Genomic DNA, 57,671 nt, shown 5'->3' with positions numbered 1-57,671 from the left:
TTTGTACATAAAACGTACAGGCAGGGGACATTTTTGTATAAAAATAACAGAAATATTTGTCTGTTTAAAATACTTTTTGTTCTTTTGTTTTCGAAAACAAAATTGTCTAACATTTAAAACCTCATTGCCTATAGCATAAACATTACTCAAAGAAACTATAAAACATAGAAGTAATGAAGACTTTAAAATCGATGACCGACGAAGAACTGGTCGTCCTTTATGCGCAAGGTGATAATACTGCGTTTGATGTGTTGTTGAACCGTCATAAGAGCAGTATCCATTCCTACATTTACTTTATAGTCCGCAATAAAGAGTTAACAGAAGATATCTTTCAGGAGACTTTTGTTAAGGTGATCATGACTATTAAACAGGGCCGTTATACCGAAAACGGTAAGTTTAAAGCCTGGATTACACGTATTGCACATAATCTGATCATTGATAACTTCCGTCAGGAACGCAGTGAGAATACAGTGTCCAACGATGAGGTAGAAGTGGATCTGTTCAATAATATTAAACTTTGTGACGGAACGATTGAAGATAACATCGTGCGCCACCAGGTCCTGTCGGATGTGAAGAAGTTGGTGAAACATTTACCCGACAGCCAGCGTGAAGTACTGGAAATGCGTTATTACCAGGATCTGAGCTTTAAAGAAATTGCCGATATCACCGGTGTCAGCATTAATACGGCTTTGGGACGTATGCGTTATGCTATCCTGAACATGCGCCGTATGGCAGATGAGAACCGTATTGAGTTGTCTATGGCATAATCAGATAAAAATATTCTTCGGTTCATATAATAAGTAGAAAGTTCTCCCGTTTTATTATCAAACGATTAAAAAGGGGATGCCTATGAAGAGATTTTCTACTCAATGTATGGATGGATTGAAGGATAAAACTAAAAAGAACCGGAACGAGAAGAAGAGTACACCAAGCAGACAAACGCTTGATTTCCTGTCTCAGTTTGCACGGAGTTACCATGTGGAACCTGCGCTGCAACCGGAATTCGGTGGTTATGTGATGAACTAAGAAATTGAAGGAAAGAGGACACTTGCGCAGTGTTCTCTTTCTTTTTTTTGTACCTTTGCACAAAAGACTTGAAATTATGAAACATAAGATTGCTCCTTCTTTGCTGGCTGCCGATTTTCTGAACCTGCAAAAAGAGGTCGAAATGATAAATAACAGTGAGGCGGACTGGTTGCATATGGATATTATGGATGGTGTTTTTGTTCCGAATATCTCATTCGGCTTTCCCGTGCTGGATGCGGTAAAGCCTATCCTGAAAAAGCCGATGGATGTGCATCTGATGATTGTTGAACCCCAGAAGTTTGTCAAAGAGGTTGCTGAGGCTGGCGCTTATATGATGAATGTTCATTATGAGGCTTGTACCCATTTGCATCGTACCATCGGTGCGATAAAGGAAGCCGGCATGAAAGCGGCCGTTACCTTAAATCCGCATACGCCGATCAGTCTGCTGGAAGATATTATCCAGGATCTTGATATGGTATTGCTGATGTCGGTCAATCCCGGTTTCGGCGGACAACGTTTTATTGAACATTCGGTCAATAAAACGGCTCGTTTAAAAGAAATGATCCGGGCAAAAGGGCTGGATACTTTAATAGAAGTGGACGGTGGTGTGAATCTGGAAACCGGGAAGCGTTTGCTGGAAGCCGGTGCCGATGTGCTGGTTGCCGGTAGCTTTGTTTTCAGTTCTCCTGATCCGATACGAACGATAAAAGAATTGAAAGAAATGTAGAAAAGATAGATAACCAACCAAAACCGACCTTTGTATGATAATAAAAGAAATACAAAAGCGGCCGTTTATCAGGCCGCTTTTCATATGGATAACCGGAATCTTGTTGCAGGCCTTCTTCGATTGCAGCGTTGTCTCGCTGTTGTTGATTATCATTTCATTATTGGTTGTTGCGTTTTCTTATCTGATCCCGAAGGTTGAGTCCGAAAGCGGTAATTATGAATTGCGCTGGGTTTGGGGCGCGGTGTTTCTGTCCTTATTGCTTAGTTTTTCCATACAGTGGACAGCTTATTGGCAGGAGAGGGGAGATAGCAGTGAAACATCGCTTTTAATGGAACTGGGTGGGAAAGGACAGGAACGTTTGCTGGAGCCTTTTGAGCGACTGAATTTGTCGAAAGAGGAAAAGTCGGTGTTGACCACTATTACCCTCGGCTATCGTAAAGAGATGGATCGCGAGGTGAGGAAACGGTTTTCTGTTACGGGTGTAGCCCATTTGCTGGCTGTAAGCGGTTTTCATGTGGCTGTTGTTTGCGGATTCCTTTCTTTGCTGTTTTCTTTTTTACCAAAGAATAGTTTTTACAGTTGGCTGAGATACCTGTTGACGCTTTGTCTGCTTTGGAGTTTCGTGGTTATTACCGGGCTGGCTGCATCGGCTGTACGTGCCGGTTTGATGCTGACGCTTTATCTCACGGGGAGGGTACTCAGGCGGATGACTGACGGTTATAATACGTTGGCTGCCGCGGCTTTCTGTATGTTGGTGTTCAATCCGTTATATCTGTTTGATATTGGTTTTCAACTGAGTTATCTGGCTGTATTGTCTATTTTATATCTGCAACCTCGTCTGCAAAATCTTATTGTAGTGAGGAATCCGGTTATTGCGATACCCTGGGGATGGATTACGGTGACATTGGCTGCCCAGGCCGGGACAACCTTACTGTGTTTGTATTATTTCCGGCAGTTCTCGTTGGTTTTCCTGTGTACCAATTTACCTTTGACGTTCCTGGCTACCTTCCTTATTCCGGCCGGACTGATCTGGTTATTGCTTCCTGTAGGCATTCCGGGTTACGGATTATTACAATTATTTGTAGAGAAGCTAACGCATACATTGTTTTGGATTGTCGATGCCTTTAGCCGTGTAGAGGAGGCTGTCTTTTATGGGCGTATCGATTTACTATTGACCATATTGGGGTATGGTTCCATTTTTTCCTTCTTGTTATTTACGAAGACCAAACGTCCGGGAGTCCTTTTTGCCGGCTTGCTTCTATTGTTATTTATATTGTTTGATTTGCTTATTGAACGTTTTTTTACTGCGTAGAACGTAAAAAAGTAGTACCTTTGTCACTGTAAACAATGATAATATATGATTACAAAAATCATTCACGAAGAGAAAATTCAGAAAGCCAAGAAATACGTAGAGAAAGGCGAAAGTTTTGTTATTGTAACCCACGTTACTCCTGATGGTGACGCTCTCGGTTCTTCTTTGGGGTTGTACCATTTCCTTACTACTTACGGTAAAGACAATGTAACGGTTATTGTCCCGAATGAATTTCCGTCATTTTACAGATGGATGCCGGGGGCGAAAGATATTGTGATACATGAAAAGTATCCTGATTTTGCGGAACAGCTGATCCATGATGCAGATGTGATCTTCTGTCTGGATTTTAATGAACCCAAACGCATAGAGAAACTGGCGCCAGCGGTTATTGCATCGGAAGGGCGTAAGGTGATGATCGACCATCACTTGAATCCGGCTGACTTTTGCCGCGTAACAATGTCGTATCCGGAAATGTCATCAACGAGTGAGATGATTTTCCGTTTTATCTGTCGTATGGGGATGTTCGACCTAATGAGTAAAGAGGCGGCGGTATGTATTTATACCGGAATGATGACGGATACAGGTTCTTTTACCTATAACTCCAATAAACCGGAGATTTACACGATTGTCAGTGAGTTGATAAAGAAAGGTATAGACAAAGATCTGATATATCGTAAAGTATTCCAGGTGTATTCCGAATCTCGGTTACGGATGCAGGGATATGTTTTGTATGAAAAGATGAAGATTTATCCGGAACATCATGCGGCTTTGATAACTCTTTCAAAGGAGGAACTGGACCGGTTCCATTACAAAACAGGTGATACGGAAGGTTTTGTCAATATGCCGTTGAGCATCGAAGGAGTTACTTTTAGTGTCTTTATCCGTGAAGATAGGGATTACATTAAAGTATCTCTCCGGTCGGTAGGTGATTTCCCTTGCAATCAGTTTGCTTGTCAGTATTTTAATGGCGGTGGTCATAAAAATGCGTCAGGGGGAGAGTTTTTCGGCTCTTTGGAGGATGCTGTAGCTACGTTTGAGAAGGGATTAAAAGAATTTAATCCTAATAAAATAGAAGAAATAGAGAAACTTGCCTGAGATATGGCAGATATTATTTACATTTGTCGCTCATTTATACATTAAAGAATAACAGATGAAGAAAGGTTTTTATATCCTGATGATTTTGTGTGCAGCCCTAATGGTGGTGTCATGCGATAAAACGAAGTCGTACACTGAGAGGTTGAAGGATGAGAGGAAAGCGATTGATCGGTTGATTGATCATGAAGGATTTAAGATTCTTAAAAACTACCCGTCGGATGGCGTTTTTAAGGAAAATGAATTTGTGAAGTTGGATAATGATGTGTATCTGAATGTGATTGACTCAGGTAATGGAAATCGGGCAGTATTGGGCACAACTAAAGTTTTTTGTCGTTTCGAAGCTAAAGGAATCTTAGATTCTGATACTGCATATAACATGGTTAATAATCTGACTTATGGACCTGGATATTATGGCTTCCCTACAGAATTTGTATTTGGCTATAATGTTTACTCCGGGGAGAGTAGAAGTTATGATCCGGATTTATTTGTAGGTGAAGGGTTGGCTACAGCTTTATACCATGTAGGAGAAGGCGCTACTGTCAGAATGATTGTTCCATTTAAGAGAATGGGCAATTATTTCCAAAGCAGTTATGTTCCTGTTTATTTTAGTAAAGTAAAATATACATTCGAAAAATAATCTAACATACTTATGACTCTAATTAAATCTATTTCCGGTATTCGCGGTACAATAGGCGGAGCACCGGAAGACGGATTGAATCCGTTAGCCATTGTGAAGTTTGTAGCAGCTTATGCTACCTTCATCAGAAAAAACACGACAGTTACAACAAACAAAATCGTAGTAGGACGTGATGCCCGTATCTCCGGCCCGATGGTAAAACAGGTGGTTTTGGGTACGCTTACCGGTATGGGATTTGATGTGGTCGATATCGACCTGGCTACAACTCCGACTACTGAATTAGCCGTTGCTATGGAAGGCGCTTGCGGAGGTATTATCCTGACTGCAAGCCATAATCCGAAACAGTGGAATGCCTTGAAGTTATTGAACGAAAAAGGAGAGTTCCTGAATGCTGCCGAAGGTGCTGAAGTTTTGGATATTGCAGCTTCTGAAAGTTTTGAATTTGCCGATGTGGATCATTTGGGAAAAGTGATCGTCAATAATACATATAATCAGAAACATATCGAGAGCGTGCTCAACCTTGACCTGGTGGATGTAGAAGCGATTAAAGCGGCTAACTTCCGGGTGGCTATTGATGCTGTAAACTCAGTGGGTGGTATTGTTTTGCCGGATTTACTTTATGCTTTGGGTGTGAAGGAAATCTTTAAACTGCATTGTGCGCCTCACGGAAACTTTTCTCATAATCCGGAACCTATTCCTGAAAACCTGACAGAGATTTCTGACCTGATGAAGCATGCTAAAGCGGATGTCGGTTTTGTTGTCGATCCGGACGTAGACCGTTTGGCTATTATCTGCGAAGATGGTGAAATGTTTGGTGAAGAGTACACATTGGTGGCAGTAGCCGATTATATATTGAGTCATACGCCGGGTAATACGGTAAGTAACCTGAGTTCAAGCCGTGCGTTACGTGATGTAACCCGTGCCCATGGTTGCGAATATAATGCAGCTGCGGTAGGTGAAGTAAACGTTGTTACAAAGATGAAAGCGACAAATGCTGTGATTGGTGGTGAAGGTAACGGTGGTGTGATCTATCCGGCCAGCCATTACGGTCGTGATGCTTTGGTTGGTATTGCCTTGTTCCTGACTCATCTGGCAAAGAAGAAAATGAAAACAAGCGAATTACGTGCCAGCTATCCTCCGTATTTTATCTCCAAGCAGAAAGTACAGCTGACTCCGGAGATCGATGTGGATGCAATCCTGGCTAAGGTGAAAGAAAAATTTGCTCAGTATGATATCACTGATATCGATGGTGTAAAGATCGACTTCCCTGACAAATGGGTTCACCTCCGTAAAAGTAATACCGAACCGATCATCCGTATCTATTCCGAAGCTCACACCATGAAAGAAGCTGAAGAAATCGGCGGCGAGTTGATTGCGGTGATTAATGAGATGTGTAAGTAAAATTCTATACATATAATAAGTGAGAGAGAGGATGCTTCAAAAGAGCATCCTCTTTTTGTATATATATACTTTACGGATTTGGCGTTTGTCTGCTTAAATAGGGTATTTAATCGTGATAATCAAAGTTTATACGTTAAAATGGTTTTGAACGATTGTAAATGTCATAATAATTTATGTCCTTTGTTAAAAAGGGAAGGTAAGTATGGAAAAACAACAGTTGACGCCATGTGGGGTATTTGTTATCCTGTTCAGTATATTATTAGGATGTTCGTTTCAGAAATCATCTGTAAAAGATGCTGAAACGAGCAGGATTGATTCTTTGCTTTCTTTTTATAGGGACTCTTTGGCTGTAAGGCCGTTAGCTGTTATTTCTAAATTAAGGACTGATCAGGAAAACGTATCGGATAGCATAAACTATTATAATCTGGATCAAACGATCTCCCGTTGTTATTATTTCAGTAATCGGGTTGATTCTGCATTCTTATTGAATGATCGGATCTTACACTTTGTTGAAAAACAACCGGAAAAAGAGGATCGCCTGCTGAAATTATCGGCAGATGCCTATAATAGCCGGGGCGTTTTCTTTCAGGATATGAATCAATGGGATTCTGCCATTGTCTGTTTGCATAATGCTTCAGAAGCATTATCGCAGGTAAACGTTCAAAATCGTTTACCTGCGATAAATGTCTATATTAATATGGCTGATTGTTATCAGCATCAGGGTGATTATGGCTGGGCTGGTTATCATTATCGTAAAGCATTGTTTCTTTCTGATTCTTTGGGTGTCGGTGATAAGATGAATTATCCGATTTACTCCGGATTGGCAAAGTTGTATCAGGAACTGGAGAACTATCCGTTATCTGATTCTTATTTTCGGGAGGCGGAACAATATTGGGATAGAGGAAGCGATTATGAAAAGTACTATTTTGCTAATTCCAGAGGTAACTATTATTATGTAACCAAAGAGTATGACAATGCATTAGTCTGGTTTCAGCGGGCAAATGCGATTGTGGCAAACTTTCCCCAACCGATTTATCGGGGGATAGTGGAAGGGAATATCGGTGAAATATATTTGTTGAAGGAGCAACCGGATTCCGCCCGCTATTATCTGGAACGCTCTGTTGCCTTTTTCGGAGAATCAGCCTTGCAGCAACCTGGCATAAAGTTTTATATGGATGGATTGTTCGCCTCTTTGGCTTTGCAGGAAAATGATTTGTCGGAAGCCGCCCGGCGATTGAATCAACCTTATGATACGCTTCATACGGACCTTCAGTACCAGTATTATCATAACACACGGTTGGAGGAATTGTATCGTAAAAAGAAAGATTTTGCCCAGGCGTATTATTACAGGAACCAAGCGGACCTTTGTGGAGATTCTTTACGGAATATGAAGATTGAAAACAGTATCCGTGAGACCGATTTTCGTTATCGGCAAGATACGACTCTTTTGAAGAAAGATATCAGAATTACCCAGACTGAAGCCAAAGCGCAACAATGGATGTGGCTTGCATGGATTGCCGGATTAGGATTAATTATTGTTGTCTTATTAATGGTTTGTGTACTGTTTTATATCCGCCGGAAGAAAGAGCTTCGCTATAAACAGCAAATAGCCACTATCACCCAATTGCGTATGGCTGTTGTCAGAAATCGTATTGCCCCACATTATATATTTAATGTACTGAATTCAGTGATGCCTATTTTCCGCCGTTATGAAGAACTTTCCGAACCGGTAAATTTGCTGATTGACGTATTGAGGGGTGATTTGCTTTCTTCCGAACAACTGGCGGTTCCGTTGGAAAAAGAAATTGGTTTTGTAAAGAATTACCTGAAGTTGAAGATGCTGGGTGATCCGGAATGTATCCGGGTGGAGTGGAATATATCTTCCGGCGTATTTATGGAAACGTTAGTCCCTTCGATGTCTATCCAGATACCGGTTGAGAATGCAGTGAAATATGCTTTTAATGCAGAATCTTTGAATCCGTGTATCATCATATCTGTCTTTGTTGAAGACGAGGCGCTTCACGTATTGATAGATGATAACGGCATCGGTTATCATCCCGGCGCACATGCCCGGGATGAGAGAAGTACCGGCCAGGGTTTAAAAATACTATACCGTACAACTGATTTATTGAATACTCACAATATCCGTAAAATGCAATTTTCCATCAGAGACCTGTATTCTGCCTCTGAAAAACAGCACGGAACCAGTGTCTCATTAATTGTCCCACTTAATTACAACTTTGCCTTATGAATGCGAATGAAATTACTACAGTCATCGTCGATGACGAACCGTCTTGTATCAAATGTTTAGAAAGCGATTTATCACGCTTCCCGGAGATACGTGTCGTAGCAACGTGTACATCTCCGGATAATGCAGCCCGCGAGATAGTCCGTTTGCAACCGGACCTGCTTTTCATTGATGTTGAAATGCCGGGTATGACTGGTCTGGAGCTTTTAAGCCGTATACAGTCGGATATTCATCCGGATATGCATATAGTTTTTTATACTGCTTATGATAAATATTTGTTGGATGCGATCCATGCGTCTGCTTTCGATTATTTGTTGAAGCCCTATAAATTGAATGAGTTAGAGGATTTGATAAAGCGCCTCCGTACTCATGTCGCCAAAGACGAGAAGGTTAATATAGAACAGTCGTTACGTAAGCTGCTTACTCGTAGTAAGTTTGCGGTTCAAACTATATCCGGATTACTTTTTGTAAAGTGTGAGGAGATTCTTTTATTTCAATATTTAAGAGAATTGCGTTGCTGGCAAATGATGCTTGCTGCTGATCGCAAACCTTATAAACTTCGCATGAGTACGACTGCTAGAGATTTGCTGGGAATTAATCCTTCTTTTGTGCAGATTAGTCAGGATTATATTGTGAATCTTGATTATTTGTGCTCGATTGAGAATGTGACGCTGAAGTGTGAGTTGTATTCGCCGTTTACGGATATAGAGTTGGTTGTGTCGCAGAGGTATTACAGGAGGCTGAAAGAGTTGTTGGATATCTTTTGATTTAATTAAAAAATGCATTTATGAATGAATTTTTATCGTTTAATGTGGATGCATGATAGATAATCGTTGGTCATATATTATTCTAAAATAAAAATAATAGTATTTATATATATTTGTCATTAAGACAATCCCTTTCTAAGAGTGAGTCTAAAAAACATAAAAGATTTTCCATGACAGATAAGGCGTGGGTAAAGGGGTATGATGAATTTAAAGGAAACGACAACTCAAAAAGTTGACGACGCCGTAGGCGTGCCAAGTATCGAAAAAAAAGAATGGTTTGTTGCTATAGTAAATAACCGTTCTGAAAAGAAATATGCTCAGGTTTTGCAGAATGAAGGATATGAAGTTTTTGTTCCCATCCAAAGCGAAGAGCGCATTTGGCGTAATGGAACAGTTAAGATAGTAGATCGTGTTCTAATTGCTGCTATGATTTTCGTTTATTGCACAGAAAACGAACGAAAGATAATTGTGAACATGCCATTCGTCAAACGTTTTATGGTAGATCAGAGCCAAAAGGATAAAAACGGCAGACATCCAATAGCTAAAATACCAGAAAATCAGATAGATACTTTTCGGGAACTGCTAGAAAAAGCAGATGCTCCTATAACCATTGAAATGTTACCATTGCATATAGGTGACAGGGTTAAGGTAGTCAGAGGCAAACTAATCGGCATTGAAGGTAAGATTCTTCAGCAAAAATGCGGAGAAACATTCTTGATAGTGGAGATAAGCTTGCTTGGATGTGCGAAGTTAAAAATTTCCATGGCGGATGTGGAGAAGATTGAATCCTAATATATTGAGATATAAATAAAGATATTGGAACATCAACATGATAATTGCATCAACTCAATATAAAGACCTTCCAGATCATGAATTAGTTGATCTCATTCTGCAAAAAAAGAATGAAGAAGCTATGCTTTTTATTATATTCATCAAATATGATCCTTTGCTAAAGAAGCTTTGTAATAGGTACTATGATTCGCTGTTCTATTATGAGGAATTGCAAACAGAGCTTTTTGTTCATTTCAAAGCAAATAATTGGCACGTATTACGTTCATTTGGATGGAAATCTAGTTTTGGAACCTGGTTTGGGAAGGTTGCCGGTAGTTTGTTTATTAAAATAATGCCGGAATTGATAGATTTTCAGAAAAAAAAGGTCTCTATAGGTGAAGATGGTGAAAAGGGAGAATATAATCCTCCTGCTCCAAAAACAGTTGACGAGTACAATATGATTATGCTTATTGAGGCTATTCAACGGTTAGAGGATAAGGATCAGCGTTTTATTCTTCTCAGAGAATTCGATGGTTATGAACCTTGTGAGATTGCAAAGCAACTGGAGGAATTGCGTCGTAAGGAAGGACGATTGAAAACTCGTAAAGATGAGAACGGGGAGATTCATGAAATTATTCCCACATATAAATATATCCATATGCTCAAAGGAAGAGCAAAAGATAATCTTCGCATCATTATTAATGAACTTAAAAAGGATTTCGAATGGAAATAACAGATGAATTGATTGCAGCTTATATTGACGGTAATGTCACCACAGAGGAGCGACTGCAAGTGCGTCGTTATTTGTCGGTATATCCGGAAGAGCAAGATTTGGTTCTTGCACTTATGGACGAAGTCGAAGATTATTCGGAGGTAGTGGATGGAGAAAGCGCCACTGCTTTACAGAAAGAACAATCGTTCACAGACATAGCTTATGCAGCAGCAGCATTTGCACCTCGTAAAGCTATCAGCTATGGGACTAATTCAAATGTACTCATGAACAAATCACGAGAAAGGCATTTAAGAATGTCTGCTTTATGGGATGAATTACAGGAAAACGAATAAAGTGCTATAAAAATGCAGGATGTATTAGACAGATCATATAAAGGTTTGATGAATGTTATAGATAGCTTTGCCAATAGTTCGGCAAGCATACAACATTCACCTTCAGCAAACAAAAAGAATGTTGAAGAGTCGAATTATATATATGCTGAAGACAATTACATGGATGCTGTCCTTAACAATCCTGTCACATCTATAACCCTGCGTACTATCGCTAACCGTTTTTACGGGAAACAGATAGAAGAAATTATACAAAACTGTTCCCGACTTTCAAAGGATAATTATCCTAAACTTTGGGAAAGTTACCGAAATTGTTGCTCTGTATTGAATATAAAAAAAATTCCGATACTGTACATTACCTCCCGTTTAAAAGGCATTAATGCCCTTAGCGTAGAAATGAATAAGGAACAAATCATTCTTCTTAGTTTACCTGCTGTTGTGATGTTGGGAGAAGCAGAATTGCGCTTCCTTTTAGGTCATGAACTTGGTCATATCCAGCAAGGACATCTTATAGCTCATACAGTACAGGGGCTATTGGAAGATCTGAATAAACGTGCAGAATTGTTAGGTCCTATCATTACCGATATTGTGGATGTACCGCTGAATCGATGGTATCGCACATCAGAGTTTACAGCAGATCGTGCCGGATTTTTATGTTGCCAGGATATGAATGCTATTATAAGTTTGTTTCAGCGATTAGGGCTGAGTACTTCAGTTTCTTCAATTTCCTATTTAGGTGAGTTGTCTAGTGCGCATCCATTATCCTGTACAAGACTAGAAAGACTTAAAGAATACAAATAGAATAGTAAAATCTGACTAAATATGATAAGGAATAAGAAAATATTAACCGGATTGGATCATTCCCAATATGAGCATCCATTCGATAAAAAGGCATTAAGTGCTTTGGAGAACACTCCGGGATTGGGAATGGCTGGTAATTTTATTACTAAACATACCGTTGAAAAGATTTATACAGTACAATATACTGGTAGCAATTTGAAGGTGACAAGCGAAAATTATCCTAAAATTTATGAGTATATTCAGTATGCTTGCCAGATTTTAGATATGTCTAATGTGCCGGATTTGTATATACAATGGGGATATGGAATAAATGCATTTACTGTTGGTTCTGAACATCCGATAATTGTATTAAATTCCGGGCTTATAGACTTATGTGATGATGATGAAATCATGTTTATTATTGGTCATGAGTGTGGACACATTAAGAGTAATCACATGTTGTATCACATGATGGCTCAGGTGATCAATATGATTATAGATGCCATTCCGTTTGGAAGTATTGCCGCTGCACCTCTTCAATATGCACTCTATTATTGGGACAGAATGTCCGAATTCACAGCTGATCGCGCTGGTCTATTAACCTGTCAGGATAAGGGTGCTGCTATTCGTGCATTTATGAAAATGGCTGGAATGCCTATCAAGGAGTTCAATAATATGAATTATCAAACCTTTATTCAACAAGCAATAGAATTTAAACAATTAGACTATGAAGCTCTGAATAAAATTATAAAATTCATATCTATAGCCGATGCTTCACATCCTTGGACGGTTATGCGAGCTGCGGAATTGTTGAATTGGATAAATAATGATGAACTACGAAAATTGTTAACACCATATAGAACAAATGTTAAATTAATAATATAAGTATGCCATTAATCAGAGGAACTGTAATTCAATTTGCAGATGGAACAACGGGTATTGTCCGTTCAAAAATAGGGGAAGGTGGTCAAGGAGAAGTGTATCAGATTGAATACCAAGATAAACCCAGAGCATTGAAATGGTATAAAGGACGACCATCATCAGTTTTTGTCGATAACTTGAAAAGAAATGTCAGTCGTAGAATCCCAGCATCTTCTTTTCTTTGGCCTAAGGCTATATCAGACAGCGCGTTGGGAATTGGGTATGTTATGGATTTAGTTGATTCGAATTTAAAGGATTTTAGCAAATTTCTCGCTAACATTCATCACTTCAGTAGTGAGGATGCTGTCATTAATGCTGCTATAAATCTTTGTGTCGCCTTTCAGAAGTTGCATTTACAAGGACTTGCCTATTTTGATCTTAACGACGGAAATTTTTTCTTCAATCCCGATTCAGGAGAGCTTCAAATAGGAGACAATGATAATGTCTCATCAGCAGACTTTAATGTTTCAAATATACAAGGTAAACGTGGTTATATGGCGCCAGAAATAGTGTTAGACGGGAATCCTAACAGATATTCCGACTATTATTCTTTGGCAATCATACTCTTCAGACTGATATTTGTAGATCATCCTTTGCATGGGAAAAATATGGAAAAATTCCCCTGCATGACTCCAAAGGTCATTACCTATCTTTATGGTACAAATCCTATATTCATTTTCGATCCTACTAATTCGGATAATGAAGCATCCCAAGAGTTCTCCCCTAATGCACTAAATCGATGGGGAGGAGTACCCTCTTTTGTCAGAGAGGCTTTTATTAAAGCTTTCTCTCGCAATAATCAACTAAATCCACAGGAGCGAATGATGGAAAGTGAATGGATAAAAATTTTTCAGAGATGGCGCTCGTGCCTCAATCAATGTCCGAGTTGTGGCAATGTCACCTATATAGAACCAAAAGATAAAGGTGTATGTAAAGAATGTGGGGAGTCTTACCCTATTTTCTGGATGCAATCTAACTTTAAGGAATACATTCCCTTAGTTGCTGGACAAAAATTGTATGAGTCACAAATAGGTTTGGATGGTCATTTTGTTGTAGTTGCGGAAGTTGTCAAAACACAAAACAATGACAAAATATTGGGGATTAGAAACTTGTCTTTGATTGATTGGAGCGTCAATTATGGTACTCAGCAAAGGATAATCACAAAAGGGCAAGCTTTCCGTTTATGCGATAATATGACAATCAGATTCAGTAATATTAAAGAGATGAAAATAAGGCTTGTCAATCCTCAACAAGTAAGAGATTTAGTTAAAATATAAGTTTAATTTAAAAAACAAAAAAGATGCCAATTAAAACAGATGATCAAGTACGAGGTGCGATGCCCCTAACCCCGATTTTCTTCCTGATTGATACATCAGGAAGTATGGCTGGGCAATCTATCGAAGCTGTTAATACAGCTATGCGGGAAGCAATTCCGGAAGTTCAAAAATTTACACAACAAAATGCAGATGTTGCCATTCGTTACAGCGTACTTGAGTTTAGCACAGGAGCTAAATGGATGAACGAGGCTCCCGGTTATGTTGAAGATTTTAAGTGGGTAGACCTTCAGGCATCCGGCTTAACCGCAATGGGAAAGGCGTATAGTATGCTCAACGATAAACTCTCCAGAAAAAATGGAGGTTTCTTACAAGAGCATGCTAATAACGCACCTATAATAATCCTCTTAACAGATGGCGTGCCTACAGATGATGCAGCAGCTGGTTTGGCACTACTAAGAGAGAACAGCTGGTTTAACCAATCCATCAAAATTGCAATGGAACTCCCAGGAGCGAACCATTCTGCACTCGTTGAGTTTGCTGGAGGAGAAGAAGGGGTAATACCTACTGACCCTGAAAAACTGAGACAGTATCTTGGGATTATTGCGATCAATTCAGCGACTATAGGGTCGAAATCACAAGGTCGCAGTAACGATAGTATTACAGACGACATTATCAAGCCTATCAAGCCGGAGTCATCACCCGCTTCATCTCCCATTCCCGCTCCATCTCCGACTAAACTGACCGATGATGACGATGATATATTTAAGGACATATTTGACTAATTCGTCGATCATCTAAACCATCTAATCCAAGATGACAATGAATTTCTCAGCGTCATCTTGGATTATTTTCAATGTCAACAACAAATAAATAAATGAATAAATATTACATAAAGTCAATAGAGGGGGCAAGCCATAAAGAATCTGGATTACCATGTCAGGACTCTTCGATGTGCGAAACCTTTGATAATAATCAGGCTTGCATTATAGCAATCTCTGATGGTCATGGAAGTCAAACCTATGTTCGTAGTCATATCGGCTCAAGTCTTGCTTGCCAAATAGCTATTAAAGAAACCAAACAATTTGTCTCTGATTATTACGATACCTTGGCAAGCAAAGGCACTGTTTCATATAGTCCTGATTTCGGAATAGAGCTGGACCCGTTTTTTTCAAATCTATTTACCTCAATTCATGACCAATGGCATGAAGCTATTAAAAACGATGCCAAAACCAATCCCTTTTCTAGGGAAGAAAAAAGAAAACTAGGAGCGTCCAATATAAAACTTGCTTATGGATGTACGTTGATTGTGGCTGTAAAAACGAAAGATTTTACATTTGCTTATCATTTAGGCGATGGTAGACTGTTTACAATATCATATTCTGGTGAATGGAAGCAATCCGTACCTTGGGACTCTGCTTGTGAAGATAATATAACTACATCATTATGTGAGTCGAATCCAGTCAATCGATTCCGATTTTTCCTTGATTCGACAAATAATCAGCCATACGCAATATTTATGTGTTCTGACGGCATTGAAGATTGTTATGGAGGTTCACACGATGGCAATTTTAAATCTGAAAGACTCATTGTAGACTACGAGGAAGTGTTAAGGTGTTACCTTCAAGATGAAGACTTTGATAAGGCGTGCTGTGATTTTCTAGACTATCAAAGCAATAAATTTTCTCATGACGATATGAGCATCGCATTTATAATCGATGATGTTTACAATCTTCAGAACAAGTGGCTACAATTAACGGAATTACACCGCATGGTATATGAAATAAAGTCTACGTACGGTCTCCTTAAGAGTCAAATAAAAGACTATTATAACAGAATAACTAACGTTCAGGCAAATATTGATAACTGCGCGAATGAAATTAAGAGAATTCAGGCACAACTCGATGATGCAGAGAACAATCTTAAAAATTTAGGAACTAAACAAGAAACAGAAAGCAAATGTGTTGAAGCTGCCTCAAGATTCAATATCAAGATTGGTGAATTCCAAACGGATGTTAAAAAATACTGTGAAGTTTTCAACGAATGTACTGACAGTACTCTAAGCTTTCGCAGAAAGCTCACTGATGATGTATTAAATGCTATTACGAATATGCTTGTGCTTATACGTAATGATATCTCGGAAAAGCGAGATAGTGATTCTATACTTGTCGGTGAAATTGAACAAATAAAAGAGAAGATAAATAAGCTTAATGAACAGAAAATGGTGGCTGAACTAGACCTGGAAAAAGAAATTGGAAAGTTGAAAAATCTAAGAGATAAGAAGAAACAAATAGAACAAGAGGCGGAAAATTATAAAACAGAAAAAGAATTAGACATTAACAAATATACTGAAGATGCAAAAAAAATTAAGGCTGATATCCAACAATGTTTTCCAACACAAGTGGATAGAGATGACAGTGTAAAGGTATTGAATATCAGTAAATATACTTGTAAAGCTCCTGAAGATTATATAACTATTGTAATACAATCAGGACAAATCAGCGGGGCATATAATGGTAGTAATAACTTTGAGATTTCGAGAGAAGAGTTCAATAATCTCTTATTGAAAATAAAAGATACAGTCTATTCGGAATATAATTTGACAAGTGAATATATTGTTATCATGGAACCCTATAATGATAAAGAGAACCGTGGTCCAAAATACATTTCATTGGAAAAAGAAGAAGCTATTGAAATCTGGGAAATGTGTTTGACTCTAAGTCAAAATCACACAACAATATGATTTCAGCATCTTCGAGTCTGACAAGGGTTATCAAATTTATTTATGAATTCGATGAATCAATTTTCTGTAATCCGTTGGTTTTTAGCGGATTTATTAAAGACCTTTATTGTGGGAAAAGTTATGTCGCAGATGATTTTATCTTTATATTGATAGATTTACATGATAAAATAATAAATAGCGAAGTGAGTCTCAAAGATTTGTCTGATATCAAACTCGAAGGAATAAACAATAACGAAAGATGTAAAATACAGTCGGAAATATTCAAAATAGTCTACATCAATAAAAACTTTGAAAGTATTGAATATCTCAATACCGACATTCTAAAAGTATATAACATATCATTTAATCCACCGAAGGAATCATCCAGCAATAGATCTTCATCATCAATTATCTTTTTTAACACAAGTCAGAATTCGTCAATTGAATTTGGGAAAATAATAACTCTATTTTGGAAATGCAATAATCCGTATCGGCTTTTTTTATCTAATGGATATGAAGATATGGATGTAACGTATGTTGACTCAATCCTCATCAGTGCCTTGTTTGACGATTATGTTTTAATCCTGTATAACAAGGAAGGTGAAGTTGTTGATAAACAAAATGTTAAAATACAATATAAAAAGAACGCTTTTTGTATAAACTGTGGCACTATCCATTTTAAGGAGGATGATTATTTTTGCACTCAATGTGGTTTGAAATTGACCAATGATGCAGAGAACTAAAAAATTCCGGTGTTGGAACAATCAGATAGAAAGCTACGAGTTGGAACTTGTAGATTGCACTCTCATTGTCCGCATTGAGATGTTATATGTTTTTAAATGGATACAAGTTGTAGATAAGCGACAAAATGAATTGTATTCAAGAGTTTATCTTTCAGATAGTTGTAGATGTGAGTTGAAAATATTTACACCGGGGAAATATTACTTTTCCCTTTATGGGAGTAATAACGGCTTTAACTATGAGGTTTTCATTGGAGGGAAGCAGATAATTTTGGAGTTATGTGATAATAATCAATGGTATTTTATTATGCCGATCTATACGTCATGGAATCGGGAACTAATTAGAAAAGACCGATTAGACTATGTGTTGTGCGACACGCTATTAGAAAATCAACACATGATGAGAAAAGCTGCCATCAAACTTACTGTAGGGTGCAGCTCTGTAAGGGAAAAGGTTTTGGTAATACATGACTTTGTGGCAAGTAATATATATTATGATTTAGATTCGCTATCTTCGAAAGATAGTACCAATCGTACAATCGAGCAGATTGTAAATACGAAACGATGTGTATGTCAGGGGTATGCAGATTTGACATTGGTATTGTTGAAGTCAATTGGCATTCATACAGAAAACATTTTATGTTATGCTATACGGAATATATTTGAAAGCGGTTGGAGTAATGTAGTAAATAGAACAGCTGATTTAAATCACGTTATAACAAGGGTGAAATTGGAAAACCGATGGCTTTTTATGGATGTAACATGGGACTCTAACAATAGATACGAAAATGGGATATATATTAAGGGGGAACGAATCTCTCATAGATATTTTGATATGACGCTTCCCTTTTTATCTGCGACGCATAGATTTTTTTAACAGTAATTTTTGCCAATATGCCAATCAAGATTACCATGCAGAATTTACGATTAATAATATTTATGATAGATCAATCACCATCGATGTGTCAAACTGGAAAATACGATACCTCATTAGATGAAATAGCTGCTAAATTTGTCAATGATTCAATATCTTGGTTAGATAATGAGTGTCGTGGCCAGAAAATATTTATCATTTGTATTTTTTACATTTGCTTAAATGTAAAAAATAGGTTAGAAGGTTGGATTGATGAACTATGTCCTGCGGATAAAAATATAACTGAAGAAGATTCCAATACTTATAAATACATAGAACCTTATTTTAATACTTTTAGACCTACAGACATGACTGAAACATTTAGGACTGGTAAGCCCTCTTACCTTTGTAATCGATTATAGATATTGTTCCCAAAATAAGAGTGCTGACGATTATATAGAAGATTGTTTTTTGTGGAGGGATTGTTCGTATTGTTCAAAAATCCTATATGCGACTATTTGATAAAAGCAAAAATAAGATACTATTATCTTCTAAGTATTTGGATATTTTGATAATGACACTTGTTACTAATAAAGAGCAAACAAAAAGGATTATATAGCCTTTACGTATAAGAAAATTATTATTTTCGTACAATACGACTCTACGGCTAAGTTTATTAACTTTGTAATGACAGTTACATCACAAGGTATAGAGTGTCACTATGATATAAAAGGCAACAAATTGCGATGAAGAAGTTATTTAAAAAGGATTCTGGTGAGGAACATAATTTCTGGATGAGTTATACAGACTTAATGTCAGGCTTCTTAGTGATATTCATCATTATTAGCGCTGTGATGTATAACAGATTTGACAACAAAAAAAAGGAGTATGAACACCTTTGTAAAGTCCTACGGGTCGAAAATCCAGACTCGTTAAGGAATTATATAAAGTCATTAGAAGAAGTTGTTGATTCTATCAATCACTCTAATCTGAAGAACAGAATTTATGAATATAAAGAAGTTTTCACATCTACAAAGGATATAAAAGCCGTTATTGACTCAATCCGTGGAAGTATTATCCTTAGACACCAAGATTCCAGTAAAGACTTATTTACTCCAGGTGACTCAACAATTAAATCCCCACTAAAAGAGTATTTATATGAAAAGTATGCTGCAATAGTTCGAAAGACAATGCTAATTAATAAGGATAATAATATTGAATTGCGCATAGAGGGACATACGGATCCAACGTGGAAAGGTTCTGACAGAGGAGGTGACAATAGCTTTTTAAAGAATCTAGATTTGTCATCCAAAAGGGCAAATGCAGTTTATGAATATATACTAAATGGTTCGGAGTTGAGCAATGAAGAAAAGAATTTTGTAAAAATGAATATGATTTCTGTCGGTTATTCTTTTTCAGATCGAGTGCAGAAAGGTACATTAGATGATGAGTACTATGACCCATCTTCTCGCAGAATTGAGTTTAGAATTTTATCAAAATAGGTAATATGGAAATTTTAATCAGTCACATGAATCTTATTACATTTTTAGTTGGACTATTGATAACAGGAGGTCTGTACCGCCAATATAGACATACGGAGTCAAGACAGTTGCTTAACTATATTCCAAATGTTTGGACATCGCTAGGTATTCTTGGTACATTTTGTTGTATTGTATATGCACTATCTCCTCATGGTGGTAAGACCATAAATTGGAATGATATTAATACGCTTGTAAAAAACATTATTCCAGCTTTTGGTACTTCAATCATAGGTATTATTGGAGCTATTGCCACATCGGTTATTGCAAAAATCATTTTTGCAAATGAGGACAAAGAAGAAGCTGAAGCATATAAAAGACAATATGATGGTACTCCAGAACAGTATATTGGGGCTATTTGTCAGCAGATTTATGAAACGAACAAGAAGTTGGGTGTAAATCCAGTGTCAGCCAGCGAAGGCTTGTTAGAAAAGATTGATTTATTGCTAGCGGTATCTAAAGAACAAAATGTAACTTTAATTAAGGAAACGAAAGCTCAACATTTGCTTGTAGAGAAAATGACTACTGATTTTACGGAGAACTTGAAAGAATTCTATAGTACCATGTATAAGGAAGAGAAACTACACATGCAGGAATTGACAGAGCAATATCTTAGTGGAATCAATGAGATAATAAAGGCTACACATGGCACGATAAAAGAAAAGTTTGAAACGTTATTTACTGTACATGCAGACTCTCTTAAAAAACTTATGGAAAGCGAAAAAGCACAGCTTACTCTACTTTCAGATAATATCACTGCTTCCATAAATGAATCTGTCGATGGAGTAAAACTAGCTATTTCTGAAACGGGAGTGACTCTAGCTGAGGAAGTAAAAGGTATTGCTATCAATACTAAGCAACAATTACAAACATTAACAGAAGATAACAAACAAGCAGTGTCGGTAATTGTGAAAGATAACCAAACTGCAATAAGTTCGTTGTCCTCTGAAATTGAGCGAAACATAGGTAACATCTCTTCCGAGTTTCTGTTGTTAATAAGTTCTTTGAAAACTCAATTTGAGGAATTGGCAAAGAATCTGCCAACAGAGATAATGAGTCTTAAGCAGCAACTACTCGACATCATCAAGCAGATTACAGAGGAGAAATATAATGCTCTTTCAGAGGATAACAAGAAGTTCGTAGCTCAACTGCTTGCAAAGGTAGAAGGCTATCAAGAGAATATAACTATCCTATCGCATCAAAGTCAAACGGAATGGTTGAATGCTATCAATACGGAATTATCGAAATTATTAAACCGAATGGATGTTAATGTTACCAATAACACAGCAAAATTGGAAGATGCGACCAAGAATATTGGTGATAATTTAGCAGGTATATCCGATACCTTAAAGACTGCGACAAAAGATTATGATTTATTGGCCGCGCAAATTAACACACTTGTAACTGCTCTTCAAAAAGAAACAGACGCAACTGAAGCCTATTCTAATAGTGTTACTACTACAAACACTCAATTATCTACTATACAAAATCTGATTAGTGACGTAATTAATAAAAACCTACAACTACGTCAGGAACTAGCACAATGGAAGCGAACACACAAACATGTTAAGGTGAATGTCGAAACAGGCATGAAAGAATGCCCTAACTGTTATACAGAGAATCCAAATGACGCTAGTTTCTGTAGAAGGTGTGCAACAAGCTTCTGGCAGTGCGAACCTATTAAAATTGAATCAACAATGAAAGTTGCAAAGGAATGATGGTAGAATCGAAATTGTGTCCAAAATGCAAAACTGATAATCCCGTAGTTGCTAATTTTTGCCGCCATTGTCGATATGAGTTCCCTGAGTCTACAAAAAAAGGAATAAAACTTTCACCTGAGATCCTGTCATTCAGCATCGCTGAGCATACATACAATATAGGAAGTATTATTCACTTCACGTGGAAGGTAGAGAATGCCGATATTGTTCAAATAAATGGTATTGATGTTTCTGCATACAGTGACTATGAGTTTAGGATTGACAAAGCTGAGACAATAACACTGACTGCAGAGAATGACTACGACAGAGCTACTCGTAGCATTCGACTTTCACCTAAACCTATTCCATACATTAACTCGTTTACAACACCTTTTCATCTTGTTCACGCTGGTCAAGAAGTAAAGTTGAAATGGGATGTTCGCAATGCCAATAAAGTGATACTCTCATATTCTGGTATCGAAATTGACGTTACGAGAAAAGACTACTATAAGATGATACCAACAAAAACAGAAACATACACACTGACATGCTATGCAGATGATAACTCTATTTATACAAAACAGAGTTTGAATATTCAATTTATTGCTCCGGTTATAATCAATAGCTTTACAGCGGACAAAGATGTAATAACAGAAGCAGATAGGGTAACGCTACATTGGGATGTTGAGAATGCTGCGTCAGTAAGAATACATCCTCTGATGAAAGATGTAACTAAACTGAATACCCTGCAAGTTTCTCCCTCTTGTACGACAGAGTATGTGATTGAAGCACAAAATATGATTTCACAAGAAAAGATGTCCATATCTATAGGTGTGCGTCAACTGCCTAAGGTAGATATGTCTTTTGTTGACTCTTTTTCGAAAATAGAGATACCTTCGTGTGATATAAATCTTTCGTTCTTATCAGACTCCATGAAGAAAGCTCGCATAGACGAATGGATGTCAACTGTTCCCACGCAGTCAATCAACCATACGATGTGGAAACTTACGTTGAAAAATAGGTTAAAAATCTTTATTGATAAACTTAGATTTACGAAATGAGAAAGGACTCTGCAATACAAATACTGCCATCCTTTCGTCGACAGTTGAACGATGCCAAACGGATATTTGTAATATTCGCCTCAGCAATGATTGTCGATAATGTATATTTGCTATATGTATCTGAAAATTGCATGCTTAGTCTGCTTGTCGGAAGTTGCCTCATTTCTGCCTTATTGGCTGTACTTGCATACAGGAAATATCTCTTATTCTTTTTGAAATCCGGTTGTACTTTAGATTTCTATATAGCTGCTACTATTGAATATATACTTGTTATATGGGGCTTCTCCCCCCTTTTTTTATACATATTTATTGAACAAAGATGGACTATGCTGAATCGATATGGCATGAATTGCCTATTCCTGTTCAATACATATATAAATTGGCTGTTGCCTATTACATTATTCTTGATGGTGAGTTGTACATATTGGTTGATAATGCATCTCATTCAGAAAGAAAGTAAACAATTTTACCTTTTAGAAAAAAAGAAAAATGAAATATATGAATAACGATTTTCAACACCTTCTTTGGAATATAGCAGGTGCGGAAATTCCAATCCTAGAGAAGTGTCGGACAGACCACAAGAAATTCTCTGTGATAGGTGCGACAATTTTGATGACGGCATTCATCGCATTATGTGCAGGCACCTCCGCCGCATGGTATTTCACACAAAAGGGCACAGATGACTCGGGTAATTTCGGCTGGTCGTTCCTATTTGGATTGATATGGGCAATATTGATATTTTGTATAGATAGAAGTCTCGTAATCACATTAAAAAAGGACCCCACAAAAAAGCGGCAAACAATCATTGTACCTTTACTGTCGCGTGCCGCATTAGCGATTGTTGTAGCTTTTATGGTTTCCATACCATTGGAATTGGTAATCTTCGAGGATTATATATCTGCAAATGAGGAAAATTTTGAGGCTAATCAAATATCCATACTTGGTAGGCAATTAAAAGATAATAGTGGAGAAGATATGCTGTCCACACGTATCAGTAACGCTGATTCTACCCTTAGCAAACTGAGAGCTGAATCATTAAAACTAGAAGGAGAAATAAACTCTTTGCAAGCGAGAATCGATAAACTGGAAGATGAGAAGAATTATCCAAACAGTTCAGAGTACAATGTAGCAAAACTAAAATATGACAATTCATTGCAAGCATATAATAATGTGTCTGCAAATTATAATGCGGAAAATAGAAAGCAATATCCATCACAAAGTATACTAAATAAGTATCAAAGCGAGATGAGTACGTATCAATCACAGAAAGCGACTGCCCAACAAAACATGGACTCAGCCGCATCTAATTGGAAAGCAAAAAACAAGCAGAAATAGACAGCTTAATTCTTCAAAGAAACTCAAAATCTGCAGAAAAAGGACGGAAAGACGATGTTTATGACGAAATGCTTATAAGCCGCAATAAGGATAAGGTCCGAGAGGAAAAGGTGGCACAAGAACGAGAAATGAAGGAAGCAAGCAAACAGGATAAATTATTAAGAGGGAATCATTTTATTCGTAACTTCCAAATATTGGAATATGCTGTATGGCAGACTGATAAAAATGGAAAGTTCACTGATAAAACTCAATTAATGTTTTTATGGCTTATCAGAATATTGTTTTTCATCGTGGAGATTCTTCCTACGGTAGTTAAAATAGTATCTCCTATTGGATCGTATGAACGCATGGTATATGCAGAGGAACAGAAAATGATGGAGTACTTGGAGTCTGATGAGTATAGCAATATGATAAAGAATATTCATAGACTTGCTATAAGTAGCCAAGAAAAACTTCAGCAAGAGCAGTATGATACGGAAATAGATCTAAAGAAAAGTATAGTGGAAAAAATCAAGACAGCTCAGTTGGAAGTGGCTGAACTTGCAATAGGAAAATGGAAAGAAAAGGAAAAAATGAAGTTTACCAACAAGGTAACTTCTATATCAAAGATAAAAGACAATGAGGATAATGACGACGATATGGTAACTCCTATTTAATTGGTTTATCGGGATAAATCCAGTTTAAAAATAACAAATTGTATGAAACTTAGAACTGCATTAAAGGGACTTGATACTACTGAAATTTTGCATTCTCAAGATAGGTCAACGATAAAAAAGCTCAATAAAATTCCGGGATTTAAAGCTATAGTTGATAAGACCATAGTAAATATCATGGAAAAATATGCTGAAATTGAGTATTCTGCAGAAGGTATTAATGTGACTTCTAAAAGTATGCCGGTAATACATCGTCAATTAGTGGAAGCCTGTCGGTTGTTGGATGTAAAAGATATACCGGCTTGCTCTACAGATTGGTTTTATGATATCAGCTCCTTTACTATTGGCGAGCAAAAGAAAAGGATGGTATTGCAGTCTGGCACTATAGATTTACTTAGTCCTGATGAATTATTCTTTGTGATGGGGCATGAGTTAGGACATATGAAATGCGGTCATAAAACATATCATATGTTTATGGAAGCCTTGTATATGCCGATTGTAAACTCCGACTTGAAAATATGGATGAGTCTGGTCAAAATGCCTCTATTGAATTGGTATCGTATTTCTGATTTCACAGCCGACCGAATGGGATTGCTATGTTGTCAAGACATCAATGTGGCGTTAAGCACAATGATAAAAATGGCTGGATTACCCAAGAAGTGTTATAGCCAAATTCATATCGAGTCATTTATACAGCAAGCAATAGATTTTGAAAAAAATTATTCTGGTACAATGGATAGCGTTATAAAATATCTATCTATTAATACTTCAGCTATGCCCTGGTTGGTGGTAAGAGCGTCAGAGTTATGGTCGTGGTATCATTCCGGCGAATACAATAAAATACTTAATAAATACAGATAATGGAAATAATAAAGAAACATTCAATGACTCCGATGGAAATGTTGAATTATGATAAAAATAAGATACCTAAGAGTCAGAAAGAAACAGTAACAATGGGATTAGGAGCCTGTGAAATACGTTGTTTGCGAGTAAAAGTATCACCAGGTTCTTATTTAAGTAAAACATAATTGGCGTATGATATAATAGGAGAATATAATGCGAATAAAAACCGTCAGTGGTAACGAATATGTTTATAACAGACATAACAACGAAATTGAGTTAGGAAATAAATCTTATCCTTGTGATAGACTTAGGTTTAAATCGTTTAGACGATTTGAGGATTTTCCTCTGCTTGACACATTTATTATAGAAATTACCGATAAATGCAATTTACGATGTACATATTGTTGTTATTCCGGGAACTACATAAATAACAGAACGCATGGAAAAAAATCTCTTACATCCGCAGGGATTGACACCCTGTTAAAGTTCATCCAAAAAGTACATTGTAGATCTTCTGTCTCAATTGGTTTTTATGGAGGAGAATGCCTGGTAGAGTTCAAGCTTATCCAATACTGTGTCAGCCAGGCAAACGATTTATTCGATAACAATGTTAATTATTTTATAAGTACTAATGGTGTACTGTTAACGCCGGAAAAAGCCGATTGGTTCGTTCAGAATAAATTTCAATTGAATATTTCCATTGATGGTACAAAGCATTATAATGATCTGTATCGAAAAGATGAAAATGGAAATGGTACATTTGATAAAATATATCCTCATCTGGTTTATATAAGAGATACATATCCTGTATTCTTTAGTGACAATGTGCATTTATTAATGACACTACCTAATTGGGAGGATTTAATTCCTATTGCTGTTTTATGGAATAATGACTCTTTATTAAAAAGCAAAGCACCGGCACATATCTCCAACGTAGCACCTAATTATAAGAAAGGAACTAAACAGATAGAAGCACAACAGTTAGATAAGCAATTATACAACATATTGGAAACATATATAAAGCATCCGAAATATATTGTATTAGAATCATTTTTGAATGAACGCATTTCTGATTGGTTGGAACGTCCTATATTTGAACTCGAAGGAGAAAATCAGCTTTCCACTTGTATGCCTAATAACAGAAAACTATTTATTGATCGGGAAGGTGGCATCAGAGTCTGTGAGAAGATGTGTGATACATATCGTATTGGAAATATATATGATGGTATTGATTGGGATATTGCTAACAGCTATGTCATAAAACTGATAGAGAACAGAAATAAGCACTGTTCCGAATGTCCTATTATTCGTTTATGTGATATTTGTTTAACTTCTTTAGAACTATCAGAGACCGAATTGTCTATATTTTGTCATAATCAAATAGCATATACAAGAGCTTACTTATTAATATTTTGTGAAATGGCAGAAAGAGGACTCTTGACTGATAAGTAAATTTATGAAACTATTTTCGGAACTGACAATTCCCGATTGCTGTTTTCTATCATTGTTACAAGCGGATTCAAATTCTGATTTATTGAATCTTATAACTGATAGAGAAATATCTAAGTATCTACCGGGTATAGCGAATATGGAAACTTTGGAAAGTGTGAATGAAATAATTACACTTTTTGAAAGAACTTACCAGGAGGAACAGGGTGCATTATGGGGAATTTACTTATCAGAAGATACTTTGGGGGGCATTATTGGAATTAGTGAATTAAAATTTGAACCAATAATTTTCTATGCCTTATCCCAACAGTATCGAAATCGGGGTGTTATGACTCTATGTGTTAATGCGGTAACAGAATATATACATAGGCAATATATAACGATAAAAGCAAGAATAGATGATAAGAACAAGGCTTCACAAAGAGTTTTGGAAAAATGTGGATATAAATATGAAACGACATTAGACTATTACTTCCATCATAAAAACTTTTTTGATTCAAAATCAAGTTGAAAAGATAGATTTAGTAAGTAGAACGTATCTATATACAATACTTCGGTAAATTTTTACCGAAAAATTAAAAGTTAAACAATAGAACCGGCAAAAGCTGGTTCGAAAACACTAAAGAGGTCATTGAAATGTTGTCAAAAACGAATGGTTAAGCATGAAGAAATGTGCTGAAAAAAGAGTGCTAACCTGCTGATAATAAAGGTGAAAAGTATTGCATAATTCATTGATTTTTAGTAAATTAGAAGTCTTGCACTCATCTGATTATGACTAAAGAAACACTCCTTATGCAATACCAATTTGAGTGCCTCTCGGCTCTCAAATCAGTCGTGAATATACAAAAACCTTTTGAAAAAACGTTCATGGATGCAATGAAATTATTCATGGCTATCCCTGATCGTATAAACTTCCTCCAATTGGGCAGGTATGGACGTTTTTCGGAACAGACATACCGTAGCCTTTTTGAGAATGAAACTTTCGACTGGTTTGCGTTCAATGATTCTATCATCAGCAAGCATCTCACAGGTAAAAGAAAAGCCATCGCCATCGATCCTTCCTATATCCCCAAATCAGGCAAGAAGACACCTTGGATAGGTTACTTCTGGTCTGGTTGTGCAGGAGATTATAAGCGAGGATTGGAAATCTTGGGCATCGGGGTCATTGACATCGACAACCATGATTGCATGACTTTAGGTTCCATTCAGACGCCGGATTGTAAGACCTTGGATAATATGGGCAAAAACCTCGTTGACTGGTACAGCAGCTATCTTATCAGCAAAAAAGACAAGATACAGAGCATATCCAGAACGGTGGTTGCAGACGCATTCTTTTCCAAGGAAACTTTCATAACGCCTATGTGTGAGAACGATTTCCATGTCATCAGCCGCTTTAGGAATGATGTAATCCTGTACTATCCGACATTGGAAAAGAAAACAGGGAAACGTGGTCATCCCAAGTGGTTTGACGGCAGGATTGACTTTGCCAATCTGGATCTGACCCGGTGCAAGGAATACGAGGTGAACAAGGGAAAACTATACGGATTGAGGGTATATGCAAAAGCTCTCAAAAGGTATGTTTCCTTATCCGTCTGGTATCCGATGGACGGAAGGACAGACAAGTGGCAACTTTACTTCTCTACAGACGATTCGATGGATGGACGTGAGGTTCTGGATTATTACAGAACCAGGTTCCAGCTGGAATTTTGCTTTAGAGATGGCAAGCAGCATGCGGGAATCACCAACTGTCAGTCAACCGACTTCAGAAAGTTGGATTTTCACTTCAATGCGTCGCTTGCAGCTGTCAACTTGGCCAAAGCCGCATGTAAGAGGCTCGGAATAACCTATTCCATATCCTCCTGCAAGTCTTTCATACACAATGCTTATATGCTTGAACGATTTATTTGCGTGTTCGGGATTAACCCAGACATGCAAGTTATTGACAAACTTTTCAAAGAACTCATTTTATTTACTGCCAGAGCCGCTTAGGCGTGGCGAATTTTTAACGAACTATTGTATATAAGAAAAAGATAATAATATGGGAGTATTCAAATCGACACGTCTATTTTACAATGTATCTGCACATGCAGATACTGTTGCAAATAATCTTATGACTTCTATGCGATATGAAGGTTATGAGGTCAATGGAATTAAAATGCCATCAGGTGATTGGGACATATCTATTAAGAAAGGGGCCTTATTCAAAGCGGTATTAGGATTGCAAACTGCACTTAAAATTGTTATCTCTCCAGCCGCACCTCATGTTTATGTGAAAGCAGGAGTGGGTATCTTTGGACAACAAGTTATTCCAACAGTTTTGACTATTTGCATTTGGTGGCCATTTGTCATTCCACAAATTTGGGGCGTTATCAAACAAAGTAAATTAGATAAAATTGTGATGGAGAAGGTGCAGGATGAATTTAATTGTGTATCCGGACGTACGGTGTTGTCTAAAATAATAGATTAGAAAATGAATTGTTACTACCATCCGACGAGACCGGCAGTTGCACAATGTCTCGACTGTCACAAAAGGCTTTGCCGGGATTGCGTACATAAATATGATATACCAATTTGTGACACTTGTAATAACGATTGATAATTGTTAGATAGTTTGGATTATGAATATTAAAAAAATGAAGTATGGGATGGTTTGAAGAACAACAAAGTTGTCCGTATTGTGATGGGGTAGGCTATATAACTATTGATTGCCCTGACTGTTATGGTAGTGGAAAAACAAAAGAAACATGTCCGGATTGTCGTGGATATGGACATGGAGAAGATGGGGAGAAATGTTATACTTGCAATGGTGATGGTATCGTCTATGATTATTGTGATAGATGTGGTGGTGACGGGAAAATACAAAAAGAATGTCATTGTAGAAGATAGTGGTGTAGAATTATGTAAGATCCCCAATAAATATCAGTACCCTCCAAAATCGTTATAGCCTTGTTCAAGTTGCTATAGCGATTTTGTTTTATAGTATACTTTTTGTTTGAATTTTCTTTTCTAAATTAATGGGGTAACAACTAGTTCTGGTTTTTCTTTATATTTTATGTATAGTGATGATAGTTTTGCAACCAAAGATACATCTATATAAGAAACAATTAAAATGTTCTAATATGGAAAAGAAAAGTATAATCAATTATTCTGAGTTGTGGGAAAAGATCGGCGAATATACCCGAAAAGCCGGAAGAGTGAGCGCACGTCCTGTTTTGTTGCTATATTATGTGCTGAAAAGTCCGGATACTCCGAAATCAGATAAACTTCTGATAGTTTCTGCGCTTTCTTATTTAGTACTTCCGATTGATTTAATATCAGCCAAACGTTTACCTGTTATTGGCTGGATAGATGAAATCGTATCATTAACGATAGCTTATCAAAAAGTTAGTAAATATATTACTCCGGAAATACAATGGAAAGTAGATAATATTCTGGACCGTTGGTTTCCGGAGACAGAGTCTGAAGTATTAACAAATTAATATTGTGTTATATCATGAAAACTATTCAATTAACGATTAACGAAGCATTACAGAATGCCGGTTTTCGGTTTGTTCATGACCAGGAGAGTGAAGTGTTTTATTTTACAATGCAGGAAGGTAATGTAGAATATACGATGATGTTGGGATATGATGAAGAACAATCTCTTATTCGTTGTTTCTCAAGGATACCTGTTAATGTTCCGGAACATAAAGTCATTGATATTTTGACAGCTATCAATATATTTAATTCAAAAGAACTGTTCGGTACCATGTTTTTGAATGAAGAGCGGAATACTCTATTTGTCAGGACTTATGCTAACGTTGATGATGGGGCAATCAATGAAGCTGTTATCTGGGGATTGATCCAACCTTGTATGCAGATGATGAAAAATTATTATGTCCCCATCATGAAAATAATCTATTCTGAGATGATAATATCTAATTAATGATACTATAAAGCTGTAGGGAAGGATATAAATTGTTTGATATTGGAATAACTAGGATAAAAATTATGGAAACAAGGAAAATTTACAATCTAATCATTTTAGATGAAAGCGGTTCGATGGGCAATATTAAAAGACAGGCGATCAACGGATTTAATGAAACTGTCCAAACTATCAAAGCAGCACAGGCAAAACACGAGGAACAGGAACATTTCGTTTCATTGGTTACATTTAACTCAGGGGCTATCCGTACAATTTATGATAAAGTGGCCGTTTCTATGATTGGATTGCTTGATGAGCAAACATATTCGCCGAACTGTTGCACACCTCTTTACGATGCAATGGGGATTTCCCTGTCTGCACTGAAGTACTCGGTAGGAAAGAAAGATATAGCGCTGGTTACGATCATAACTGATGGGGTAGAAAACTCTTCTTCCGAGTTTACCGGGCAGGGAGTGAAAACGCTGGTTGAAGAATTGAAAGGGAAAGGATGGGTTTTTACCTATATCGGAACCAATCAAGATGTAGAGAAGGTGGCTGCCACTATTTCTGTAACCAATGTGATGAGTTTTGATTATTCGGAACAGGGTACCCGTCAAATGTTCAAGAAAGAAAGCCGTGCCCGAAGCCGTTTCTTTGATCGTATTGCAAGACGTTTCAGTGCACTGGCTGAAAATTATTTTGAGGAAAAGGATGATGATATAAATAAATGATTAAGTCATGAAACGATCGAGTGTCTTTGGGAAAGTTATTTGCTGCATGATTACTATCTCTTTAGTCGGTATCCTGGGACTGGAGGTTTGGATGTGTTATCGGGATAATGTGCGAGTATATGTAGTGGAAAAGAAGTTTTTTGAATAGAAATAATGAAATAGTTCCAGGATACAATAGGACACTTTTTGTTGTCTGTGACGGTATGGGGGGACATTCAATTATACAGCTATAATCATAGAAAAGGGAATAAAGTTATGAAACAAATATACGATCAACATATCCGACAACAAGTAACAACTCTTTTCCAAGCCATGGAACAGCGTGTAACGCCGGAAGAGATGGAACGGATTAAAGCTGCTTATGCTTTGGCTGATGAAGCGCATAAATCTCAAAAGCGCAAGACAGGCGAACCTTATATTATCCATCCGATAGCGGTGGCCTATATTGTTGGTAAGGAATTGATGCTGGGAGCTAATCCGGTGATAGCCGCCTTTCTGCATGATGTGGTGGAAGATACTCCCTACACCATTGAAGATATAGAGGAACGTTTCGGAGAAGATGTCGCTTTCCTGGTACGTGTTGTTACCAAACGAAAAAAGGAGCACTATGAGATGTCCAAGCAATTGGATAATTTCAAGCAGATGCTCGATTCCGTGCATTATGATATTCGCGCAATCCTGATCAAATTGTCTGACCGGCTGCATAATATGCGGACATTGGAAAGCATGCGTCCGGACAAACAAATGAAAATTGCCGGAGAAACAGATTATTTCTATGCCCCTTTAGCTAACAGGTTAGGTTTGTATGATATTAAAACTGAGTTGGAGAACCTTAGTTTGCGTTATCGTTGTCCACGGGAATATGCGATGCTGGCAGAACTATTAGAAAAGGATGAGGCGGATAATAGAGGCCGGCTTGACTATTTTACTGACAGGATCAGTCGTTTGTTGTCGGATAACGGCATTCGGGCCAGATTGGAGGTAATGTATAGAGAACCTTATAGCATATGGCGTAAAATGCAGGCAACAGGAAGGGACTTTAAACATCTGGACTATCGGCACGTTATTCATATTATTTTTCCGGATGACCTTCAGGTATCGGAAAAGAATATGAGTCTCCGTATCTATTCTCTGCTGACAGATGAGTTTAAAGAAAAACCGGGAGGCATTGCTAACTATATAGATTCACCGAAAGAAAACGGTTATCAGAGTTTTCATGTCAAACTGCTTTGCGAACAGGGGATATGGGAGGAAATCCATATCAGTTCCGAACGTATGGTTCGCAATTCGCGACTGGGCTGTGTGGCTGGCCGTACGGAAAAGAATATAGACAACTGGATTGAAAAGTTCAAGGCTGTATTACAGGATATTGCTTATCATAGCCAGGAAGGTAGCTTTATGGAAAGTGTGGTGACTTCTTTCTATAATGACGATATTATGGTGTTTACACCTCAGGGACGTCCGATCATTTTGCCACAGAGGGCCACCGCCCTTGATTTTGCTTTCGAGATCCATAGCCGTATCGGTGAACATGCCCAATATGCCCGTGTCAATGGCAAGCTATGTTCGATAAAGACTGTATTACATCGGGGGGACTGTGTGGAAATCGGAGTAAATGAACATATCAATCCACAACCGGACTGGATAAACCATGTGCTTACCTATAAAGCTAAGCGACATTTGCGTTCTTGTCTGTCTAGGATGAAGCAAATACCTTATAAGCGTTGCCCGTATTGTCATCCGTTGCCGGGAGATGAGGTGATCGGTTTTACGGAGGTTGACAAGTGCGTCACTGTCCATAAACGGGATTGCTCTTCCGCTATCTGCCTGGCTTCACAAAAAGGTGATTCTATTGTTTCTGTGAACTTTGAGGAAGATAAGGATATTCTTTATCCGGTAAGTATCAGTATAAAAGCGGTAGACCGCTATCATTTGCTTAGCGACCTGATCGATAGTATTACGAATAAGCTAAAACTTTCCATTGTGAATCTGACGACTGTAACAGTGGATGAAATAGTAGATTGTACGATAGACTTTTCAGTCCATTCAGTCAAAGAGTTGCAGGATGTGATAGCACATGTCAATATGATCACAGGAGTGGATGAAGTACGGAGACGGGAGTTGAAATAATAAAAGAATAAGTATATGGATGATCTCAATAATAAAATACTTTTGAATAAGATAACAGGCAGTCTGGTCGGTGGAGCCGTAGGGGATGCTTTGGGTTATCCTATTGAATTTTATGATTATGACAGGATACGTCATGATTTTGGTGAAGACGGTATCACTACGTATACCATGCCGCGTGGTATAGCAGAGATTTCGGATGATACGCAGATGACTTTGTACACAGCTTGTGGTTTGCTCAATGGGTATGCTTCCGGTGTAACGATTAAATCGCCGGAGGTACTCTCCCGGCATTATGTTTGGGAGGCTTATGAAGAGTGGCATGCATTACAAATTTCATCGAAACCGGTTGTTATTAATCCTGTTTGTGATATCAGCCATTTGAAAGCGATGCAGGACTGGCGTGCACCGGGAATGACATGCATGTATGCTTTGCGGGAGAAGAAACCCGGTTCATTGGCATGGCATGTAAATGACAGCAAGGGATGTGGGGGTATTATGCGTGTTGCTCCCGTTGCTTTGATAAACGACCCGGATTGTTCCGCTGAAGAGAAAGCTCATTTAGGGGCGGAGATTGCCGCTTTGACCCATGGGCATTCTTTAGGGTTCATTCCTGCTGCTATGATGGTCTATTTATTGAATGAAATAGTATATCCTACAAGGAAGTGGGGTTCGCTTGGTGAAGTAACAGACTATGTCTGGGAGAGGATACATCTGTTATATGGAAAGAAATATGGCCGTACCAAGTATATGCTTCAAATGATCCGGCATGCTATAGAACTGGCTGAAAAGAATTTGTTTGCTACAGATGAGGAAGCGATTTCTCTGTTGGGAGAAGGCAAGGTTGCTGAGGAGACATTAGCTATTGCCATCTATTGTTGTCTCAAATATCCGGATGACTTTGAAAAGGCTGTGATAGCTTCAGTTAATCATGGTGGCGACAGTGATTCAACAGGAGCGGTGACCGGTAATATATTGGGGGCATGGTTGGGGTATGAAGCCATTCATCCTAAATTTACGGATTATCTGGAAGAGGTGGATACGATTGAAGACGTTGCCAATAGATTATATTCTGTAGAAAAGATTAACCATATGTAATTGGTGTTTAAACCGTTCACTGTTCATCTTCCCTTGTCTAATCTATTGATTTATTCGTGTTTAAGCATGTGATTTATAGGTGAACGGTTCTCATAAAAGGTGAACGGTTGCCACAAACCCTTCACCTTTTATCTATCATCCCCGCTCGCACTTAAAATAATTATCACTTTTCCTCTTATTTATTAGCATTAAACCAATAATAAACTATACCTTTAGTCATGACTTATAAACCAAAGGATGACCGTCGGTAAGCTTTGCGACCTACGTCGTTAAGCTTATTGATGGTGCTGGGTAAGCATGCCGACCTTGGTCGTTAAGTGAATGAGTGATAGGGTTTGCCTTAAATAGTATAAACTTACCCCTTACTATATAATAGGGTAAGGGATAGAAAAACACAATATTGTATATGCCGGCTAAGTATCTGTTTTATAAAAATCCCCATTCTCCTGGACAGAAAGAAGAGGAGGAAGGTGTGCTGCATGCCCGGATCGTGGAAGGGCAGGTGCTGCGTTTTGAAAAGTTGTGCGAGCGGATTGCCGATCGCAGTAGTTTTAATGAAGGAGAGGTGAAAGGAATGATGTCTCTTTTTAAAGAAGAACTGGTTCGCTCCCTGAAGGATGGTGATCCGGTGGAGATTGAGGGGATTGGCCTGTTTTATCCTACGGCGAAATGTCCTCCGATACGTAACCCCAAAGAGATCAGGGCGGAAAGTATACATTTTTCTAAAGTCGCTTTCCGGGCCTGTAAGGAGTTGAAGAAAGAAATGAGTTCCATGCATTTTGAAAGAGCTACGGATTACAGAAAACCGGATGCCTATACACCGGAGCAGCGGCAGGAACGGATTTTGCGTTATCTGTCGAGGCATGGGGAGATCAGCAGTTCCGATTGTATGGGAGTAAACGCCTGTTCGCGTTACCTGGCACAAGGCGATTTGAAACAGTTGCGGGAGCAAGGGCGGATTGTCCGTTTGGGCGGACCTAAAAATGCTGTTTATGTCTTGCCGAAGAAGGAGGGGACGGTATGAAAGTGACGTGGGTAAAAGGAGATCTGAGTTCAGGTAAACCGGTGGAATTGGATACCGTCGTGGAATATATGAAGGATGCGGCGAAGGCAAAGCCGGTGAAGAATATGCGCGAAATGATTCCCTATTGTTCGCCGGGAAGCCGTGCGGCTGATGCGGAAAAGGTGCCGGTCATACTCTTTGCTTCCGGTTATAAGGAGCAGGAATGGAAATGTTATAACGGTTTGGTCTTGTTGGAATTTGACCGTTTGGCAAATATTTCGGAAGCCAGAAGGTTGCGCGATGAGGTGGTAATGTATAATCAGCCTCTGCTGGCTTTTGTCGGTTCGAGCGGACTGAGTGTGAAAGTGGTGGTACGTTATACATTGCCGGATGGTTCGCTTCCGGCTGACCGGGAGATGGCAGCCTGCTTCCATGCACATGCTTACCGCAGGGCGATGTTGCATTATCAGGCACAGTTGCAATGGGAGGCGGAGTATAAGGAACCGTCGCTCGACAGGGGGTGCCGCATCTCGTATGACCCGGGATGCTTTTATAATCCGGACTCGTTGCCGGTCAGGATGGAGCAGCCGTTGGCAATGCCTGAAGAACCGGGATATGTGGAGAAGATAAAGCAGTCGGACGAACCTTTGGAACGTATCCTGCCGGGTACGGAACAACGTAAAAAGATTGAAATGCTTTTTGAGACCTGCCTGAATCAGGTGTATCGTGAGCAGGGGCCGGACTGGGAAGAAAAAGAACCGAAAAACTTTATAGCTGCTGTGAGTATGCTTTGTTTTGATTCGGGCGTTCCGGAGGAAGATGTGGTTCATTGGCTGTATTTTCGGATGTGGAATTTACGTGACCTGAATTTGTTGCGGCAGACGGTGCATAATGTATATCTTTCCCGTAAAGCCTTTGGGAAGAAACCTTGTTTGCCGTCGTCTATGAACTTGCTGGCGCGTATGGAGGAGTTTTTGAAGCGGCGGTATGAGTTTCGGAAGAATGAGATTATCGGTGAGGTGGAATATCGGGAAAGGCACTCTTTTTGTTTCCGTTTCCGGCTGGTGACTGCCGAGGTGTTGAACGGTATCTGTCTGAATGCCATGGAGGAAGGGCTTGATATATGGGATAAGGATGTGCGGCGGTATATCTATTCGCCCAGGGTGCCGAGTTATAATCCGTTGGAAATGTTTTTATATAATTTGCCGACATGGGATGGGAGAGACCGGATACGTGCATTGGCGGATACGGTTCCGACAAAAGACGGGGAATGGAGGAACCGTTTTTATATATGGTTTATCAGTATGGTAGCTCATTGGCAGAAGACTGACCGGTTGTATGCGAATAATCTTGTTCCTGTTTTAGTGGGCGGGCAGGGTATTTCAAAGTCGACTTTTTTCCGTTTGCTTCTTCCGCCTGTATTGAGGGATTATCATGCGGAAAGCATCAATCTGGAGAATAAGAGCGAGGCGGAACTGCTGATGGCTCAGAATGTATTGATAACGATTGACGAATTCGACCGGTTGAGCAAGAAATATCAGGCGGATTTGAAATATCTAATTCAGAAACCGGAAGTGAAGGTGCGGCGTCCGCATCAGAAGACGTTCCAACAGATGAGGCGGTTGGCTTCGTTTGCGGCTACGGCTAACCCGATGGAGCTGTTGACGGACCCGACAGGGAGCCGACGTTATGTTTGTGTTCAGGTGACAGGTATTATCGATGTTTCTGCTCCGATAGAATATGAACAGTTGTATGCACAGGCGCTTCATGCAATCCGTTCGGGTGAACGTTACTGGTTGAACAGCGAAGAGGAACGGGCGTTGACACAGAGTAATTCCGGATTTCAGGATGAACCGTTGGAGATGCAGTATTTGTTTTCCTATTTTCGTTTGCCGGAAGAGGGGGAGAAGGAAGAGAGGTTTACTTCGGTGGAACTATTGGATATCATATCGGAACGTTCCAAACGAAAATTCAGCAATACTTCTGCCTGCCGTTTCGGAAAGATGTTGAATGCTTCGGGTATACGGAAGATACATACGAAGACGGGGAATTATTATTGTTTGATGAGGAAATGATAATAACTGAAGGTGAATGGTTTGTGTATATCCGTTCACCTTTTTGTATAATCATTCACCTGGTTAATGAATGGGTTATGTGTTGTTATATTGTGTTTTAGCTGTTAATGGGTGAATGGTGAACGGTTTTACTGCTGATTCCGACATGTTATAGAAACAACCTCTTAAATTCCTGTTCAAAATTAGGAGTAAACACATTTTGCCCCAGGTTCGACTTGATTTCTTCGAGCGACCAGAAACGTCCGCCGTCCAGTTCCTCGGTGTCCGGTTTGATTTCTCCGTTGTAAATTGTGCGGAATGTATTGACTAGCTCTTTTTCGATAGCTGATTCAAAGACGTAACGGGTGATGAATTGGGGGGTGAATGCTGTAATGCCTAACTCCTCACGGACTTCCCGGCGGAGAGCTTCTTCGACCGTTTCCCCATAATCGATATGTCCGCCGACAGCCGTATCCCATTTACCGGGTTGGATATCTTTGGTCATGGAACGTTTTTGCAGATATAGTTCTCCGGCATCGTTAAAGATATGCAGATGGATGACCGGATGCAGTTGTTTACTTCCGCTATGACATTCTTTTCGGGTCGCTTTACCTATTGTTTCTCCCATTTCGTTGACTAAGGGGAACCATTCTTCTTTCATAAGTCGATAATTTGCGGACAAATATAGTAAATGTTTGAAGATAAACTTTATCTTTGTAAATCATTATAAACCTGAAGATATGAAAAAAGAAGAGTTACAATCTGAAGAGCATTCAAAGTCAGTATTAAATGAGCCTGTGGCTCAATATTATTCCCGTATCAATGTACCGAAACGTATTTATGAAGATATACGTGTCAGCATTGAACAAGCTGATAACGGTTTTCTTATTCCTATGGAAGAAGTATTGGCTCGCCATAAATAATCATGGATATTTATTTTACCCCTCTCGCTCGGGAGCGTTTGGATGATATTGTTGAATATCTTGATATAACATGGGGGAAAGTTATCAAAAAGAACTTTCTTTCAGAGATAACTCGTTGTCTGAAGTTAATAAGTATAACTCCTGATTTATTTCCTTTGTTCGAAGATAGCCAAGAGGTGCGTCAATGTCTGATAACATATTATAATACGATGTACTATCGGGTAAAAAATAATCAAATACAAATATTGACTATTTGGGATAACCGTATGGACCCTCAAACTCTTAAATTTATTCTTTCTGAATTTGATTGATTACAGAAATAAGTTCCTCATCCGATAACCCTTCCCCATAAGTCGCATAATCCAGCCGGAATGTACAACCATTCTTATATTCGGAACAACCGTAGGCTGTTTTGCCTCGCAGGATGTTTCCTTTCTTGCAGATGGGGCAAACCGGTTTTGCCGGTTGTTGGGGGACTGCTTTCTCTTTGGGAGCCTCTTCCTTTTTTGCACGCGGCTTGCGGGGTTTCTTTTCTTTTTTCTCCTCTTTCGGTGCTTCTTTGGCGGCCTCCTCGATGGTGATGGTGCGGGTGGACTGGTCGGAAAGGACGTTGATGACTACCTGGTGGACCATCTGTTTGAGTTCGTCCAGGAATGTTTTTGCCTCATAAGTTCCACGTTCTATCTGACGCAGTTTCTTTTCCCATAAACCGGTCAGTTCGGCACTTTTCAGTAACTCTTCGTGTATTGTACCTATCAATTCCTTTCCGGTGGCGGTAGGGAACAGGTTCTTTCGTTCTTTACGGATATAGTTACGTTTGAAAAGCGTTTCAATGATAGCTGCACGGGTGGAAGGGCGGCCGATACCGTTTTCCTTCAAGGCATCACGCAAATCGTCATTATCGACCAGCTTACCGGCCGTTTCCATTGCACGGAGCAATGTAGCCTCTGTATAAGGCTTGGGCGGAGTCGTCCAGGTCTCCTTTAATAAAGGTTTGTGCGGTCCGGTTTCTCCTTTGGTGAAGTCCGGCAATACGCCTTCTTCCTCGGTCGGTTCGGCATCCGGGTCCTTTTGTTCCGCACCGAATACGACGCGCCATCCCGGTTTTAATATCTGTTTTCCGGTTACTTTGAAATCAACTTTACCCACTTTACCGAGTACGGTTGTGGTGGAGATTTCACAGTCCGGGTAAAAGGCGGCGATGAAACGACGGGCAACCAGGTCATATACCTTCCGTTCATTCTCCGTCAGATTACGGGCGGGTACACCGGTCGGGATGATGGCGTGGTGGTCGGTTACCTTTGAGTTGTCGAATACTTTTTTGCTTTTGGGAATCTTGGCATTCAACAGGGAAGCCGTCAGTTCGGTATAATCTACCAGCCCTTTCAGCGTATTCGGAACTTTCGGGTAAATATCATCACTCAGGAAAGTGGTATCTACACGGGGGTAGGTGGTCACTTTCTTTTCATATAATGACTGAATCAGTTTTAATGTATCGTCGGCGGTAAATGCAAACTTTTTATTGCATTCCACTTGCAACGAGGTCAGGTCGAAAAGGCGGGGAGCGTATTCCTTCCCTTTCTTTTCGGAAATATCGGTGACGGTAAAATCTTCCTGCTGTACGATTTCGAGGAAGGCTTCCCCTTCTTCCTTTTTGGTGAATTTACCCTTGGTTGCGGAGAAGGTCGTATTCCGGTAGACGGTTTTCAACTCCCAGTAAGGTTCGGGCTTGAAATTATCTATCTCTGCCTGGCGGTTTACAATCAGTGCCAGTGTCGGTGTCTGGACACGGCCGATAGAAAGTACCTGCCGGTTCTGTCCGTAACGGATTGTATATAATCGGGTTGCATTCATTCCCAGCAACCAGTCGCCTATGGCACGGGATAATCCGGCCTCATATAATCTGGCAAATTCAGTCTGTTCTTTCAGATGCTGGAAACCTTCGCGAATGGCTTCTTCGGTAAGGGATGATATCCATAAACGGTAAACCGGGCATTTACAGCCGGCTTTCTGCATCACCCAACGTTGAATCAGTTCTCCTTCCTGGCCGGCATCACCGCAGTTGATGACCATCTCTGCATTCTGCATCAGGCTTTCAATCACTTTGAACTGTTGTTCGTAGGTCGGGTTACTAATCAACTTGATACCGAAACGGGGAGGAATCATAGGAAGTGCTCCCAGGCTCCATCGTTTCCAGTCGTCGGTGTATTCGTGAGGTTCCTTGAGTGTACACAGATGTCCGAATGTCCAGGTAACCTGATATCCGTTTCCTTCAATATACCCATTCATTCTTTTTGTAGCCCCCAGTACTTCGGCAATCTCTCGTGCCACACTCGGTTTTTCAGCAATACATACTTTCATCTGCAATCTAATCCTTTCGTAAAAATCACACAAATGTACGCTTTCCTGTTGACTTAATAAAATCGTAGATAGAATTAAAGAAGTTCGCAGGAATGCCGGTCTTATTTTACAGACATGTTTGTGAGGTATATAGAATATCTTTATATTTGACAAGTTTTAGGATACAAAGAGTATGGATTGTGTTTCCACTTATTAGTTTAAATGTATAATAATTCAGAACAGGAAAAAATACTTATTGCAGGTTTGATTCAGGATGACGAGTCTGCATTCTGTGAATTATACGCTTTGTATAAGAACAGGCTGATGTTCTTTGCGATGAAGTTTCTTAAATCGAAAGAATTTGCAGAAGATGTTTTCCAGGATGCTTTCACCTCCGTCTGGCAAAATAGGCGTTTCCTGAATCCGGATTCTCCTTTTGCACCTTATGTTTATACAATTGTGAAAAACCGGATTCTCAATCTGCTGGCCGGGATAGAGAAAGAGCAACAGCTTAAAAATACCATCTTGTCCGGTTCGGTAGATGTGACCAATGATACGGAAGATAAAATATTGGATGACGACCTGAACCAACTGCTCGAAAAGGCCCTGCTCGATTTGACTTCGCAGCAACGCCGTATCTTCGATATGAGCCGGAAAGAGATGAAGTCTCATAAGGAAATAGCGGAAGAATTAAATATTTCAGTCTATACCGTCCAGCAGCATATCTCTGCATCTTTGAAAGTAATACGTTCATATTTAGTGAAATACTCCGGGACGTATGCCGATTTACTAGTACTGCTCTTTTGCCTGAATTCATAATAAAAGTTAATCATATCCCAGTTGTACCCCATTTCGTGGTACTATAAATACATGCACCGATAATATGGCAGATTTGAAGTATATAAACAACCTATTGAAACGATTCGTCGACGGCCTCTATACCCGTAAAGATGCCGACGACCTGTTGAAGCATTTCCATGCCGGAAAATACAATACGGAAATATCCGAGGCAATGGACAATGTATGGGAAGAGATGGAGGAAGATGAGGTTTCGTCGTTGCAGCATCAGCAATACAGGGAAGAGGCCCGTTTGTTATTATCGCGCATCCGGAAACCGGAGAAACGTTTCTCCTTTATTCCTTATCTGAGATATGTGGCAATCGTGGCTGTCATCTTGTCGATAGGTTGGGGCGGGTTCCGCCTGATACGTTCGAATCAGGAAAAGGTATTGACATATACGGAAGTGCATGTGAAGAACGGCGAACATAAACGGATTATTTTGCCGGATGGGACTTCCGTAACATTGAATGCCGGTTCTTATTTAAGATATCCCCGGGAGTTCATTACTGATGTCCGCCGGATAGAGATGAATGGAGAAGCATTTTTCGAGGTAACCCGGGATGAAGAGAAACCTTTCCTTATCCATACGAAAGATGCCGATGTAAAGGTGCTGGGTACTTCCTTCAATGTGAAAGCCTTCGATATGGACGAGCAGTTGACTGTTAGTGTTCAGACGGGGAAAGTGCAGGTCGATTTACCGGAAGCGATGATGCGCCTGCTGCCGGACGAACAGTTCGTGATGGATAAGACGAAAGGCGAGTTCCAGAAACGGAATGAAGATGCAAGGCTTTCCACTGTCTGGATAAAAGGTGGTCTTTATTTTAACAGGACTCCCATACGGACCGTTGTCAATGAACTGGTCCGCATGTATAACCGGACTATTGAATTTGCCCCGGGTGCGGAATATGACGATTATATTTACGGGGAACATGATAATAAAAGTCTGGAAGCAGTACTTAAATCGATACAATATTCAACAGATATAAAATACAGGATAGAAAATGACAAAATAGTTTTATATAAGAATTGATTATTAACTTATTCTAAATTGATACTTACATGAAAGACACCAGTTAACTTATCCATAAAAAGAAAAGGAAGGTCACAGGGACCTTCCTTATACTCTACCGATTGTCCGGAGTGGAGGCCAGGCAATCTTACGGAGTCGTTTTAAATTACTATTCAAAACAACCATAAAACATTCCAAATTTATGAACTTCCTTAATATTAAGAAGTATTGTTGGGCTTGTTATGCTGTACTTTTTGTTTTTTTAGCAGTTGTATGCGCACAACCGGCGATGGCCCAAACGATAAAATCAGAAGTAGTGACCGTTGAGGTCCACAATCAACCGGTAGAAAAGGTCCTCAAAGAGATTTCCCAGCAAACGGGAGTCAAGTTCTTTTACGGCGAGACCGTCACCAACAACAAGTTAACGGTCAATTTGTCCTTTAATGGCAAACCGTTGAAAGACGTCTTAAATGAAATATCCAAACAGACCGGTCTGGATTTTAACCGGGAGAACAATACCATTGCAGTCAGCGTGCGTAAAACCAACGCTGCTCCGTCCCGTCAGCAGGCACAGCCGGAAAAGAAAATTTCAGGTGTGGTAACAGACGACAGGGGAGATGCTGTTATCGGTGCGAATGTGGTAGTGAAAGGTACCACCAACGGCACAATTACGGATATCGACGGTAAATTCAGCCTGGATGTTCCGTCCGGCAGTACACTGACGATTTCCTACATCGGTTATCTGAACAAAGAGATACGTGTAGACGGACAGCAGTCGCAATATGCAGTTAAGTTGCTGGAAGATACCCAGACACTGGATGAAGTCGTAGTCGTAGGTTTCGGTACACAGAAAAAAGCCAATCTGACAGGTGCCGTGAGTACGGTGAAGATGGAAGAGGTAATGGGTGACCGTCCGGTCGTTTCCGCCAGCCAGGCGTTGCAGGGAGCTATGCCGGGTCTGACAATTACCACCAATGCCGGTAGTCCGGGTAAGAGCATGACATTGAATGTTCGCGGTACCAACCGTCTGAATATCGACGAATACGGAGAAGGCGAACCGTTGGTATTGGTAGATAATGTTCCGATGGATATCAATATGATTTCTCCGTCCGATATTGAAACGGTAACTGTATTGAAAGATGCGGCTTCTGCTGCTATCTACGGTGCACGTGCTGCTTTCGGTGTTATTTTGATTACAACCAAACAGGCGAATAAAGAGCAAAAGGTTTCTATCAATTACAACAACAACTTTGCATTCTCAAAGCCTCAGTCTTTGATAGAAAAAGCGTCTCCGCTGGAAACAGTCCGTTTCTATAATGATATGGGATATAAGAACGGCCGTTATAACAACGGACAGGATATCACTGCATGGTTGGGCTATCTGGAAGATTACCAGGCAAATCCGGGTAAATATCCGTTAGGCTATTATATGGATGACAATGGTAACCGGTACGATTTAAAAGAGAACAACCACTTGGAACGTATGATGGATAATTATGGTTTCCAGCAGACACATAATGTTTCAGTGAGCGGCGGTACAGCCAAGTCTGCTTACCGTCTATCTTTCGGATACCTGGATGAAGACGGTATTCTGGTTACGGATAAGGACGGTTATAACAGATACAACCTGTCTTCTTTCGTGAATACGGAAATTACTTCCTGGTTGAAAGTGCAGGCGGATATTAAATACTCCAAGTCGAAAACGACCAACCCGAATATGAATACGTTGAGAAACTGGTCGCCGTATCGTCTGGCCCAATTGCTGCCGACTTATTATCCGGAAGGTGACGTTGAGATAAATGGAGAAACTTATCCAATCGGTACTCCCCGCTGGAATATCATGAATTCTCCGGTCCAGGCAAAGAACAACGAAGATATCCGTCTTTTTGGTAAAGCTATTTTCAATCCGATGGAAGGACTGTTAATCAATGCTGAATATACTTTCAACAGAACTAATTACGACCAGGATGAATACCAGAAAACAGTGAAGTATGTGAATGCGGAAAACAACTATTTCTCAGTGGCGGACTCCTATAGCGGTAACTCTTCATACCAGTTGGATGAAAAGCATATCAACTACAATGCAATCAACGTTTACGGAAATTACGATAAGACGATAAACGACCACTCTTTCAGTGTAATGGCAGGTTTCAACCAGGAATACAGTTACATGCGTAGAGTTTGGGGAAAGAAATTGCATGTGGTAAATCCGGAACATCCCTCATTGAGCGGCGCAGACGGAACCATGACTACCGGTGATGAATATGACGAATATTCGTTACGTGGTTTGTATTACAGAGCTTCTTATAACTATAAAGGGAAATATCTGTTTGAAACGAACGGGCGTTATGATGGTTCTTCCAAATTCCCTTCAGGCAACCGTTTCGGTTTTTTCCCTTCTTTCTCGTTAGGTTGGAGAGTTTCTGAAGAAAAATTCATGGATTGGTCGAAGGAATATGTTACGAACTTCAAGCTGAGAGGTTCTTTCGGACAGGTAGGTAACCAGGCAATTAAGAACTATGCATTCCTGGGCGTAATGGCGACGGAAAACGGATGGTTGGAAAATGGCTTATGGAATATAACCCGTAAAGTTCCGGCTTTGGTTAGTTCGAGCTTTACCTGGGAAAAGGTGGAAACGCTGGATATCGGTTTCGACTTGGGTATGTTCGATAACCGTTTAGACCTGGTATTTGACTGGTATCGTCGCGATACGAAAGGTATGTTGGCTCCGGGTAAGGAACTTCCTTCTGTGCTTGGCGGTTCTTCTCCGTTGGAAAACTCGGCCGACTTGCGTACAAAAGGTTGGGAGTTGGCAATAAACTGGAGAGACCGTATCGGTAAAGACTGGCGTTATAACATCGGTTTGAACCTGTATGATTCACGTTCGAAAGTAACGAAGTTCGATAACCCGACAGAATCATTGTCTACTTATCGTGTAGGTCAGGAAATAGGGGAAATATGGGGATTTGTTACAGACCGTTTCTATACGGAAGATGATTTCGAAACGATTGATGAGGCGAAAGGTATCTATAAACTGAAAGAAGGAGTTCCTACTATCGACCCGTATGTTCGTGACCCGAGACCTGGTGATATCCTGTTCAAAGACTTAGACGGGAATGGTAAAATTGATAACTCAGGTGACAACACGGCTAAAAATCCGGGTGACAGAAAGATTATCGGTAATAATTCCAGACGCTATCCGTATGCAATCAATGCCGGTGTGGGTTGGAAAGGTTTTGACCTGACCGTATTCTTCCAGGGAGTTGGAAAACGTGACCTGATTGTCGGTACGGACGGTAAATCGAATTTCCTGGCATGGCCGCACACCAACACGGATAACCCGAATGCTGCTGCTACAGTATTGAAACATCACCTGGATTATTGGACTCCTGAAAATCCGAATGCTTATTACCCGCGTTTAGGAAACCAGACAGGTGTGAACCAGGGAACGGATGGTTTCAACAGAAGGAATCAGACTAAATATCTGATGGATGCCTCTTACATCAAACTGAAAAATATCACATTGAGTTATTCATTCCCGAGTAGCTGGCTTGAGAAAACAAGAGCGATTTCGGCTTTTAAAGTATTCTTTAGTGGTGAAGACCTCTGGACAAAACATCATATGTATAAAGGAATGGACCCTGAACAAACGATGAGTATTAATGACTTGTATCCGTTCATGAAGAAATTCTCTTTTGGTATTAATGTTACTTTATAATTTGTATAACACTTGATTCTTATGAAAAAAATATATTTATCAGCATGTCTGGCTGCTTTTCTTATTGGAGGTACTTCCTGCCTGAATGATGAATTCCTGGATAAATACCCGATCGATAAAGAAACGGAAAACACGGTCTTTACGACTTATGATAATTTTAAAATGTACGCGTGGGGATTGTACAATAAAACACTGATTGCTTATCAGAACTATCCTCAGGCAGGAGATGTATCGGATATGTTGTTCGATTCGAATGATGCCCGTGGTATCGCCTGGGCAAACAACCGTATGTCTGCTTCGAATGTAAGTGCGGATACATGGACGTTTGAATTTATCCGCCGGGTGAATCTGATGCTGGATAATATCGAAAACTCACAGATGACGGAAAAGGAGAAAGCGCACTGGCGTGGAGTCGGTTATTTTTTCCGTGCTCATGAATACTTCAAACTTCTTCAGAAGTTCGGTGACTTGCCCTGGCTGGAACATCTGGTAGGGACCGGAGATGTGGATGTGTTGTATGCAAAACAAGATTCCCGTGAGGTGGTTGCCAATCACATGTTGGAAAATCTGTTGTATGCCGAAGAGCATATAAACGAGAAAGGTGACGGCGACAATACGGTCAATCCGAATGTAGTACGTGCTTTTATTTCCCGTTTCGGCCTGTATGAAGGGACCTGGAGAAAGTATCATGGTAGTGTGGATAATGTAGACGGTACGAAATATCTGGAAGCAAGCGTGAAAGCCTCCCAGAAACTTATCGACCAGAATCTGGGACTGATGGCGGATTATGATGATGTGTTTAACTCATCCAGCCTGAAAGGACAAAGCAGTATCCTTCTGTATCGGGAGTACCTGGAAAACGAAAGCGGAAAGGGGCACGATTTGACTCAGCGTACGACTGGCGAACGTTTGTATGAAGGTTCAAAGAAGCTCGTAGAACAATACTTATGTGCTGACGGACGGCCTATTTCTACTTCTACCGTTTATGATGGCGACAATACGGTGTATGATGAATTCAGAAATCGTGACTTACGTCTGTATTATACAATTTGTCCTCCTTATAAAGTGACGGTTTCTACGGATTTATCCCATTGGGAATATACGGACAACGCTGTGGAACGTGAGTATATGGATTTAATGGGTAAGTTATCTAAAAATAATCCGGAGAGGAAAATGTTGCCTCTGTCGAAGAAGGCTTCTTATATTGCGAATATACCGAATTTGACGGCAGTAAAAGTCAGCGGTGTGGATACGCAGACCGGTTACTTCATGTACAAATATTATAATGCGTTACCCGGAGCTGATAAAGGAGAGGTACAAGGTACCGACGGGCCTATCTTCCGTATGGGAGAGGTGTTGATAAACCATGCCGAAGCAATGTTTGAACTGGGACGTTTCGACCAGTCCGTTGCCGATGCTACTGTCAACAAGTTGCGTGCACGTGCCGGCGTTGCGGCTATGGAGGTAAACAATATCGGTGCTGATTTCGACAAGTTCCGTGATTCGGATGTCGCTCCTGTTTTGTGGGAGATACGCCGTGAAAGATGTTCCGAATTGATGGGTTCAGGTTTCCGTTTTGACGATATCAAACGTTGGAAAAAAGGTAACTATCTGAATGAACAGCCTGTCGGCGTCAAGATTAATAATATAGAAGATTACAATAGCGAAGCGCTGGCAAAGAGTCTGTATAAAGGTTCGGAAATGCCTCGCTATGTAAACTGCGTTACTTATATCGAGAAACCGAATCCGGGTTGGGAAGATAAATGCTATCTGTATCCCATTCCTTTGAAACAAACTCTTTTAAATGAAAATCTGGTACAGAACCCAGGTTGGAAATAATTGAACATACCTTCCCGCATCCGGACCAGGATGCGGGAGTAATTCTGATTTCTTCCGAATGAAAAAGCGATTTCATTCGGAAGAAATTTATTTTATTCGTATCTTTAACGCTCTTATGCGGTAATAATAACAACATTATCTAATAAAAACACGATATCATGAATAGTAAGCTAATGCTTTTGGCTGCGGCCTCCGGACTATCAGTAACGGGACTTGCAGCGAACTACACCAACTTCATTATTATCAACCTCGATGATGCCGGTTATGGGGATTTTTCTTATAATGGCGCATACGGATATAAAACGCCGAACATCGACCGTATGGCAGCCGAGGGAGTCCGCTTCACTCATTTTCTGGCCGGACAACCTATCAGTGGCGCTTCGCGTGCCGGACTGCTGACCGGATGCTATCCGAACCGTATCGGATTTGCCGGTGCACCGGGACCGGGTTCTGATTATGGTATCAGTCCGGACGAAATGACGATAGGAGAGTTGCTGAAGCAGAAAGGATACAGTACCGCTGTTTTCGGTAAATGGCATCTGGGAGATGCTAAACAGTTCCTGCCTTTGCAGAACGGCTTCGATGAATATTACGGATTGCCTTATTCAAACGATATGTGGCCTTTCCATCCGCAGCAGGGAGAAGTGTTCAATTTCCCGGACCTGCCGACTTATGACGGAAATGAGATTATTGGTTATAACACCGACCAGTCACAGTTTACAACGGATTATACCTACCGTACGGTCAATTTCATCAAGAAGAACAAGAATAAACCGTTCTTTATCTATCTGGCACATTCCATGCCGCATGTTCCGCTGGCCGTTTCCGACAAGTTTAAAGGAAAGAGCGAACAGGGACTGTATGGCGATGTCATGATGGAACTGGACTGGAGTGTCGGTGAAGTATTGAAAGCACTCCGCGAACAGGGGCTGGAAGAAAATACACTGATTGTCCTTACGTCTGATAACGGCCCGTGGGCGAACTACGGTAACCATGCCGGTTCGGCCGGCGGATTGCGTGAGGCTAAAGCTACCACTTTCGACGGAGGTAACCGTATCCCTTGCGTGATGTACTGGAAAGGAGTAACCCAGCCGGGAACAACCTGTAACAAACTGGCATCCAATATCGACCTTCTTCCGACATTGGCAGATATCAGCGGCGCACCGCTGCCCCAGCGTAAGATTGACGGTGTCAGCATCCTGCCTTTGATAAAAGGGGAGCAAGATGCCAACCCGCGCGAATCGTTCGTTTATTATTATCACAAAAATGATTTGGAAGCAGTCACGGACGGTAAGTTCAAGCTGGTCTTCCCGCATAAATATGTCACTTACGGCGCTTATGTGCCGGGTAACGACGGACAGCCGGGAGATTTGACAAACCTGGAATTGAAGAAAGCCGAGATGTATGACCTGCGCCGTGACCCGGGAGAACGTTACGACGTTATTTCCCAATATCCGGAAGAAGCAGCCAAGCTGATGAAGATTGCCGACGATATGCGTAAAGACCTGGGAGATAACCTGACACGTGTGAAGGGTACAGGACGCCGCGAACCGGGAAAACTGAAATAATAATATAAAAATGAGAAACGCTAATCTAATTGTAAAAGCAGGTATGTTGGCAACATGCCTGCCTTTTATTGGCTGTAACTCGGCCAATAAATCAGAGAAAAGCCAGGAAGAACGTCCGAATATTCTTTTTATCCTGTCTGACGACCATACAGGCCAGGCATGGGGTATCTACGGAGGTATTTTGGCCGACTATGTGAAGAACGAGAATATCCGCCGCCTGGCCGCCGAAGGCTGCGTGCTGGATAACTGTTTCTGTACGAACTCAATCTCCGCACCGAGCCGTGCCGCTATTATGACCGGGGCATACAGCCACCGCAACGGCGTCTATACGCTGGAGGACGGGTTGGACCCGGCAGTCGATAATATCGCCAAGCAAATGCAGGCCGGCGGTTACCAGACCGCCCTGATCGGTAAATGGCATCTGAAAAGGCAACCGGCCGGCTTCGACCACTTCAATGTGTTCCATGACCAGGGGGAATATGTCAATCCGATCTTCAAAACTGCCGAGAACTGGGTGGACGACGATAAGGGCAAGCAAGGCACCGAGGTAAAAGGTTTCTCTACCGATATCGTTACCGACCAGACCATCGACTGGATACGCAACCGGGATAAGAACAAACCGTTCATGATGTGCTGTCATTTCAAGGCAACGCACGAACCTTGGGATTTTCCGGAACGGATGAAGCATCTGTACGATGATGTTGTCTTTCCGGAACCGGAAAGTATGATGGAGTTCGGACCGGAAACGTCCGGGAGGGCATTCCAGGGCCAGCAGCTGGAGAATATGGGATGGCGTTGGGAAACCGCATCGAAAGACCCTGCCGCCTGGTGGTGCCAATATCCGGAACTGCCTTTCTCTACGAAAGGTATGGATAAAGTGGCTGCCCGTAAGAAAATCTATCAGAAAATGATTAAAGATTACCTGCGTTGCGGCGCGACCATCGACGACAACATCGGACGCTTGCTCAAGATGCTGGATGAAGAAGGACTGGCCAAGAATACGATTATCGTCTATGTTTCCGATCAGGGATATTTTCTGGGAGAACATGGTATGTTCGATAAACGTATGATGTATGAAGAACCGTTGCACATGCCTTTCGTGATTCGTTATCCGAAAGAGATTCCGGCGGGAACACGCAATAAGGATATTATCCTGAATGTAGATTTCGCCGCCACACTTGCCGATTACGCAGGTATCAAGGCGCCGGAAAAATCACAGGGAGAAAGTTTCCGTCAGAACCTGAAAGGTGAAACACCGGCCGACTGGCGTAAGGAAATGTATTACCGTTACTGGACACACCATTCCATCCGCCCAGCCCACATGGGTATCCGCAACGAACGGTATAAGCTGATGTTCCTTTACGGCGACCGTCTGAATGCAACCGGCTCAGAAGAAACTCCGACAACACCGGTCTGGGAATTTCATGACCTGCAAGTCGACCCGAAAGAAGATAAGAATATGTACAATGAACCGCAGTATCAGGATATCATCAAAGAGATGAAACAGGAATTGCTGACACTCCGTCAGGAAGTCGGCGACACCGATGCCGATACTCCCCGGATGAAAGAGATTATGGACCAGTATTATTGGTAATCAAATGAAAAAAATTTATCTAATGGCTGTCGCCAGCCTGTATCTGGGATTATCCCCTTTGGCGGCGCAACAGACAAAAGGGAACATCGTCGAGTATTTTGGAAAAGAGCGTGTGGAACGTGTCGACGAGGGTATGATATTGCACACTTTCCGGCAGGGTTATTTCTTGCCGGTGACGGCTCCTTCCGGTTATTTGTTTACGACCTCTGATGGGTTGGGCTGGGAGATCGCGACCGGGAAGTTCAAGGCTCCTTCTGCAAATGACCTGACGGCAACAAATTACGGACGGACCCGCGAAGCCGTGCAATGGACTCCTATCGAGGCCGACTCTACCGGAAAGTTCGCCAACCGTGCTTTACGCCGTGCCTATGTTTTTACGGAATATAAGGCGGATAAACCTCAGATCGCCTTGCTCGAATCAAGCGGGAATACCCGTACCTTTATCAATGGTATGCCTCATGAGGGCGACCATTACGACTTTGCCTATACGCTGATTCCTTTCCGGATGCAGAAAGGAATGAATGAGTTTATATTCACTCCCGGCCGTTTCGGCAGAGTAGAAGCCAAGTTGATTATCCCTACCAAGCCGGTGATGCTGACAAAGAGGGATATGACCCTTCCCGACATTATCAACGGGGAAGGAGAGAAATGGGCCGCCATCCGTATCGTCAATGCACAGGAGAAAGCTCTTACCGGACTGAAGATACAATGTACGCTGGAAAACGGAGAGTCTGCGACCCGTACGACGGACGATGTCATGCCTATGATGGTCCGCAAGGTGAAATTCCGTATCCCCGGCGCTACCTCTTCAAAGAAGGGGGAGACGAAGGCAATTGTTATCTTGCAGGACAAATCCGGCAAAGAGATTGACCGCACGGAGATATCCCTGCAACAGAAAGATGCTTCTTCCATCCACGAACGTACCTTTATCAGCGATGTGGACGGAAGCGTGCAGTATTACAGCGTGAATCCTTCTACTACGCAGGGCGATAACCAGGCATTATTCCTGTCCGTCCACGGCGCATCCGTGGAGGCCCGCAACCAGGCCCGTGCCTATGCGCCGAAGGACTGGGGACATATTATTGCCCCGACCAACCGCCGCCCATTCGGTTTCAACTGGGAAGAGTGGGGACGTATCGACGCGATGGAAGTGCTTGCCGAAGCAGAAAAGGTCTTTAAGACAGACCCCGCCCATACTTATCTTACCGGGCATTCGATGGGAGGCCACGGAACCTGGTTCCTGGGTGTAACCTATCCCGACCGTTTTGCCGCTATCGCTCCCTGCGCCAGCTATCCGGATATTGCCAAATATTCAAGGCCGAATGCGGATGCAGCGAATGTCGGTGAGAAACATTTCCCGATGATTTGCCAGGCGGCCAATGCCGGACGTGTCCTCGATTTGAGAAAGAACTTCCTGCAATCGGGCATTTACATTCTTCACGGCGATTCGGACAATGTCGTTCCTATTGAACAGGTTCGCCGCATGCGTGAAATACTGGGTACTTTCCATCCCGACTTCTGTTATTATGAATATCCGGGCGGTTCCCATTGGTATAGTAATGAAAGCGTTGACTGGAAACCTATCTTCGATTATTTCCGTTGGCACAGTGTGCCGTCTGCCGACAAAGTGAAACAGCTGGAGTTCCATACCGCTTCCCCGGCTATCTCTGCCAAAGATTATTGGGTGACCATCAACCAGCAGGATACGGCTTACGATTTTTCTTCCGTCTCTTTCAAACAGACGGATAACGGTATTTCGGGCACGACATCCAATGTGGCATCGCTTACATTCGATTTTCCGGCTCTGAAACTTCCGGCAGAAGCCAGCATCACTATCGATAACGAAACAATTCCGGCAGACGGAACCCGGCCGGCTGTGCTGAAGAAGGTTTCCGGCAAATGGACTTTGGTAGAAGAGATTCCGGTAACGGAGAAATATCCTTCCCGTTACGGCGGCTTCAAGCAGGCATTCGATAATCGTGTCGTGTTTGTATATGCTACCGGAGGAAATAAGGAAGAAAATACCTGGTATCAGAACAAGGCCCGCTTTGATGCGGAGACTTTTCTGTACAGGGGCAATGGCTCTATCGACGTGATTGCCGACAAAGATTTCATCCCTTCCGCCTATGCAGACCGGAATGTGGTGCTTTACGGAAATGCCAGTAACAACAAAGCCTGGAACAAGCTCCTGAAGAATGCCCCCATACAAGTCTTGAAGGGAGAAATCCGCATGGGAGACAAAGTGCTTAAAGGCAACGACCTGGGAACTTATTTCGTCTACCCGCGTCCCGACAGTCCAACTGCCAGTGTCGGTGTAGTGGCCGGAACAGGCATCGAAGGCATGAAAGCAACTTATCCGAACGACTATATTTCCGGCATTACCGGCTTTCCCGATTTACTGATATTCAATGTCGATATGTTGAAAGAAGGTATTCATGGCATCCAGGTATCCGGTTTCTTCGGCAACGACTGGAGTGTGGAAGACGGTTGTTTTATAACGGAATGAAGAGGAGGGCGTTTTAGAATATGAGTTAAATAGACGCGGATAACGCGGATAAAAAAAATGGGTGCCCCAACTGTTTTCACTGGCTGCTGCAGCTGTTTCCGGTGGCTGCTGCAATCAAATAAAATAGCTGCCGCAGCCAATCTATTCGGGGGCAGATGGGGGCGGCAAAAAGAGGGTTTTGAAAACTTTATAATAAGATGTTCCTTGTTCCTTTTACGATCAGTTCGTAGAAGGAACAAGGAACACACTATACAGAAGTTTCCCAAAAAGCCTTTTTGTCGCCCCCATCCGCCCCCGATTCTTAAAACGGGAGTGTAGAATTAAGAGGTAGACTTTGTTATTTTATTATCTGTTAGGTTGTTAACCTTTCTTTGATAGATTATATCCAAATCCCTTATGGCGGGTTTTACCTGGTCGTTCGTCAGTCCAATGACGGCAAAAAGAGGCTTTCCATGTCTCTTTTGTGACTCAAAAATGGTGACTTTTAACACTTTTTCCAGTTGATTTATGCTCGTTGTGGTCACGGAATAGCGTGTTTGTTCCGCTATTTGGACATGATTTTGCCGGAGATAAGCATTATCCTATCTTTAATTCCGTATATTTGGAAACAAATTAAAAAGAGCGGTATGGAGAATTACTATCTTTCACTAGTATGTCTCAGTTGCTTGTGGCTTGTTTCTTCCTGCAATGTCTCCACTTCCCGCAAGCAGACGGATTTAATGCCGACAGACAGTGTCGGCCAGATAACGGGCCGGGAGATGTCTGCACAGGAAGTACCGATACGATTGCTACATAAACTGGGAGAACTTTATGGAGATAATCCTCCCGGAGTCGTCGGTTTCTCGGTAGAAAGCAAGGATTGTCCCGATTTTATCGGTGGTGTCTATATCAACGACCGGGATACGCTGGTTATCCAGATTAGGGGTGATTCTGCCGCCGTACGTAAACAACTGGAAGAAGTTCTGGATTCGAAAGAGTTTATCGTAGAACCGGCCGGAGCTTACACGCAGAAGGAACTGGCTGTTATTCAGAACAAACTGAGCGAACGATGGGAAGCATTGAAGGAAACGCCTGTTATGCAGAATGTGGTAAGTACAGGTGTTGGAATCAATGACATAGAAATCCGTTTGATGCTTAACACGCCGGAGAAGCGGAAAGAGTTCCGTGAGAAAGTAATGGATTCCCCCGCTTTTCGTTTTACCGGGCCGGAGAAGGCTGCCGAAAATGCAATGGTGGGGGGTAATGATACACGGGGCATATCTCTTCGTCCGGAGTATACGGTTTATCCGACCGATGCGGAGAAGGCTTCTTTTATTTTGTATAACAATAGCGGTGATAAGGTTTATTATGGTAGAGATTATACTATCACCTATGAAGATACGGATGGCGTATGGCGCGGACTGCCTACAGACCGAATCGTAGTCTTGATTGCTTATGGTGCGGAAAATGGGGAGCATAAGACTATTGACGCTTCTCTTTATCCTCAAGTGCATGCGAACCTTCCCGGACGCTATCGTTTTTTTCTTGATGTCACCCTTGGAGACCTTCGTATAGGGAATAACGTACGTCTGATGACAGAATTTGTCCTTTCTGATGATAAACAGGAACTGGCACATGCCACTAAAACTCCCATTCCCGAATATATCCTGCAAGGAATATCTGAACAGGAATATCTGATACAGAAAGAACGTGAACTGGAACAGGAATTAGAGACTAAGGTATTTGTGGTGGTGGAACAAATGCCGGAGTTTCCCGATGGTGGTCAGCCGGGTATGCTGGCGTTTTTAGAGAATGCTGTATCGGAAGAGGTTAGAGCAACTGGCAAGGAAGACCGGATAACTCTTAGCTTTGTTGTTGAGAGGGACGGCTCGTTGAGTAATATCGAGATTCTTCGTTCCAAAGGCGATAAGCAACTAGAAGACGAAGCAATCCGTATCATCCGGAAAATGCCGAAATGGAACCCCGGCAAACAACATGGGAAGATAGTCAGGACGAAATACACCATTCCGGTCACTTTCCGTAAGAAGCAGGCGAGTAATGGATAATCAATAAATCAGATGAGGTATGGAAAATCGACTTCTTTTATCAGTATGTATCGGTGGTCTGTTGTTTGCTTTCTCCTGCAACATCTCCACTTCTCGTAAATTGGCGGACACGATGTCGACAGACAGTATTTGTGAGACTCCAGCTCACAATATGTCAGACCGGGAAGTCTCTGCCCAGGAAGTTCCGATGCGGCTATTGGATAAGCTGAGTGAACTCTATGGCGATAACCCTCCCGGTGTTATTGGTTTTTCGGTCGAGAGCAAGAATTGCCCCGACTTTATCGGCGGCGTCTATATTAATGACCGGGATACGTTGGTTATCCAAATCAGAGGTGACTCTGCCATTGTCCGTAAACAACTGGAAGAGATATTGGGGTCGAAGGAGTTCATTGTCGAACCAGGTTTGACCTATACTCAAAAAGAACTTTTAGCAATTAACGAAAAACTGACTGAACGATGGCGGCAACTCGAAAGAACTTCTGTGATGCGTAATGTGAAAAGTACCGGGGTTGGAGCACATGCTATCGAGGTATGCCTGATTGTCAATACTCCTGAGAAGCAAAAAGAATTTCGTGAGAAAGTGATGGATTCCCCGGCTTTCCGTTTTACCGGTCCTGAGGTGCCCCCTGTAAATACAACAGTAGGAGTGAACGATATAAAAGGCGTTGCTCTTCGTCCTGAATACACTGTTTATTCAACGGAAACCAAGCAGGTAAAATTTATCTTATACAATCATAGCGGAGGTCCTGTTTGTTGCGGTGCACATTATTATATCACCTATGAAGACGATAAAGGTGTCTGGCGCAAACTGCCTATCAATGATTTTGCAGTCGATATCCTTTATGGGGTAGAGAATGGAGATAGTTGGGAGTTTTCTGCTTTTCTTTATCCCGATGTGTATCCGAACCATACCGGACGTTACCGCTTTTTCTATGAGGTTACCGTCGGTGATATGCACGTTGGTGACAAACTGTTGATGATGGCAGATTTTCGCCTGTCGGATAGCAAACAGGAACTGGCACAGGCTACCAAAACTCCTGTTCCCGAAACGGTTCTGGGTGGTTTATCCGAACAGGAATATCGTGAAAAGGAGGAACATTTATTTGCAACGCGGGTATTCACTGTCGTAGAACAAATGCCGGAATTTCCGGATGGCGGTCATTCCGGTCTTTTAAAATTCATTGAGGATAATATCTCGAAAAACATAACAAAAGAAGGACGTGTGGTTGTTTCGTTTGTTGTGGAAAGAAACGGTTCGTTAAGTGATATTCAGGTCATTCGTTCTTCTTCGTATAAAGAACTCGATGACGAAGCAATCCGTATCGTCCGGAAAATGCCGAAATGGATACCGGGCCAGCAGCGTGGTAAACCGGTAAAAGTAAAATATACCGTTCCGGTAGATTTCTATAAAGAAGAAAATAACCGACAAGAATGAGATGGGAGGCATGGGATTTTCTGTA

At 40.8% G+C, this 57,671-nt stretch carries 53 protein-coding genes; 51 read left to right on the top strand and 2 right to left on the bottom strand.

All coding sequences use genetic code 11. From position 1 onward, the window contains the following. Positions 1-173 precede the first annotated feature (173 nt). The 40 genes from HMPREF1535_RS22285 (at position 174) to HMPREF1535_RS22105 (ending at position 37,850) form a co-directional block, all read left to right on the top strand. Complete coding sequence (locus HMPREF1535_RS22285; RefSeq protein WP_007658568.1) at positions 174-767, top strand: RNA polymerase sigma factor; 594 nt, start codon at positions 174-176, stop codon at positions 765-767. Between the two features lie 82 nt (positions 768-849). Continuing rightward, positions 850-1,026 carry a hypothetical protein gene (locus HMPREF1535_RS26035; RefSeq protein ID WP_007658566.1) on the top strand — a complete coding sequence of 59 codons (177 nt, stop codon included), beginning with the start codon at positions 850-852 and terminating at the stop codon, positions 1,024-1,026. A gap of 76 nt (positions 1,027-1,102) precedes the next feature. After that, positions 1,103-1,753 carry a ribulose-phosphate 3-epimerase gene (gene rpe, locus HMPREF1535_RS22280; RefSeq protein WP_007658563.1) on the top strand — a complete coding sequence of 217 codons (651 nt, stop codon included), beginning with the start codon at positions 1,103-1,105 and terminating at the stop codon, positions 1,751-1,753. 34 nt (positions 1,754-1,787) lie between these two features. Next, positions 1,788-3,065, top strand: coding sequence for a ComEC/Rec2 family competence protein (locus tag HMPREF1535_RS22275; protein WP_187386443.1), 1,278 nt, complete (start codon positions 1,788-1,790; stop codon positions 3,063-3,065). Positions 3,066-3,110: 45 nt separating this feature from the next. Beyond that, positions 3,111-4,160: a DHH family phosphoesterase gene (locus HMPREF1535_RS22270; RefSeq protein WP_046147522.1), complete on the top strand. Its 1,050-nt coding sequence runs from the start codon at positions 3,111-3,113 to the stop codon at positions 4,158-4,160. Positions 4,161-4,215: 55 nt separating this feature from the next. Further along, complete coding sequence (gene bamK / locus HMPREF1535_RS22265) at positions 4,216-4,797, top strand: BamK family beta-barrel-assembly machinery protein (RefSeq protein ID WP_046147521.1); 582 nt, start codon at positions 4,216-4,218, stop codon at positions 4,795-4,797. 12 nt (positions 4,798-4,809) lie between these two features. Next, entirely contained in the window at positions 4,810-6,198 is a 1,389-nt protein-coding gene (glmM, locus tag HMPREF1535_RS22260) for a phosphoglucosamine mutase (RefSeq protein WP_007658557.1), read from the top strand. A gap of 202 nt (positions 6,199-6,400) precedes the next feature. Further along, complete coding sequence (locus HMPREF1535_RS22255; protein WP_046147520.1) at positions 6,401-8,449, top strand: histidine kinase; 2,049 nt, start codon at positions 6,401-6,403, stop codon at positions 8,447-8,449. Further along, a complete protein-coding gene (locus tag HMPREF1535_RS22250) occupies positions 8,446-9,213 on the top strand; it encodes a LytR/AlgR family response regulator transcription factor (protein ID WP_046147519.1) in 768 nt (255 codons plus the stop codon). Before HMPREF1535_RS22255 ends, HMPREF1535_RS22250 begins: the two co-directional genes overlap by 4 nt. Positions 9,214-9,411: 198 nt before the next feature. Next, a complete protein-coding gene (locus HMPREF1535_RS22245) occupies positions 9,412-10,005 on the top strand; it encodes a UpxY family transcription antiterminator (protein ID WP_046147518.1) in 594 nt (197 codons plus the stop codon). Between the two features lie 37 nt (positions 10,006-10,042). Continuing rightward, positions 10,043-10,717 carry an RNA polymerase sigma factor gene (locus HMPREF1535_RS22240; RefSeq protein WP_046147517.1) on the top strand — a complete coding sequence of 225 codons (675 nt, stop codon included), beginning with the start codon at positions 10,043-10,045 and terminating at the stop codon, positions 10,715-10,717. Then, positions 10,708-11,049: an anti-sigma factor gene (locus HMPREF1535_RS22235; RefSeq protein WP_046147516.1), complete on the top strand. Its 342-nt coding sequence runs from the start codon at positions 10,708-10,710 to the stop codon at positions 11,047-11,049. The genes HMPREF1535_RS22240 and HMPREF1535_RS22235 overlap by 10 nt, the downstream gene beginning before the upstream one ends. Before the next feature lie 12 nt (positions 11,050-11,061). Continuing rightward, positions 11,062-11,847 (top strand): M48 family metallopeptidase, encoded by a 786-nt coding sequence (locus HMPREF1535_RS22230; protein WP_052716772.1) that lies wholly within the window; start codon positions 11,062-11,064, stop codon positions 11,845-11,847. Between the two features lie 21 nt (positions 11,848-11,868). Then, positions 11,869-12,711 carry a M48 family metallopeptidase gene (locus tag HMPREF1535_RS22225; RefSeq protein WP_046147515.1) on the top strand — a complete coding sequence of 281 codons (843 nt, stop codon included), beginning with the start codon at positions 11,869-11,871 and terminating at the stop codon, positions 12,709-12,711. Between the two features lie 2 nt (positions 12,712-12,713). Further along, positions 12,714-14,024 carry a protein kinase domain-containing protein gene (locus tag HMPREF1535_RS22220; RefSeq protein WP_052716771.1) on the top strand — a complete coding sequence of 437 codons (1,311 nt, stop codon included), beginning with the start codon at positions 12,714-12,716 and terminating at the stop codon, positions 14,022-14,024. Positions 14,025-14,047: 23 nt separating this feature from the next. Next, on the top strand, positions 14,048-14,806 hold the full coding sequence (locus HMPREF1535_RS22215) for a vWA domain-containing protein (protein WP_052716770.1): 759 nt from the start codon (positions 14,048-14,050) through the stop codon (positions 14,804-14,806). A gap of 92 nt (positions 14,807-14,898) precedes the next feature. Further along, a complete protein-coding gene (locus HMPREF1535_RS22210) occupies positions 14,899-16,764 on the top strand; it encodes a PP2C family serine/threonine-protein phosphatase (RefSeq protein WP_046147514.1) in 1,866 nt (621 codons plus the stop codon). Further along, positions 16,761-17,486, top strand: a complete 726-nt coding sequence (locus tag HMPREF1535_RS22205) for a hypothetical protein (RefSeq protein ID WP_046147513.1) — start codon at positions 16,761-16,763, stop codon at positions 17,484-17,486. Before HMPREF1535_RS22210 ends, HMPREF1535_RS22205 begins: the two co-directional genes overlap by 4 nt. 40 nt (positions 17,487-17,526) lie before the next feature. Beyond that, positions 17,527-18,360, top strand: coding sequence for a transglutaminase domain-containing protein (locus tag HMPREF1535_RS22200; RefSeq protein WP_046147512.1), 834 nt, complete (start codon positions 17,527-17,529; stop codon positions 18,358-18,360). A 17-nt stretch (positions 18,361-18,377) separates the two neighbouring features. Continuing rightward, complete coding sequence (locus HMPREF1535_RS22195) at positions 18,378-18,758, top strand: hypothetical protein (RefSeq protein WP_046147511.1); 381 nt, start codon at positions 18,378-18,380, stop codon at positions 18,756-18,758. 324 nt (positions 18,759-19,082) lie between these two features. After that, positions 19,083-19,838 (top strand): OmpA family protein, encoded by a 756-nt coding sequence (locus HMPREF1535_RS22190; protein WP_046147510.1) that lies wholly within the window; start codon positions 19,083-19,085, stop codon positions 19,836-19,838. A 5-nt stretch (positions 19,839-19,843) separates the two neighbouring features. Then, the gene (locus tag HMPREF1535_RS22185) at positions 19,844-21,592 is read left to right on the top strand and encodes a zinc ribbon domain-containing protein (protein WP_046147509.1); all 1,749 of its coding nucleotides are present in this window, start codon (positions 19,844-19,846) and stop codon (positions 21,590-21,592) included. Continuing rightward, on the top strand, positions 21,589-22,632 hold the full coding sequence (locus HMPREF1535_RS22180) for a zinc ribbon domain-containing protein (RefSeq protein ID WP_046147508.1): 1,044 nt from the start codon (positions 21,589-21,591) through the stop codon (positions 22,630-22,632). The genes HMPREF1535_RS22185 and HMPREF1535_RS22180 overlap by 4 nt, the downstream gene beginning before the upstream one ends. 498 nt (positions 22,633-23,130) lie before the next feature. Continuing rightward, on the top strand, positions 23,131-23,967 hold the full coding sequence (locus HMPREF1535_RS25225) for a DUF4407 domain-containing protein (RefSeq protein WP_161799527.1): 837 nt from the start codon (positions 23,131-23,133) through the stop codon (positions 23,965-23,967). After that, positions 23,940-24,623, top strand: coding sequence for a DUF4407 domain-containing protein (locus HMPREF1535_RS25220; RefSeq protein WP_052716768.1), 684 nt, complete (start codon positions 23,940-23,942; stop codon positions 24,621-24,623). Before HMPREF1535_RS25225 ends, HMPREF1535_RS25220 begins: the two co-directional genes overlap by 28 nt. Before the next feature lie 42 nt (positions 24,624-24,665). After that, entirely contained in the window at positions 24,666-25,481 is an 816-nt protein-coding gene (locus tag HMPREF1535_RS22165; protein WP_046147506.1) for a M48 family metallopeptidase, read from the top strand. Beyond that, positions 25,481-25,648, top strand: coding sequence for a hypothetical protein (locus HMPREF1535_RS25895; RefSeq protein ID WP_154670882.1), 168 nt, complete (start codon positions 25,481-25,483; stop codon positions 25,646-25,648). The genes HMPREF1535_RS22165 and HMPREF1535_RS25895 overlap by 1 nt, the downstream gene beginning before the upstream one ends. 28 nt (positions 25,649-25,676) lie before the next feature. Then, on the top strand, positions 25,677-26,915 hold the full coding sequence (locus HMPREF1535_RS22160; RefSeq protein WP_046147505.1) for a radical SAM protein: 1,239 nt from the start codon (positions 25,677-25,679) through the stop codon (positions 26,913-26,915). A 4-nt stretch (positions 26,916-26,919) separates the two neighbouring features. After that, positions 26,920-27,423: a GNAT family N-acetyltransferase gene (locus HMPREF1535_RS25215; protein ID WP_052716767.1), complete on the top strand. Its 504-nt coding sequence runs from the start codon at positions 26,920-26,922 to the stop codon at positions 27,421-27,423. 260 nt (positions 27,424-27,683) lie between these two features. Continuing rightward, positions 27,684-28,901, top strand: coding sequence for a transposase (locus HMPREF1535_RS22150; protein WP_046145492.1), 1,218 nt, complete (start codon positions 27,684-27,686; stop codon positions 28,899-28,901). Positions 28,902-28,950: 49 nt separating this feature from the next. Continuing rightward, positions 28,951-29,379: a hypothetical protein gene (locus HMPREF1535_RS22145; RefSeq protein ID WP_046147504.1), complete on the top strand. Its 429-nt coding sequence runs from the start codon at positions 28,951-28,953 to the stop codon at positions 29,377-29,379. A gap of 234 nt (positions 29,380-29,613) precedes the next feature. Further along, positions 29,614-29,856 (top strand): hypothetical protein, encoded by a 243-nt coding sequence (locus HMPREF1535_RS22140; RefSeq protein ID WP_148499127.1) that lies wholly within the window; start codon positions 29,614-29,616, stop codon positions 29,854-29,856. A gap of 175 nt (positions 29,857-30,031) precedes the next feature. Further along, entirely contained in the window at positions 30,032-30,391 is a 360-nt protein-coding gene (locus tag HMPREF1535_RS22135) for a YkvA family protein (protein WP_046147502.1), read from the top strand. A 14-nt stretch (positions 30,392-30,405) separates the two neighbouring features. Continuing rightward, entirely contained in the window at positions 30,406-30,837 is a 432-nt protein-coding gene (locus tag HMPREF1535_RS22130) for a YbjN domain-containing protein (RefSeq protein ID WP_148499126.1), read from the top strand. Positions 30,838-30,902: 65 nt separating this feature from the next. Then, complete coding sequence (locus HMPREF1535_RS22125) at positions 30,903-31,547, top strand: vWA domain-containing protein (RefSeq protein WP_046147500.1); 645 nt, start codon at positions 30,903-30,905, stop codon at positions 31,545-31,547. A 7-nt stretch (positions 31,548-31,554) separates the two neighbouring features. After that, positions 31,555-31,695: a hypothetical protein gene (locus tag HMPREF1535_RS25890; protein WP_154670881.1), complete on the top strand. Its 141-nt coding sequence runs from the start codon at positions 31,555-31,557 to the stop codon at positions 31,693-31,695. A gap of 107 nt (positions 31,696-31,802) precedes the next feature. Then, entirely contained in the window at positions 31,803-33,677 is a 1,875-nt protein-coding gene (locus tag HMPREF1535_RS22120; protein ID WP_048316164.1) for a RelA/SpoT family protein, read from the top strand. A 15-nt stretch (positions 33,678-33,692) separates the two neighbouring features. Then, positions 33,693-34,772 carry an ADP-ribosylglycohydrolase family protein gene (locus HMPREF1535_RS22115; RefSeq protein ID WP_046147498.1) on the top strand — a complete coding sequence of 360 codons (1,080 nt, stop codon included), beginning with the start codon at positions 33,693-33,695 and terminating at the stop codon, positions 34,770-34,772. A 406-nt stretch (positions 34,773-35,178) separates the two neighbouring features. Next, positions 35,179-35,796 carry an HU family DNA-binding protein gene (locus HMPREF1535_RS22110; protein ID WP_046147497.1) on the top strand — a complete coding sequence of 206 codons (618 nt, stop codon included), beginning with the start codon at positions 35,179-35,181 and terminating at the stop codon, positions 35,794-35,796. Next, positions 35,793-37,850, top strand: a complete 2,058-nt coding sequence (locus tag HMPREF1535_RS22105) for a VapE domain-containing protein (RefSeq protein ID WP_046147496.1) — start codon at positions 35,793-35,795, stop codon at positions 37,848-37,850. Before HMPREF1535_RS22110 ends, HMPREF1535_RS22105 begins: the two co-directional genes overlap by 4 nt. 148 nt (positions 37,851-37,998) lie before the next feature. Here HMPREF1535_RS22105 and HMPREF1535_RS22100 read toward each other — a convergent pair whose 3' ends face one another. Beyond that, positions 37,999-38,490 carry an NUDIX hydrolase gene (locus tag HMPREF1535_RS22100; RefSeq protein WP_046147495.1) on the bottom strand — a complete coding sequence of 164 codons (492 nt, stop codon included), beginning with the start codon at positions 38,488-38,490 and terminating at the stop codon, positions 37,999-38,001. 79 nt (positions 38,491-38,569) lie between these two features. On the opposite strand from HMPREF1535_RS22100, the gene HMPREF1535_RS22095 reads away from it, so the two are divergent. Together HMPREF1535_RS22095 and HMPREF1535_RS22090 are read left to right on the top strand one after the other, a co-directional pair. Continuing rightward, positions 38,570-38,752 carry a hypothetical protein gene (locus HMPREF1535_RS22095; protein WP_010802582.1) on the top strand — a complete coding sequence of 61 codons (183 nt, stop codon included), beginning with the start codon at positions 38,570-38,572 and terminating at the stop codon, positions 38,750-38,752. Positions 38,753-38,754: 2 nt separating this feature from the next. Continuing rightward, positions 38,755-39,063: a type II toxin-antitoxin system RelE/ParE family toxin gene (locus HMPREF1535_RS22090; protein WP_046147494.1), complete on the top strand. Its 309-nt coding sequence runs from the start codon at positions 38,755-38,757 to the stop codon at positions 39,061-39,063. Here HMPREF1535_RS22090 and HMPREF1535_RS22085 read toward each other — a convergent pair. Beyond that, positions 39,041-41,113 carry a DNA topoisomerase 3 gene (locus tag HMPREF1535_RS22085; RefSeq protein ID WP_046147493.1) on the bottom strand — a complete coding sequence of 691 codons (2,073 nt, stop codon included), beginning with the start codon at positions 41,111-41,113 and terminating at the stop codon, positions 39,041-39,043. The two genes, HMPREF1535_RS22090 and HMPREF1535_RS22085, sit on opposite strands and share 23 nt — an antisense overlap. Positions 41,114-41,314: 201 nt before the next feature. Here HMPREF1535_RS22085 and HMPREF1535_RS22080 point away from each other — a divergent pair, with 201 nt between their 5' ends. From HMPREF1535_RS22080 to HMPREF1535_RS22030, 9 genes are all read left to right on the top strand, one after another. Continuing rightward, positions 41,315-41,911, top strand: coding sequence for an RNA polymerase sigma-70 factor (locus tag HMPREF1535_RS22080; protein ID WP_046147492.1), 597 nt, complete (start codon positions 41,315-41,317; stop codon positions 41,909-41,911). Between the two features lie 64 nt (positions 41,912-41,975). Further along, positions 41,976-42,962 (top strand): FecR family protein, encoded by a 987-nt coding sequence (locus HMPREF1535_RS22075; protein WP_046147491.1) that lies wholly within the window; start codon positions 41,976-41,978, stop codon positions 42,960-42,962. Between the two features lie 268 nt (positions 42,963-43,230). Beyond that, on the top strand, positions 43,231-46,659 hold the full coding sequence (locus HMPREF1535_RS22070) for a TonB-dependent receptor (protein WP_158599483.1): 3,429 nt from the start codon (positions 43,231-43,233) through the stop codon (positions 46,657-46,659). A 21-nt stretch (positions 46,660-46,680) separates the two neighbouring features. Next, complete coding sequence (locus HMPREF1535_RS22065; protein ID WP_046147489.1) at positions 46,681-48,498, top strand: RagB/SusD family nutrient uptake outer membrane protein; 1,818 nt, start codon at positions 46,681-46,683, stop codon at positions 48,496-48,498. 158 nt (positions 48,499-48,656) lie between these two features. Next, positions 48,657-50,066 (top strand): sulfatase family protein, encoded by a 1,410-nt coding sequence (locus tag HMPREF1535_RS22060; RefSeq protein ID WP_046147488.1) that lies wholly within the window; start codon positions 48,657-48,659, stop codon positions 50,064-50,066. 10 nt (positions 50,067-50,076) lie between these two features. Then, positions 50,077-51,660: a sulfatase family protein gene (locus tag HMPREF1535_RS22055; RefSeq protein ID WP_046147487.1), complete on the top strand. Its 1,584-nt coding sequence runs from the start codon at positions 50,077-50,079 to the stop codon at positions 51,658-51,660. Between the two features lie 4 nt (positions 51,661-51,664). Beyond that, positions 51,665-54,166 carry a carboxylesterase family protein gene (locus HMPREF1535_RS22050; protein WP_244275674.1) on the top strand — a complete coding sequence of 834 codons (2,502 nt, stop codon included), beginning with the start codon at positions 51,665-51,667 and terminating at the stop codon, positions 54,164-54,166. A 626-nt stretch (positions 54,167-54,792) separates the two neighbouring features. Beyond that, positions 54,793-56,211 carry an energy transducer TonB gene (locus HMPREF1535_RS22035; RefSeq protein WP_046147678.1) on the top strand — a complete coding sequence of 473 codons (1,419 nt, stop codon included), beginning with the start codon at positions 54,793-54,795 and terminating at the stop codon, positions 56,209-56,211. A 19-nt stretch (positions 56,212-56,230) separates the two neighbouring features. Continuing rightward, positions 56,231-57,646 (top strand): energy transducer TonB, encoded by a 1,416-nt coding sequence (locus HMPREF1535_RS22030; RefSeq protein ID WP_046147485.1) that lies wholly within the window; start codon positions 56,231-56,233, stop codon positions 57,644-57,646. The last annotated feature ends 25 nt before the right edge of the window (positions 57,647-57,671 follow it).

The sequence above is a fragment of the Parabacteroides goldsteinii DSM 19448 = WAL 12034 genome (genome assembly GCF_000969835.1).
Classification (GTDB): Bacteria; Bacteroidota; Bacteroidia; order Bacteroidales; family Tannerellaceae; genus Parabacteroides; species Parabacteroides goldsteinii.
Note: the sequence above shows the minus strand (reverse complement) of the source record. Positions and strands in the feature narration are given on the sequence as shown.

What these genes read in the sequence shown, in the direction of transcription:
- HMPREF1535_RS22285 (WP_007658568.1), top strand. Translation starts at nt 174, where the DNA reads ATGAAGACTTTAAAATCGATGACCGACGAAGAACTGGTCGTCCTTTAT.
- HMPREF1535_RS26035 (WP_007658566.1), top strand. Translation starts at nt 850, where the DNA reads ATGAAGAGATTTTCTACTCAATGTATGGATGGATTGAAGGATAAAACT.
- rpe (WP_007658563.1), top strand. Translation starts at nt 1,103, where the DNA reads ATGAAACATAAGATTGCTCCTTCTTTGCTGGCTGCCGATTTTCTGAAC.
- HMPREF1535_RS22275 (WP_187386443.1), top strand. Translation starts at nt 1,788, where the DNA reads ATGATAATAAAAGAAATACAAAAGCGGCCGTTTATCAGGCCGCTTTTC.
- HMPREF1535_RS22270 (WP_046147522.1), top strand. Translation starts at nt 3,111, where the DNA reads ATGATTACAAAAATCATTCACGAAGAGAAAATTCAGAAAGCCAAGAAA.
- bamK (WP_046147521.1), top strand. Translation starts at nt 4,216, where the DNA reads ATGAAGAAAGGTTTTTATATCCTGATGATTTTGTGTGCAGCCCTAATG.
- glmM (WP_007658557.1), top strand. Translation starts at nt 4,810, where the DNA reads ATGACTCTAATTAAATCTATTTCCGGTATTCGCGGTACAATAGGCGGA.
- HMPREF1535_RS22255 (WP_046147520.1), top strand. Translation starts at nt 6,401, where the DNA reads ATGGAAAAACAACAGTTGACGCCATGTGGGGTATTTGTTATCCTGTTC.
- HMPREF1535_RS22250 (WP_046147519.1), top strand. Translation starts at nt 8,446, where the DNA reads ATGAATGCGAATGAAATTACTACAGTCATCGTCGATGACGAACCGTCT.
- HMPREF1535_RS22245 (WP_046147518.1), top strand. Translation starts at nt 9,412, where the DNA reads ATGATGAATTTAAAGGAAACGACAACTCAAAAAGTTGACGACGCCGTA.
- HMPREF1535_RS22240 (WP_046147517.1), top strand. Translation starts at nt 10,043, where the DNA reads ATGATAATTGCATCAACTCAATATAAAGACCTTCCAGATCATGAATTA.
- HMPREF1535_RS22235 (WP_046147516.1), top strand. Translation starts at nt 10,708, where the DNA reads ATGGAAATAACAGATGAATTGATTGCAGCTTATATTGACGGTAATGTC.
- HMPREF1535_RS22230 (WP_052716772.1), top strand. Translation starts at nt 11,062, where the DNA reads ATGCAGGATGTATTAGACAGATCATATAAAGGTTTGATGAATGTTATA.
- HMPREF1535_RS22225 (WP_046147515.1), top strand. Translation starts at nt 11,869, where the DNA reads ATGATAAGGAATAAGAAAATATTAACCGGATTGGATCATTCCCAATAT.
- HMPREF1535_RS22220 (WP_052716771.1), top strand. Translation starts at nt 12,714, where the DNA reads ATGCCATTAATCAGAGGAACTGTAATTCAATTTGCAGATGGAACAACG.
- HMPREF1535_RS22215 (WP_052716770.1), top strand. Translation starts at nt 14,048, where the DNA reads ATGCCAATTAAAACAGATGATCAAGTACGAGGTGCGATGCCCCTAACC.
- HMPREF1535_RS22210 (WP_046147514.1), top strand. Translation starts at nt 14,899, where the DNA reads ATGAATAAATATTACATAAAGTCAATAGAGGGGGCAAGCCATAAAGAA.
- HMPREF1535_RS22205 (WP_046147513.1), top strand. Translation starts at nt 16,761, where the DNA reads ATGATTTCAGCATCTTCGAGTCTGACAAGGGTTATCAAATTTATTTAT.
- HMPREF1535_RS22195 (WP_046147511.1), top strand. Translation starts at nt 18,378, where the DNA reads ATGCCAATCAAGATTACCATGCAGAATTTACGATTAATAATATTTATG.
- HMPREF1535_RS22190 (WP_046147510.1), top strand. Translation starts at nt 19,083, where the DNA reads ATGAAGAAGTTATTTAAAAAGGATTCTGGTGAGGAACATAATTTCTGG.
- HMPREF1535_RS22185 (WP_046147509.1), top strand. Translation starts at nt 19,844, where the DNA reads ATGGAAATTTTAATCAGTCACATGAATCTTATTACATTTTTAGTTGGA.
- HMPREF1535_RS22180 (WP_046147508.1), top strand. Translation starts at nt 21,589, where the DNA reads ATGATGGTAGAATCGAAATTGTGTCCAAAATGCAAAACTGATAATCCC.
- HMPREF1535_RS25225 (WP_161799527.1), top strand. Translation starts at nt 23,131, where the DNA reads ATGAATAACGATTTTCAACACCTTCTTTGGAATATAGCAGGTGCGGAA.
- HMPREF1535_RS22165 (WP_046147506.1), top strand. Translation starts at nt 24,666, where the DNA reads ATGAAACTTAGAACTGCATTAAAGGGACTTGATACTACTGAAATTTTG.
- HMPREF1535_RS25895 (WP_154670882.1), top strand. Translation starts at nt 25,481, where the DNA reads ATGGAAATAATAAAGAAACATTCAATGACTCCGATGGAAATGTTGAAT.
- HMPREF1535_RS22160 (WP_046147505.1), top strand. Translation starts at nt 25,677, where the DNA reads ATGCGAATAAAAACCGTCAGTGGTAACGAATATGTTTATAACAGACAT.
- HMPREF1535_RS25215 (WP_052716767.1), top strand. Translation starts at nt 26,920, where the DNA reads ATGAAACTATTTTCGGAACTGACAATTCCCGATTGCTGTTTTCTATCA.
- HMPREF1535_RS22150 (WP_046145492.1), top strand. Translation starts at nt 27,684, where the DNA reads ATGACTAAAGAAACACTCCTTATGCAATACCAATTTGAGTGCCTCTCG.
- HMPREF1535_RS22145 (WP_046147504.1), top strand. Translation starts at nt 28,951, where the DNA reads ATGGGAGTATTCAAATCGACACGTCTATTTTACAATGTATCTGCACAT.
- HMPREF1535_RS22135 (WP_046147502.1), top strand. Translation starts at nt 30,032, where the DNA reads ATGGAAAAGAAAAGTATAATCAATTATTCTGAGTTGTGGGAAAAGATC.
- HMPREF1535_RS22130 (WP_148499126.1), top strand. Translation starts at nt 30,406, where the DNA reads ATGAAAACTATTCAATTAACGATTAACGAAGCATTACAGAATGCCGGT.
- HMPREF1535_RS22125 (WP_046147500.1), top strand. Translation starts at nt 30,903, where the DNA reads ATGGAAACAAGGAAAATTTACAATCTAATCATTTTAGATGAAAGCGGT.
- HMPREF1535_RS25890 (WP_154670881.1), top strand. Translation starts at nt 31,555, where the DNA reads ATGAAACGATCGAGTGTCTTTGGGAAAGTTATTTGCTGCATGATTACT.
- HMPREF1535_RS22120 (WP_048316164.1), top strand. Translation starts at nt 31,803, where the DNA reads ATGAAACAAATATACGATCAACATATCCGACAACAAGTAACAACTCTT.
- HMPREF1535_RS22115 (WP_046147498.1), top strand. Translation starts at nt 33,693, where the DNA reads ATGGATGATCTCAATAATAAAATACTTTTGAATAAGATAACAGGCAGT.
- HMPREF1535_RS22110 (WP_046147497.1), top strand. Translation starts at nt 35,179, where the DNA reads ATGCCGGCTAAGTATCTGTTTTATAAAAATCCCCATTCTCCTGGACAG.
- HMPREF1535_RS22105 (WP_046147496.1), top strand. Translation starts at nt 35,793, where the DNA reads ATGAAAGTGACGTGGGTAAAAGGAGATCTGAGTTCAGGTAAACCGGTG.
- HMPREF1535_RS22100 (WP_046147495.1), bottom strand. Translation starts at nt 38,490, where the DNA reads ATGAAAGAAGAATGGTTCCCCTTAGTCAACGAAATGGGAGAAACAATA.
- HMPREF1535_RS22095 (WP_010802582.1), top strand. Translation starts at nt 38,570, where the DNA reads ATGAAAAAAGAAGAGTTACAATCTGAAGAGCATTCAAAGTCAGTATTA.
- HMPREF1535_RS22090 (WP_046147494.1), top strand. Translation starts at nt 38,755, where the DNA reads ATGGATATTTATTTTACCCCTCTCGCTCGGGAGCGTTTGGATGATATT.
- HMPREF1535_RS22085 (WP_046147493.1), bottom strand. Translation starts at nt 41,113, where the DNA reads ATGAAAGTATGTATTGCTGAAAAACCGAGTGTGGCACGAGAGATTGCC.
- HMPREF1535_RS22080 (WP_046147492.1), top strand. Translation starts at nt 41,315, where the DNA reads ATGTATAATAATTCAGAACAGGAAAAAATACTTATTGCAGGTTTGATT.
- HMPREF1535_RS22075 (WP_046147491.1), top strand. Translation starts at nt 41,976, where the DNA reads ATGGCAGATTTGAAGTATATAAACAACCTATTGAAACGATTCGTCGAC.
- HMPREF1535_RS22070 (WP_158599483.1), top strand. Translation starts at nt 43,231, where the DNA reads ATGGCCCAAACGATAAAATCAGAAGTAGTGACCGTTGAGGTCCACAAT.
- HMPREF1535_RS22065 (WP_046147489.1), top strand. Translation starts at nt 46,681, where the DNA reads ATGAAAAAAATATATTTATCAGCATGTCTGGCTGCTTTTCTTATTGGA.
- HMPREF1535_RS22060 (WP_046147488.1), top strand. Translation starts at nt 48,657, where the DNA reads ATGAATAGTAAGCTAATGCTTTTGGCTGCGGCCTCCGGACTATCAGTA.
- HMPREF1535_RS22055 (WP_046147487.1), top strand. Translation starts at nt 50,077, where the DNA reads ATGAGAAACGCTAATCTAATTGTAAAAGCAGGTATGTTGGCAACATGC.
- HMPREF1535_RS22050 (WP_244275674.1), top strand. Translation starts at nt 51,665, where the DNA reads ATGAAAAAAATTTATCTAATGGCTGTCGCCAGCCTGTATCTGGGATTA.
- HMPREF1535_RS22035 (WP_046147678.1), top strand. Translation starts at nt 54,793, where the DNA reads ATGGAGAATTACTATCTTTCACTAGTATGTCTCAGTTGCTTGTGGCTT.
- HMPREF1535_RS22030 (WP_046147485.1), top strand. Translation starts at nt 56,231, where the DNA reads ATGGAAAATCGACTTCTTTTATCAGTATGTATCGGTGGTCTGTTGTTT.